This window comes from Pantoea sp. X-Soil-TKNS-1280 (assembly GCF_059730475.1).
Window position 1 is genome coordinate 745,344 of sequence record NZ_AP035962.1, and the last position, 57,671, is coordinate 803,014.

48 protein-coding genes, 1 riboswitch and 1 other annotated feature (2 of these 50 cut by a window edge) are annotated in these 57,671 nt (G+C 55.4%); of the genes, 29 read left to right on the forward strand and 19 right to left on the reverse strand.

Annotated features, from left to right (window positions below; genetic code table 11):
* Together sltY and trpR are read left to right on the forward strand one after the other, a co-directional pair.
* Window positions 1–1,818: the 3' portion of a murein transglycosylase gene (sltY, locus tag AC6I8X_RS03390; RefSeq protein WP_313683813.1), read on the forward strand. Its footprint begins 102 nt before the window's first position; 1,818 of the gene's 1,920 nt are visible here — the last part of the coding sequence; the start codon falls outside the window, past its left edge; it ends in the stop codon at window positions 1,816–1,818.
* Window positions 1,819–1,862: 44 nt separating this feature from the next.
* Window positions 1,863–2,186, forward strand: a complete 324-nt coding sequence (trpR, locus tag AC6I8X_RS03395) for a trp operon repressor (RefSeq protein ID WP_313683814.1) — start codon at window positions 1,863–1,865, stop codon at window positions 2,184–2,186.
* Here trpR and yjjX read toward each other — a convergent pair whose 3' ends face one another.
* Window positions 2,187–2,705 (reverse strand): inosine/xanthosine triphosphatase, encoded by a 519-nt coding sequence (gene yjjX / locus AC6I8X_RS03400; protein WP_497840571.1) that lies wholly within the window; start codon window positions 2,703–2,705, stop codon window positions 2,187–2,189. It lies immediately after the preceding gene.
* Window positions 2,706–2,756: 51 nt separating this feature from the next.
* Here yjjX and gpmB point away from each other — a divergent pair, with 51 nt between their 5' ends.
* Window positions 2,757–3,404 carry a 2,3-diphosphoglycerate-dependent phosphoglycerate mutase GpmB gene (gene gpmB / locus AC6I8X_RS03405; protein ID WP_313683816.1) on the forward strand — a complete coding sequence of 216 codons (648 nt, stop codon included), beginning with the start codon at window positions 2,757–2,759 and terminating at the stop codon, window positions 3,402–3,404.
* A 104-nt stretch (window positions 3,405–3,508) separates the two neighbouring features.
* On the opposite strand, the gene robA is transcribed toward gpmB, so the two are convergent.
* Window positions 3,509–4,390 carry an MDR efflux pump AcrAB transcriptional activator RobA gene (robA, locus tag AC6I8X_RS03410; RefSeq protein WP_313683817.1) on the reverse strand — a complete coding sequence of 294 codons (882 nt, stop codon included), beginning with the start codon at window positions 4,388–4,390 and terminating at the stop codon, window positions 3,509–3,511.
* A 195-nt stretch (window positions 4,391–4,585) separates the two neighbouring features.
* Between robA and creA the strand changes: the two genes are divergently transcribed.
* The gene (creA, locus tag AC6I8X_RS03415) at window positions 4,586–5,059 is read left to right on the forward strand and encodes a protein CreA (RefSeq protein ID WP_084872528.1); all 474 of its coding nucleotides are present in this window, start codon (window positions 4,586–4,588) and stop codon (window positions 5,057–5,059) included.
* 48 nt (window positions 5,060–5,107) lie between these two features.
* Here creA and arcA read toward each other — a convergent pair whose 3' ends face one another.
* Entirely contained in the window at window positions 5,108–5,824 is a 717-nt protein-coding gene (arcA, locus tag AC6I8X_RS03420) for a two-component system response regulator ArcA (RefSeq protein ID WP_208713949.1), read from the reverse strand.
* 609 nt (window positions 5,825–6,433) lie between these two features.
* On the opposite strand from arcA, the gene AC6I8X_RS03425 reads away from it, so the two are divergent.
* From AC6I8X_RS03425 to thrC, 5 genes are all read left to right on the forward strand, one after another.
* Complete coding sequence (locus AC6I8X_RS03425) at window positions 6,434–7,138, forward strand: tRNA/rRNA methyltransferase (protein ID WP_313683818.1); 705 nt, start codon at window positions 6,434–6,436, stop codon at window positions 7,136–7,138.
* A 185-nt stretch (window positions 7,139–7,323) separates the two neighbouring features.
* A complete protein-coding gene (gene thrL, locus AC6I8X_RS03430; RefSeq protein ID WP_084878310.1) occupies window positions 7,324–7,395 on the forward strand; it encodes a thr operon leader peptide in 72 nt (23 codons plus the stop codon).
* Window positions 7,331–7,453, forward strand: a sequence feature (Thr leader region). Its footprint overlaps the gene before it by 65 nt.
* Window positions 7,454–7,479: 26 nt before the next feature.
* On the forward strand, window positions 7,480–9,942 hold the full coding sequence (thrA, locus tag AC6I8X_RS03435; protein ID WP_332663045.1) for a bifunctional aspartate kinase/homoserine dehydrogenase I: 2,463 nt from the start codon (window positions 7,480–7,482) through the stop codon (window positions 9,940–9,942).
* 2 nt (window positions 9,943–9,944) lie between these two features.
* Window positions 9,945–10,874, forward strand: coding sequence for a homoserine kinase (thrB, locus tag AC6I8X_RS03440; protein ID WP_299458316.1), 930 nt, complete (start codon window positions 9,945–9,947; stop codon window positions 10,872–10,874).
* A 3-nt stretch (window positions 10,875–10,877) separates the two neighbouring features.
* Window positions 10,878–12,161, forward strand: coding sequence for a threonine synthase (gene thrC / locus AC6I8X_RS03445; RefSeq protein ID WP_313689262.1), 1,284 nt, complete (start codon window positions 10,878–10,880; stop codon window positions 12,159–12,161).
* Window positions 12,162–12,265: 104 nt separating this feature from the next.
* Here thrC and yaaA read toward each other — a convergent pair whose 3' ends face one another.
* Window positions 12,266–13,042, reverse strand: coding sequence for a peroxide stress protein YaaA (yaaA, locus tag AC6I8X_RS03450; RefSeq protein WP_497840572.1), 777 nt, complete (start codon window positions 13,040–13,042; stop codon window positions 12,266–12,268).
* Between the two features lie 214 nt (window positions 13,043–13,256).
* On the opposite strand from yaaA, the gene tal reads away from it, so the two are divergent.
* The 3 genes from tal (at window position 13,257) to AC6I8X_RS03465 (ending at window position 16,357) form a co-directional block, all read left to right on the forward strand.
* The gene (gene tal / locus AC6I8X_RS03455; RefSeq protein WP_299457535.1) at window positions 13,257–14,210 is read left to right on the forward strand and encodes a transaldolase; all 954 of its coding nucleotides are present in this window, start codon (window positions 13,257–13,259) and stop codon (window positions 14,208–14,210) included.
* A 135-nt stretch (window positions 14,211–14,345) separates the two neighbouring features.
* The gene (gene mog / locus AC6I8X_RS03460; protein WP_084872546.1) at window positions 14,346–14,933 is read left to right on the forward strand and encodes a molybdopterin adenylyltransferase; all 588 of its coding nucleotides are present in this window, start codon (window positions 14,346–14,348) and stop codon (window positions 14,931–14,933) included.
* Window positions 14,934–15,046: 113 nt separating this feature from the next.
* Window positions 15,047–16,357 (forward strand): MFS transporter, encoded by a 1,311-nt coding sequence (locus tag AC6I8X_RS03465; RefSeq protein WP_497840573.1) that lies wholly within the window; start codon window positions 15,047–15,049, stop codon window positions 16,355–16,357.
* 35 nt (window positions 16,358–16,392) lie between these two features.
* Here the strand turns inward: AC6I8X_RS03465 and satP are convergent, their stop codons facing one another.
* A complete protein-coding gene (gene satP / locus AC6I8X_RS03470; RefSeq protein ID WP_208713956.1) occupies window positions 16,393–16,959 on the reverse strand; it encodes an acetate uptake transporter in 567 nt (188 codons plus the stop codon).
* A gap of 275 nt (window positions 16,960–17,234) precedes the next feature.
* On the opposite strand from satP, the gene dnaK reads away from it, so the two are divergent.
* The 4 genes from dnaK (at window position 17,235) to nhaR (ending at window position 22,656) form a co-directional block, all read left to right on the forward strand.
* Window positions 17,235–19,145 carry a molecular chaperone DnaK gene (gene dnaK / locus AC6I8X_RS03475; RefSeq protein WP_299457525.1) on the forward strand — a complete coding sequence of 637 codons (1,911 nt, stop codon included), beginning with the start codon at window positions 17,235–17,237 and terminating at the stop codon, window positions 19,143–19,145.
* A 100-nt stretch (window positions 19,146–19,245) separates the two neighbouring features.
* A complete protein-coding gene (dnaJ, locus tag AC6I8X_RS03480) occupies window positions 19,246–20,391 on the forward strand; it encodes a molecular chaperone DnaJ (RefSeq protein ID WP_084872557.1) in 1,146 nt (381 codons plus the stop codon).
* A 177-nt stretch (window positions 20,392–20,568) separates the two neighbouring features.
* Window positions 20,569–21,741 carry a Na+/H+ antiporter NhaA gene (gene nhaA, locus AC6I8X_RS03485; RefSeq protein ID WP_299457522.1) on the forward strand — a complete coding sequence of 391 codons (1,173 nt, stop codon included), beginning with the start codon at window positions 20,569–20,571 and terminating at the stop codon, window positions 21,739–21,741.
* Window positions 21,742–21,762: 21 nt separating this feature from the next.
* Entirely contained in the window at window positions 21,763–22,656 is an 894-nt protein-coding gene (gene nhaR / locus AC6I8X_RS03490; protein WP_084872563.1) for a transcriptional activator NhaR, read from the forward strand.
* Between the two features lie 60 nt (window positions 22,657–22,716).
* Here the strand turns inward: nhaR and rpsT are convergent, their stop codons facing one another.
* Complete coding sequence (gene rpsT / locus AC6I8X_RS03495) at window positions 22,717–22,980, reverse strand: 30S ribosomal protein S20 (RefSeq protein ID WP_208713961.1); 264 nt, start codon at window positions 22,978–22,980, stop codon at window positions 22,717–22,719.
* 318 nt (window positions 22,981–23,298) lie between these two features.
* Here rpsT and ribF point away from each other — a divergent pair, with 318 nt between their 5' ends.
* The 10 genes from ribF to folA all read left to right on the forward strand — a co-directional run bounded on the left by ribF (window position 23,299) and on the right by folA (window position 37,155).
* Entirely contained in the window at window positions 23,299–24,237 is a 939-nt protein-coding gene (ribF, locus tag AC6I8X_RS03500) for a bifunctional riboflavin kinase/FAD synthetase (protein ID WP_313689827.1), read from the forward strand.
* 154 nt (window positions 24,238–24,391) lie between these two features.
* The gene (gene ileS, locus AC6I8X_RS03505; RefSeq protein WP_497840574.1) at window positions 24,392–27,211 is read left to right on the forward strand and encodes an isoleucine--tRNA ligase; all 2,820 of its coding nucleotides are present in this window, start codon (window positions 24,392–24,394) and stop codon (window positions 27,209–27,211) included.
* The gene (lspA, locus tag AC6I8X_RS03510) at window positions 27,211–27,711 is read left to right on the forward strand and encodes a signal peptidase II (RefSeq protein WP_299457510.1); all 501 of its coding nucleotides are present in this window, start codon (window positions 27,211–27,213) and stop codon (window positions 27,709–27,711) included. The genes ileS and lspA overlap by 1 nt, the downstream gene beginning before the upstream one ends.
* 9 nt (window positions 27,712–27,720) lie before the next feature.
* Window positions 27,721–28,191 carry an FKBP-type peptidyl-prolyl cis-trans isomerase gene (gene fkpB, locus AC6I8X_RS03515; RefSeq protein ID WP_084872576.1) on the forward strand — a complete coding sequence of 157 codons (471 nt, stop codon included), beginning with the start codon at window positions 27,721–27,723 and terminating at the stop codon, window positions 28,189–28,191.
* Window positions 28,172–29,125: a 4-hydroxy-3-methylbut-2-enyl diphosphate reductase gene (gene ispH / locus AC6I8X_RS03520; protein ID WP_313687436.1), complete on the forward strand. Its 954-nt coding sequence runs from the start codon at window positions 28,172–28,174 to the stop codon at window positions 29,123–29,125. The genes fkpB and ispH overlap by 20 nt, the downstream gene beginning before the upstream one ends.
* A gap of 206 nt (window positions 29,126–29,331) precedes the next feature.
* Window positions 29,332–30,147: a 4-hydroxy-tetrahydrodipicolinate reductase gene (gene dapB, locus AC6I8X_RS03525; RefSeq protein WP_313687438.1), complete on the forward strand. Its 816-nt coding sequence runs from the start codon at window positions 29,332–29,334 to the stop codon at window positions 30,145–30,147.
* Between the two features lie 470 nt (window positions 30,148–30,617).
* Window positions 30,618–31,766, forward strand: a complete 1,149-nt coding sequence (carA, locus tag AC6I8X_RS03530; protein ID WP_299457506.1) for a glutamine-hydrolyzing carbamoyl-phosphate synthase small subunit — start codon at window positions 30,618–30,620, stop codon at window positions 31,764–31,766.
* Window positions 31,767–31,779: 13 nt separating this feature from the next.
* Window positions 31,780–35,004: a carbamoyl-phosphate synthase large subunit gene (gene carB / locus AC6I8X_RS03535; RefSeq protein ID WP_313687441.1), complete on the forward strand. Its 3,225-nt coding sequence runs from the start codon at window positions 31,780–31,782 to the stop codon at window positions 35,002–35,004.
* Window positions 35,005–35,241: 237 nt separating this feature from the next.
* Window positions 35,242–36,384, forward strand: a complete 1,143-nt coding sequence (locus AC6I8X_RS03540) for a porin (protein WP_313687443.1) — start codon at window positions 35,242–35,244, stop codon at window positions 36,382–36,384.
* A gap of 288 nt (window positions 36,385–36,672) precedes the next feature.
* Window positions 36,673–37,155 carry a type 3 dihydrofolate reductase gene (gene folA / locus AC6I8X_RS03545; RefSeq protein ID WP_299457502.1) on the forward strand — a complete coding sequence of 161 codons (483 nt, stop codon included), beginning with the start codon at window positions 36,673–36,675 and terminating at the stop codon, window positions 37,153–37,155.
* 55 nt (window positions 37,156–37,210) lie between these two features.
* Here folA and apaH read toward each other — a convergent pair whose 3' ends face one another.
* The 6 genes from apaH to lptD are packed head-to-tail and all read right to left on the reverse strand — an operon-like array spanning window position 37,211 to window position 44,023.
* Window positions 37,211–38,062 (reverse strand): bis(5'-nucleosyl)-tetraphosphatase (symmetrical) ApaH, encoded by an 852-nt coding sequence (apaH, locus tag AC6I8X_RS03550; protein ID WP_299457501.1) that lies wholly within the window; start codon window positions 38,060–38,062, stop codon window positions 37,211–37,213.
* Between the two features lie 51 nt (window positions 38,063–38,113).
* Window positions 38,114–38,491, reverse strand: coding sequence for a Co2+/Mg2+ efflux facilitator ApaG/CorD (apaG, locus tag AC6I8X_RS03555; protein ID WP_313687446.1), 378 nt, complete (start codon window positions 38,489–38,491; stop codon window positions 38,114–38,116).
* Window positions 38,492–38,495: 4 nt separating this feature from the next.
* Window positions 38,496–39,320 carry a 16S rRNA (adenine(1518)-N(6)/adenine(1519)-N(6))-dimethyltransferase RsmA gene (gene rsmA / locus AC6I8X_RS03560; protein ID WP_313687448.1) on the reverse strand — a complete coding sequence of 275 codons (825 nt, stop codon included), beginning with the start codon at window positions 39,318–39,320 and terminating at the stop codon, window positions 38,496–38,498.
* Complete coding sequence (gene pdxA, locus AC6I8X_RS03565) at window positions 39,313–40,305, reverse strand: 4-hydroxythreonine-4-phosphate dehydrogenase PdxA (protein WP_497840575.1); 993 nt, start codon at window positions 40,303–40,305, stop codon at window positions 39,313–39,315. Before pdxA ends, rsmA begins: the two co-directional genes overlap by 8 nt.
* Window positions 40,295–41,590 carry a peptidylprolyl isomerase SurA gene (gene surA, locus AC6I8X_RS03570; RefSeq protein WP_497840576.1) on the reverse strand — a complete coding sequence of 432 codons (1,296 nt, stop codon included), beginning with the start codon at window positions 41,588–41,590 and terminating at the stop codon, window positions 40,295–40,297. The genes pdxA and surA overlap by 11 nt, the downstream gene beginning before the upstream one ends.
* 54 nt (window positions 41,591–41,644) lie before the next feature.
* On the reverse strand, window positions 41,645–44,023 hold the full coding sequence (gene lptD, locus AC6I8X_RS03575; RefSeq protein WP_313689809.1) for an LPS assembly protein LptD: 2,379 nt from the start codon (window positions 44,021–44,023) through the stop codon (window positions 41,645–41,647).
* Window positions 44,024–44,205: 182 nt separating this feature from the next.
* Between lptD and djlA the strand changes: the two genes are divergently transcribed.
* Window positions 44,206–45,021 carry a co-chaperone DjlA gene (djlA, locus tag AC6I8X_RS03580; protein WP_084872607.1) on the forward strand — a complete coding sequence of 272 codons (816 nt, stop codon included), beginning with the start codon at window positions 44,206–44,208 and terminating at the stop codon, window positions 45,019–45,021.
* Between the two features lie 100 nt (window positions 45,022–45,121).
* On the opposite strand, the gene rluA is transcribed toward djlA, so the two are convergent.
* The 3 genes from rluA to polB form a co-directional block, all read right to left on the reverse strand.
* Entirely contained in the window at window positions 45,122–45,781 is a 660-nt protein-coding gene (rluA, locus tag AC6I8X_RS03585) for a bifunctional tRNA pseudouridine(32) synthase/23S rRNA pseudouridine(746) synthase RluA (RefSeq protein ID WP_084872614.1), read from the reverse strand.
* A gap of 30 nt (window positions 45,782–45,811) precedes the next feature.
* A complete protein-coding gene (rapA, locus tag AC6I8X_RS03590; RefSeq protein WP_497840577.1) occupies window positions 45,812–48,718 on the reverse strand; it encodes an RNA polymerase-associated protein RapA in 2,907 nt (968 codons plus the stop codon).
* Between the two features lie 154 nt (window positions 48,719–48,872).
* The gene (polB, locus tag AC6I8X_RS03595) at window positions 48,873–51,233 is read right to left on the reverse strand and encodes a DNA polymerase II (protein WP_497840578.1); all 2,361 of its coding nucleotides are present in this window, start codon (window positions 51,231–51,233) and stop codon (window positions 48,873–48,875) included.
* Window positions 51,234–51,400: 167 nt separating this feature from the next.
* Here polB and AC6I8X_RS03600 point away from each other — a divergent pair, with 167 nt between their 5' ends.
* Entirely contained in the window at window positions 51,401–52,162 is a 762-nt protein-coding gene (locus tag AC6I8X_RS03600; RefSeq protein ID WP_313684951.1) for a DedA family protein, read from the forward strand.
* Here AC6I8X_RS03600 and thiQ read toward each other — a convergent pair.
* The 4 genes from thiQ to sgrR all read right to left on the reverse strand — a co-directional run bounded on the left by thiQ (window position 52,159) and on the right by sgrR (window position 57,258).
* Entirely contained in the window at window positions 52,159–52,860 is a 702-nt protein-coding gene (gene thiQ, locus AC6I8X_RS03605; RefSeq protein ID WP_497840579.1) for a thiamine ABC transporter ATP-binding protein ThiQ, read from the reverse strand. The two genes, AC6I8X_RS03600 and thiQ, sit on opposite strands and share 4 nt — an antisense overlap.
* Window positions 52,844–54,454, reverse strand: a complete 1,611-nt coding sequence (thiP, locus tag AC6I8X_RS03610) for a thiamine/thiamine pyrophosphate ABC transporter permease ThiP (RefSeq protein ID WP_497840580.1) — start codon at window positions 54,452–54,454, stop codon at window positions 52,844–52,846. The genes thiQ and thiP overlap by 17 nt, the downstream gene beginning before the upstream one ends.
* The gene (gene thiB / locus AC6I8X_RS03615; protein ID WP_313684957.1) at window positions 54,430–55,416 is read right to left on the reverse strand and encodes a thiamine ABC transporter substrate binding subunit; all 987 of its coding nucleotides are present in this window, start codon (window positions 55,414–55,416) and stop codon (window positions 54,430–54,432) included. The genes thiP and thiB overlap by 25 nt, the downstream gene beginning before the upstream one ends.
* 47 nt (window positions 55,417–55,463) lie before the next feature.
* A riboswitch (TPP riboswitch) is annotated at window positions 55,464–55,561 on the reverse strand.
* Between the two features lie 35 nt (window positions 55,562–55,596).
* Entirely contained in the window at window positions 55,597–57,258 is a 1,662-nt protein-coding gene (gene sgrR, locus AC6I8X_RS03620; RefSeq protein ID WP_497840581.1) for an HTH-type transcriptional regulator SgrR, read from the reverse strand.
* A 257-nt stretch (window positions 57,259–57,515) separates the two neighbouring features.
* Between sgrR and AC6I8X_RS03625 the strand changes: the two genes are divergently transcribed.
* Window positions 57,516–57,671: the 5' end (the start) of an MFS transporter gene (locus AC6I8X_RS03625; protein ID WP_299457470.1), read on the forward strand. It continues 1,023 nt past the right edge of the window; only the first 156 of its 1,179 coding nucleotides appear in the window; its start codon is at window positions 57,516–57,518; the stop codon falls past the right edge of the window.

Consider the following 57,671-nt stretch of genomic DNA (forward strand, 5'->3'; position numbering starts at 1 on the left):
ATAAAACAAGCCTGGGATAGCAACCAGATGGATACCGTGGCGCAGCTGATGCCAACGCTACAGGATTACCCGCTTTATCCTTATCTGCAATATCGGATGCTGGCGCAGGATCTCGATCAGGAAACACCGCTGGCGGTGAAAAATTTTATTCAGCAATATCCCACGTTGCCGCCTGCGCGATCGCTGGCGACGCGTTTCGTCAACGTGCTGGCACACCGTCAGGATTGGCAGGAGTTGCTGAGTTTCAGCCCGGAAGAACCCAAGCCGGTGCAGGCGCGCTGTAACTGGTACTACGCCAAATGGGCGACCGGCCAGCAGCAGGCGGCGTTTGACGGGGCGAAATCCATCTGGCTGCGCGGCACCGCGCTGCCCAATGATTGCGACCAACTGTTCTCGGTGTGGCAATCCAGTGGACAACTGTCGCCGATCACCATCCTCGAACGCATTCGTCTGGCGATGAAAGAAGGCAACGATAGCCTGGTGAATTACCTGGCGAAGATGCTGCCTGCGGATTACCAGACCACGGCGAACGCGGTGATGACGTTACAGCAGAACCCGCTCACCATCACCAGCTTTGCCAGCAGCGTCGGACCGACTGATTTTACCCGTCAGGCCACCACTTACGCCTTTGCCCGCGTGGCGCGCCAGGATGTGGAGAATGCCAGGTTGATGATTCCGATTCTGGTGCAATCACAGAAGATGGGGCCGGAAGAAGACCAGGCGCTGAAAGAGATCGTGGCCTGGCGACTGATGGATAATGATGTTACCTCGGATCAGGCGCGCTGGCGCGATAACGTGGTGATGAACAGTGAATCCACCACCTTGATTGAGCGTCGCGTACGGCTGGCGCTGGCGAATAATGATCGTCGCGGGCTGAACACCTGGATTGCCCGTTTGCCGGTGGAAGCCAAAGAGAAGGATGAGTGGCAATACTGGCAGGCCGATCTGCTGATTTCCCAGAGTCGTAAAGAAGAAGCCGACGAGATTCTGCGTAAGCTGATGCAGGGACGTGGTTTCTACCCGATGGTGGCGGCACAGCGGCTGGGAGTGGATTATCCGTTGCAGGTCGATAAGGCACCGGCACCGGACAATAACCTGGTGCAGGGTGCAGAACTCGCCAGGGTGCGTGAGCTGATGTACTGGGGGCTGGATAACCTGGCGCGCAGCGAGTGGGCCAATCTGATTGCCAGCAAAACCCGCGATCAGCAGCAGATGCTGGCGCGTTACGCCAACGAGCAGGATTGGTGGGACCTTAGCGTGCAGGCGACCATCACCGCCAAAATGTGGGACAGCCTGAAAGAGCGTTTCCCGCTGGCGTGGCAGAACCTGTATCAGCAGTACACCAGCGGCAAAGGCATTCCGCAGAGCTATGCGATGGCGATTTCGCGCCAGGAAAGCGCGTGGAACCCGAAAGCGCGTTCGCCGGTGGGGGCGAGCGGCCTGATGCAAATCATGCCTGCCACCGCGACCCATACCGTGAAGATGTATAGCATCCCTGGTTATGTGAACAGCAGCCAGCTGCTTGATCCCCAAACCAATATTCAGATCGGTACGCAGTACCTGGAATATGTTTATCAGCAGTTTGATCAGAACCGTATCTTCGCCTCGGCGGCCTATAACGCCGGACCCGGGCGAGTGCGCAGCTGGCTGAATAACAGCGGCGGACGTCTCGATGCTGTCGCCTTTATCGAGACCATTCCGTTCTCGGAAACCCGTGGCTACGTGAAGAACGTGCTGGCCTATGATGCCTACTATCGTTACTTCATGGGCAAGCCAGATAAGATTCTGGCTGATGGCGAGTGGAATCGCCGCTACTGACTGTGCTATGCTTCCGTACTCGTTAATGAGTACGGAAGCCCTTCATGAGCCAACCCCTTTCTTCCCAGCCGGAATCGGCACAGCCTGTTGAAGATAACTGGCTGCGTTTTGTCGAACTGATGCAAAACGCCTACGCCGATGGCGTGGCACTGCCGTTGCTGCATCTGATGATGACCCCGGATGAGCGGGAATCTTACGGTACGCGTCTGCGGATTATTGAAGAGTTGATGAACGGTGACATGAGCCAGCGCGAACTGAAAAACGAGCTGGGCGTCGGTATCGCCACTATCACCCGTGGCTCCAACAGCCTGAAAGAAGCGCCGCCGGAGCTGAAGCGCTGGCTGGAAGCGCGTCTGGGACGCGCCTGATTACTGCTGATACAGCGGGTGGGTGAAGGGGCAGAGCGCCAGAATCAACGCCTGATGATACACGCTGGAGCGGGTCAGCAGGCCGTGCGTAAAGGCACCAATCGCACCACCTTTGTGTTTGATATTCTCCACACCGGTTAAGCGCGCCATTTCATCACCCAGCTCGTTACCTGCGGCCAGGCCGCGCATCACTACCGGTGGCAGAGTAAAGCTGGCAGAACGCGATTCACCGCGCTGCTGTGCATTCTCCACCACCATCCAGGCGAAGGCGCTATCGCCCTCAATGCCAGCTTCTATCGCCACCCAAAAATTGGCATCGGCTTTTTTTGCACGCGCATTGATGACGCGCTGACGTGCGCCAGTTCGCGTTTCTACATCACTCAGCGGCTGGGCAGCAACGCCACTCTCGACCTCGACCCCTTCAATATGGCAGGATCCTTCGCCTAAAACGTCGTTGAACGCCTGTGCAATCGCGCGGATTTTTGCCGGGTTGATGGTGGCTGCGACAACATGGTACATAATTGTTTGAACCCTCAAGGCAAATTTGTCGCAGTATAACGGAAATTAAGCATGCTACAGGTCTATCTTGTTCGTCACGGTGAAACGGTATGGAATGCGGCCCGACGCATTCAGGGGCAGTCCGACAGTCCGCTGACGGAAACAGGTGAACAGCAGGCCCATCAGGTGGGCGAGCGCGTTAAATCGCTGGGCATTACCCACGTGATTGCCAGCGATTTAGGACGTACCCGGCGCACCGCAGAAATTATCGCGGATGCCTGCGGTTGCACCGTCACTGTCGATGCGCGTCTGCGCGAACTGAATATGGGTGTGTTAGAGAAGCGCCCCCTCGACGGCCTGACGCCGGAAGAGGAAAGCTGGCGTAAAACGCTGGTGGATGGCACCGAAGGTGGCCGTATCCCGGGCGGAGAGTCGATGGCGGAAATGGCGACGCGTATGCACGCAGCGCTGAATGCCTGTCTTGACTTACCGGCGGGTAGCCGTCCGCTGATTGTCAGCCACGGTATGGCGCTGGGTGTGCTGGTGAGCACCATTCTTGGCTTACCGGCCCATGCGGAGCGTCGTCTGCGTCTGCGTAACTGCTCAATCTCTCGCGTTGATCATCAGCACAGCGCCTGGCTGGCAGCGGGTTGGGTGGTGGAAACGGCGGGCGATGTGTCGCATCTCGATGCACCCGCGCTGGATGAACTCCAACGCTAATATTCGTAGCGGCGCGATTTATCGCGCAATTCTGTGCGCGATGCCAGAAAAACCCGCGCGATAAATCGCGCCGCTACGCAGAATGTGCGTGATGTCAGTTGCGATTAGCTATTCTGCGCCGGGCGAATCGGAATCAGGTATTCGCAGCGGATTTCCGTTGGCGGCTCGCTACGCTTTTTACCACCGTGAGTAAAGAAGCGCTCGATATCCTGCCCCTGACGACGCACCAGACCCAGCGTTGGCATACAGGTGCCGTACAGCAGCAGAATAAACTCCTGCAACGCAGTGCGCGGCCCGGTGTAGGTGAACTGCACATAATCACCCGCTTCCAGAATCACACTCTGGTTGGACTGCATGCTTTTCCCTAACTGATCGGCCGTCACCGCGGTGGTGTAGAGAATTTCCTGCTCATCATCTTTCTCGTGGCTGGCACGTACCTGATGCAGGCCGTATAGCACCGGCGGCACGGTGTCGGTTTCCAACAGGAACTGCTTCCAGAAATGCACGCGCATTTCGTCACGATAGCTGGAGATCTGTTCCAGCGTGCAGCTGTAAATCTGCGTCTGACCCACCAGCACCGTTTCCGGCAGGGTGACATACTGCGGCTCAGGCAGGTGATTATCGTCCAGACGGATCGGGGGACGGATACCGAAGGAGTTCCAGTCTGACGAACGACGATACCAGGCGGGCGTTTGGTTAAACTGCTTTTTGAACGCACGGGTAAAGGTCTGCTGGGAATCGAAACGGTATTGCAGGGCGATGTCGAGGATCGGGCGGCTGGTCAGGCGTAATGCGACCGCTGCCTTCGACAGCCGGCGTGCGCGGATATACGCGCCGATCGCGTGGCCTGTCACGTCCTTAAACATGCGCTGCAGGTGCCATTTGGAATAACCCGCTTTCAGGGCGACATTATCCAGTGAAAGGGGTTGATCCAGATGGCTCTCCAGCCAGACAAGCAAATCGCGAATGATACCGGCTTGGTCCATAAAACATCCTCATAATTCTCTGGTGGCGCAACTTATGAAGTCGTCGAATAATAGCACGAAATGCAAAAAGGCGAGAGGGCGGTTTTGTAAGTCGAGTGTGCTACATCAATGCGGGTTGTTACCCATTTGGTTTGGTTCTGTTACCAATTGCCAGTACATTACATTCTCATCTATTCCGTTTGCAATGGTAACTCAATGACAGTAACTCGCCTTCTTATAGTCACCCTGGCAACTTTCGCCTTCTCTGGTCCCCTCTTTGCCGAGGAGATCGGCTCTGTTGACACGGTGTTCAAGATGTTTGGCCCCGATCATAAGATCGTGGTGGAAGCCTTCGATGACCCCGATGTAAAAAATGTAACCTGTTATATCAGCCGGGCAAAAACCGGTGGGATCAAGGGCGGATTAGGCCTGGCGGAGGATACTTCCGACGCGGCGATTTCCTGCCAGCAGGTTGGACCGGTAACGCTTAGCGATAAAATTGCACAGGGTAAGGCGCAGGGGGATGTGGTGTTCCAGAAACGCACATCGCTGGTTTTTAAGAAGTTGCAGGTTGTACGCTTTTATGACCAAAAGCGCAATGCTTTGGTGTACCTGGCTTATTCCGACAAAGTGGTGGAAGGCTCACCGAAGAACGCGCTTAGCGCGGTGCCGATCATGCCGTGGCACTGATCATCGCCCATAAAAAAACGCCCTGACGGGCGTTTTTTCGCGGATAACTCAGTCCTGTAGCTCGCCGCAGAAGCGGTAACCTTCGCCGTGAATGGTGGCGATGATTTCTGGCGTATCCGGTGTGGACTCGAAATGCTTACGGATGCGGCGGATGGTGACATCCACGGTACGGTCATGCGGCTTTAGCTCGCGACCGGTCATCTTCTTCAGCAGATCAGCACGGGTCTGAATTTTGCCTGGGTTCTCGCAGAAGTGCAGCATGGCGCGGAATTCACTGCGCGGCAGTTTGTACTGCTCGCCGTTCGGGCTGATCAGTGAGCGGCTATTGATATCCAGCTCCCAGCCGTTGAAACGGTAGCTTTCCACCTGACGACGTTCTTCATTCGGCATCGCCAGATTCATGGTGCGTGACAACAGGTTGCGCGCACGGATGGTCAGCTCACGCGGGTTGAATGGTTTGGTGATGTAATCATCCGCACCAATTTCCAGACCAAGAATTTTGTCCACTTCATTATCACGGCCGGTCAGGAACATCAGTGCGACGTTCGCCTGCTCACGCAGTTCACGTGCCAGCAACAAGCCGTTTTTCCCGGGCAGGTTGATGTCCATGATCACCAGATTGACGTCGTTATCCGTCAGGACCTGATGCATTTCGGCGCCGTCGGTGGCTTCATAGACCACATAACCTTCCGCCTCAAAGATACTTTTGAGGGTGTTACGCGTGACCAGTTCGTCTTCAACGATAAGAATGTGCGGGGTCTGCATGTTTCGCTACCTAAAATTTGCCAACAAATCGAAAACAGGGCGTACGGCGGTTGAACTTACTGTGGGTAATAACAGCATGCCGTTCACAACCGGTGTACGAAATAATCTTCGGAATACACCATCCATCTACGTCAACTTCAGTGTTAGCTCAGCCAGTCAGGATGAATATTTGCGTGCCCCGTGGGTATCGGACTGGCGCTTATCCTAACCGTATTAACAGCAACCTAACAGCACCAACAACAACCGATAAGCATAAAAACAACGCTTCGTTGACTTATATCAAATGCAAGTGTAGCACGTTAACACTTTTATGAAAAACTTCTCCAGGAATGCCAGCTTAGCTCACAAAAAGCAGCATTTTTGCTACATTTCAGCTGCATAATAGCAAAACCAAAACCTGCCGGAAATTATATTTCAATAAGATGATATCTAATGCTTTTATATTAAAATGGTCCGGAAATTTAGCTTTAATACGTTAATTTATGCTACCCATCGGTTTTATTCGCTTTTAACATCCTTAACATCTTATTTTCTTATAGCGCTATGGTTGGTATTTTGCGGTCTGCATGCCAACATAGGCCGCGTTGTTAACAGTTCGATGGAAAAATCATGCATTTCCCCCTCATTCTTGTCTCTCCCGCCCGACCAGAAAATATCGGTGCGGCAGCCCGTGCGATGAAAACCATGGGATTTAGTGAGTTGCGTATTGTTGCCAGTGATGCCTGGCAGGACCCGGCAGCCAGGCGTGTGGCACATGGCGCGGGCGAGATCCTTGATAGCGTAAAAACTTATGACACGCTGAGCGCGGCATTGCAGGATGTGGACTTCTCTGTCGCGACCACCGCCCGCAGCCGGGCGAAGTTTCGTTACTACGCCACGCCCGCTCAGGTGGAAACCATTTTGCAGGAGAAACGCCAGTGGCTGAGCCGCATTGCACTGGTCTTTGGTCGTGAAGATAGCGGGTTAACTAACGAGGAACTGGACCAGGTGGATCTGCTGACCGGGATCCCGATGGCCAATGATTATCCCTCGCTGAATCTCGGCCAGGCGGTGATGGTGTACTGCTATCAGCTTGCGGCGCTGAATCAGGTGGTGGCTCCTGCGGCAGAGCGGGCAGACGCTCAGCAATTGCAGGCATTACGCGCGCGTTTCCAGCAATTACTGGTGCGCCTTGAGGTCAGCGACGATGCCAAGATGGCTGACTGGATCGATCAACGTATCGGTTTACTTGAGCAGCGCGACAGCGCCATGCTGCACCGTCTGCTGCATGATGTAGAAAAAAAACTTATAGATAATAACTCGGGTAAATCCTGAGTTTATAGTGACAGATCGGGACTTGTGGCTATTTGCTGAACGATCCCGATAGCATTTTCCGGGCAAAGCGTAGCACTGCGTAGTGGCGAAAAATCCAGCAAAGGACAAATTCGTTGACTTAACCGGCACTTTGCTTTAATTCTGGAAGGCAGACGGACAATCAAGACAGACAGAAAAAAATCTCAATGCGTACAATCAGCCTGAACACCACAATTATTATTACCACCACCATTACCACAGGTAACGGTGCGGGCTGACGCATACAGGAAAAACAAAAAAAGAAGCCCGCACCTAAACAGTGCGGGCTTTTTTTTCGGCAAAAATTCAGGAGAGCTTCAACCATGCGAGTGCTGAAATTCGGCGGGACCTCAGTAGCCAATGCGGAACGTTTTCTCCGCGTGGCAGACATTCTGGAAAGCAATGCGCAACAGGGACAGGTCGCCACCGTACTCTCTGCGCCAGCGAAAATTACCAATCATCTGGTCGCGATGATTGAGAAAACCATCAGCGGGCAGGATGCGTTGCCGAATATCAGCGATGCCGAACGTATTTTTGCCGACCTGTTGCAGGGGCTGGCCGATGCTCAGCCTGGCTTCGATTTTGATGGCTTAAAAACCCGTGTTGATCTCGAATTTGCTCAGCTGAAACAAGTGCTGCATGGCATCAGCCTGCTGGGACAGTGCCCGGATGCGGTGAATGCTGCCATCATCTGCCGGGGTGAGAAGCTGTCGATTGCCATCATGGAAGCGCTGTTGCAGGCGCGTGGCCACAAGGTCACGGTGATCGATCCGGTAGAAAAACTGCTGGCGGTGGGACACTACCTGGAATCGACAGTCGATATCGCCGAATCCACCCGCCGTATCGCTGCCAGCCAGATTCCGGCGGATCATATGATCCTGATGGCCGGTTTCACCGCCGGTAACGAGCGTGGTGAGCTGGTGGTGCTGGGCCGTAACGGTTCTGACTACTCGGCAGCGGTGCTGGCGGCCTGCTTGCGCGCGGATTGCTGTGAGATCTGGACTGACGTGGATGGCGTTTATACTTGTGACCCGCGGCAGGTGCCGGATGCGCGTCTGCTGAAATCCATGTCCTACCAGGAAGCGATGGAGCTGTCGTACTTTGGTGCCAAAGTTCTGCATCCCCGCACCATCGCCCCGATTGCCCAGTTCCAGATTCCCTGCCTGATCAAAAACACCGCCAATCCGCAAGCACCGGGCACCTTAATCGGTGGCGAAGGCGAGCATGATGAGAATCCGGTAAAAGGCATCACCAACCTGAACAACATGGCGATGTTCAACGTCTCCGGTCCGGGAATGAAAGGCATGGTGGGTATGGCTGCACGCGTGTTTGCGGCGATGTCCCGTACCGGCATCTCGGTGGTGTTGATCACCCAATCTTCTTCTGAATACAGCATCAGCTTCTGCGTACCGCAGAACGAGCTGGCGCGTGCGCGCCGCGTGCTGGAAGATGAATTCTATCTGGAACTGAAAGATGGCCTGCTGGATCCGCTCGAAGTGGTTGAGCAGCTGGCGATCATTTCCGTGGTCGGGGATGGCATGCGCACGCTGCGCGGCATTTCTGCCAAGTTCTTCTCCGCACTGGCGCGCGCCAATATCAATATCGTGGCGATTGCGCAGGGGTCGTCTGAGCGCTCCATCTCCGCCGTGGTCAGCAACGATGAAGTCACCACCGGAGTGCGCGTCGTTCACCAGATGCTGTTCGCCACCGATCAGGTGATCGAAGTGTTTGTGGTCGGCGTGGGTGGTGTGGGTGCTGCGCTGCTGGAGCAGCTGCATCGCCAGCAAGCCTGGCTGAAGCAGAAGCATATTGATTTGCGTGTGTGCGGCATCGCTAACTCACGCGCCTTGTTGACCAATGTCCACGGTATCGATCTGAGCAACTGGGAGTCGGCGCTGGCGGAAGCCAAAGAGCCGTTCAACCTCGGTCGCCTGATTCGTCTGGTGAAGGAATATCATCTGCTGAATCCGGTGATCGTCGATTGTACTTCCAGCCAGGCAGTGGCCGATCAATACGCCGATTTCCTTGCTGACGGTTTCCACGTGGTGACGCCGAATAAAAAGGCCAACACCTCATCGTGGAATTACTACCAGCAGATGCGCGCCGCCGCTGAGAAATCACGCCGTAAATTCCTGTATGACACCAACGTGGGTGCCGGTCTGCCGGTGATCGAAAACCTGCAAAATCTGTTGAATGCCGGTGATGAGCTGATCAAATTCTCCGGTATTCTCTCTGGCTCGCTGTCGTTTATTTTCGGCAAACTGGATGAGGGCGTGTCACTGTCGGCAGCGACCAACATGGCACGCGAACTGGGCTTTACCGAGCCGGACCCGCGTGATGATCTCTCCGGCACCGATGTGGCGCGCAAACTGCTGATTCTGGCGCGTGAAGCGGGACACCAGCTGGAACTGAGCGATATCGAGATCGAGCCGCTGCTGCCTGCCAGCCTGACGGAGATTGCCGATGTTGAGCAATTTATGCAGCGTTTACCGGAACTGGATAACGCCTTTGCGGCGCGCGTTGCCAAAGCACGCGATGAAGGTAAAGTGTTACGCTTCGTCGGTGCCATCGAAGAGGGTGGTGCCTGCAAGGTGAAAATTGATGCGGTGGATAGCAATGATCCGCTGTTTAAAGTCAAAAATGGCGAAAACGCGCTGGCCTTCTACAGCCGTTATTATCAGCCGATCCCGCTGGTTCTGCGTGGATACGGTGCCGGGAATGATGTGACAGCCGCTGGTGTATTTGCCGATCTGCTGCGCACTCTGTCGTGGAAGTTGGGAGTTTGATGATGGTAAAAATTTATGCACCGGCCTCGATAGGTAACGTCAGCGTCGGCTTTGATGTGCTGGGCGCGGCGGTTTCGCCGGTGGATGGCACCCTGCTGGGTGATTGTGTGTCGGTCGCAGCGGCCGACAGCTTTAGCCTGGTGAACGAAGGGCGCTTTGTCAGCAAACTGCCGACTAATCCCCAGGAAAACATTGTTTACCAGTGCTGGCAGCGTTTTTGTGAAGCGATTGGCAAAGAAGTCCCGGTGGCGATGACGCTGGAAAAAAACATGCCGATCGGTTCGGGTCTTGGCTCCAGCGCCTGCTCCGTGGTGGCGGGCCTGATGGCGATGAACGAATTCTGCGGCAAGCCGCTGAACGACACCGAACTGCTGGCGCTGATGGGCGAACTGGAAGGGCGCATTTCCGGCAGCGTGCATTACGACAACGTAGCGCCTTGTTTCCTCGGCGGCGTACAGCTGATGATTGAAGAGGATGGCATTATCAGCCAGCCAGTACCGTCGTTTGATGAGTGGCTGTGGGTGATGGCCTATCCGGGCATCAAAGTCTCCACCGCCGAAGCGCGCGCCATTCTGCCCGCGCAATATCGTAAGCAGGACATTATCAAGCATGGCCGTCTGCTCGGCGGTTTTATCCACGCCTGTCACACCGGTCAGCCCGCGCTTGCGGCTAAACTGATGCAGGATGTGGTGGCCGAGCCGTATCGCACCAAACTGCTGCCGGGCTTTGCCGAAGCGCGTAAAGCCGCTGCTGATATCGGTGCACTGGCTTGCGGTATTTCGGGGTCCGGCCCGACGCTTTTCGCCGTTTGCAACGAGATGGCAACGGCACAGCGGATGGCAGACTGGCTGAGCCAGCACTATCTACAGAATGAAGAAGGTTTCGTCCACATCTGCCGTCTTGATACGGCTGGCGCACGTAAATTGGGATAACGCATGAAACTCTATAACCTTAAGGATCATAACGAGCAGGTGAGCTTCGCTCAGGCAGTGAAGCAGGGCCTCGGCTCACAGCAGGGGCTGTTTTTCCCGCTTGAACTGCCGGAATTTGAACTGACCGATATCGACGCGATGCTGGAGATGGATTTTGTCACTCGCAGCAGCAAAATCCTCTCGGCTTTTATCGGTGATGAAATTGCCGCCCATCAGCTGGCTGAACGTGTCAAAGCCGCGTTTGCCTTCCCGGCACCGGTGGCAAAAGTCAGTGACGATGTGGCCTGTCTGGAACTGTTCCACGGCCCGACGCTGGCGTTTAAAGATTTCGGCGGCCGCTTTATGGCGCAGATGCTTTCCTACGTGAGTGGTGCCGATGAGAAGATCACCATTCTGACTGCCACCTCAGGCGACACCGGTGCTGCGGTCGCGCATGCGTTTTACGGCATGGAAAACGTGCGTGTCGTGATCCTCTATCCGCAGGGCAAAATCAGCCCGTTGCAGGAAAAACTGTTCTGTACCCTGGGCGGCAACATCGAAACCATCGCCATTGATGGCGACTTTGATGCCTGTCAGGCACTGGTGAAGCAGGCATTTGATGATGAAGAGCTGAAAAAGGCAATTGGCCTGAACTCCGCTAACTCCATCAATATCAGTCGCCTGCTGGCGCAGATTTGTTACTACTTCGAAGCGGTAGCCCAGCTGCCACAGGAAAAACGCAATCAGCTGGTAGTGTCGGTGCCGAGCGGCAACTTTGGCGACCTGACAGCAGGCCTGCTGGCAAAATCACTCGGCCTGCCGATCAAACGTTTTATCGCGGCCACCAACGCCAACGATACCGTACCGCGCTTCCTTGCCAACGGTGAGTGGACACCGCATGCCACCGTGGCAACGCTGTCCAACGCGATGGATGTGAGCCAGCCGAACAACTGGCCGCGCGTGGAAGAATTGTTCCGCCGCAAAACCTGGCGTCTGGGCGATCTGGCCTACGGCGCGGTGAGTGACGAGACCACCAAAGCCACTATGCGTGAGCTGGCGGCAATCGGTTATCTCTCTGAACCGCATGCGGCGATTGCTTATCGTCTGCTACGCGATCAGTTACAGGAAGGTGAGTACGGCCTGTTCCTCGGCACTGCGCATCCGGCGAAGTTTAAGGAGAGTGTAGAAGCGATTCTGGAACAGACGCTGCCGTTGCCGGAAGCCCTGGCCGAGCGTGCTGACCTGCCGCTGCTGTCACATGATATGCAAGCAGACTTCGCCCCGTTGCGTACGTTTTTGATGAAGTAACGTAAAAAATGGCTGGCGCTTGCCAGCCATTTTTTTCATCCAGTGTAACGGCGCGATTTATCGCGCGGTTTTTGAAGGCGAGCAATAAATCGCGCCGCTACAGGCTATTTTTGCTCGTGACGCTTAAACACTAACTCGTTTTCGCTGCTCTCTGCCGCCGCAAAGAAATACCCATCCACATCGAACTTCTTCAGTTGTTCCGGCTTGCTCAGGCGATGCTGGATGACATAACGGCTCATCAGGCCACGCGCTTTCTTGGCATAGAAACTGATGACCTTAAATTTGCCGTTCTTCTCATCGAGGAAGACGGGTTTGATCAGGCGTCCGGCCAGTTTCTTCGGTTTGATGGCTTTGAAATATTCGTCTGAGGCGAGGTTAATCAGCACATCATCACCTTGCTCCGCCAACGCTGCATTCAGCTTCTCAGTCAGCAAATCTCCCCAGAAGCCGTACAGATCCTTCGCGTCGGGGTTCGCCAGTTTGATCCCCATCTCCAGCCGGTATGGCTGCATCAGATCGAGCGGACGGAGCAAGCCATACAAACCTGACAACATGCGCAGATGCTGCTGGGCGAAGGCAAAATCTTTATCGCTAAAGGTCTCCGCCTGCAAACCGGTATAGACATCCCCCTTAAACGCCAGAATGGCCTGACGCGCATTCTCCAGCGTGAAGGGTGGCTGCCAGTCATTAAAACGGTCAGCATTGAGGTGTGCCAGTTTGTCGCTGATGCCCATCAGCGACGCGATTTGTGCCGGTGACAGATCGCGGGCGACATCAATCAGCTGTTGTGACTTTTCTAACAGCGCCGGTTGGGTGAATTGTTGTGTCGCAAGCGGGCTGTCAAAATCCAGTGTCTTGGCTGGCGAGATAACCATCAGCATCGTTTTGTCCTCAAGTTACCCTTAGGGTTATCAGGGTATTAACGGAAAATTTGTCCGGGCGAGTGTAGCAAAAAAGCGGCACGGATCGGCAAATCGCTCCCATTTGCGAATGCTTAGTAAAGGGCACGCCACGACCTTGCACCGTGGTTACCGCGTGATATTATCGCAACAGCCTTTTTACACCCTGACAGTCAACCTAAGAGAAAAGAGAACCATGACGGACAAACTTACTTCCTTGCGTCAGCTGACTACTGTGGTAGCCGACACCGGTGATATCGCGGCGATGAAACTTTATCAACCGCAGGATGCAACCACCAACCCTTCTTTAATCCTCAATGCCGCTCAGATCCCTGAATACCGTAAACTGATTGACGAAGCCATTAGCTGGGCGCGTCAGCAGAGCAGCAACAAAGAAGAACAATTGCAGCTGGTTTCTGACAAGCTGGCCGTCAACATTGGTCTGGAAATTCTCAAACTGATCCCGGGTCGTATTTCGACTGAAGTGGATGCACGCCTGTCATACGACACCGAAGCGAGCATCGCCAAAGCCCGTAGCCTGATCAAACTGTATAACGATGCCGGTATCAGCAATGATCGCATCCTGATCAAACTGGCTTCTACCTGGCAGGGCATCCGCGCTGCGGAGCAGCTGGAGAAAGAAGGTATCAACTGTAACCTGACCCTGCTGTTCTCCTTCGCTCAGGCGCGTGCCTGTGCCGAAGCGGGCGTGTTCCTGATCTCTCCGTTCGTTGGCCGTATTCTTGACTGGTACAAAGCTAACACCGACAAGAAAGAGTACGCTGCGCACGAAGATCCGGGCGTGGTTTCTGTTTCTGAGATCTACGATTACTACAAACAGCACGGTTACGAAACCGTGGTGATGGGCGCGAGCTTCCGTAACGTCGGCGAAATCATCGAGCTGGCCGGTTGCGACCGTCTGACTATCTCCCCGAACCTGCTGAAAGAGCTGGCTGAGAGCGAAGGTACCGTTGAGCGTAAACTGAGCTACAGCGGCGAAGTGAAAGCGCGTCCGGCAAAAATGACCGAATCCGAGTTCCTGTGGCAGCATAACCAGGATCCGATGGCGGTGACCAAACTGGCTGAAGGCATCCGTAACTTTGCCATCGACCAGGGCAAACTTGAGAAGATGATTGCCGAACTGCTGTAAGTGATGACCCCGTGGCGGCAACACACCACCGTCCGCCACGGTTTTAAACTTTCTTCTCCCTTTCGCTTTGTATTATCCTTCTTTAAATCCCCCTTTATATTTATGCCGCATGCGGTAAACCACAGCGATAACTCTATGGATACATTACGTATTGGATTAATTTCCGTTTCCGATCGCGCTGCGAACGGCATTTATCAGGATCAAGGCATTCCGGCACTGGAGAGCTGGCTCGGCAGCGCGCTGACCACGCCGTTTGAAATCGAAACCCGCCTGGTGCCGGATGAGCAGCCGATGATTGAGCAGGCGATTTGTGAACTGGTGGACGAGCTTTTTTGCCATCTGGTTCTGACCACGGGCGGCACCGGACCTGCGCGCCGTGATGTGACACCGGATGCCACCCTGGCCGTGGCCGACCGTGAGATGCCGGGCTTTGGCGAGCAGATGCGTCAAATCAGCCTGCAATTTGTGCCGACGGCGATCCTGTCGCGCCAGGTAGGGGTGATCCGCAAACAATCGTTGATCCTCAACTTGCCCGGGCAGCCGAAATCAATCAAAGAAACGCTGGAAGGGCTCAAAGCGGAAGATGGCAGCGTAAAAGTACCTGGCATCTTTGCAGCTGTACCGTATTGTTTACAGTTGCTGGAGGGGCCATATGTCGAAACAAACCCGCAGGTGGTAGCAGCATTTCGGCCAAAAAGCGCACGTAGGGAAACAAACGTCTGAAAATCGCCATTTTCAGGCATAAAATTCAGTCTTACTGGTGTGGCAAAAAATTGACGGTATAGTAAGTATAACTTTACAACTACACTAATTTTGCCTCTGGATACCGGTACGTTATGGATTCGCACTCGACGCGTCGCCTCAATCGACAGGATTACAAAACTCTGGCGCTGGCTGCCCTTGGCGGGGCGCTGGAATTTTACGATTTCATCATCTTTGTATTTTTCGCTGCGGTCATCGGTGAACTCTTCTTCCCGGCCGATATACCGGAGTGGCTGCGTCAGGTGCAGACCTTTGCCATCTTTGCGGCGGGTTATCTGGCGCGTCCGCTGGGCGGCATCATCATGGCGCACTTTGGTGACAAGGTTGGCCGTAAGAAGATGTTCAGCCTGAGTATCCTGCTGATGGCCCTGCCGACGCTGGCGATGGGCGCGTTGCCGACCTATGCCAGCATCGGGATTGCGGCTCCGTTATTGATGCTGTTGCTGCGTGTATTGCAGGGGGCCGCCATCGGTGGCGAAGTGCCCGGCGCATGGGTGTTTGTGGCTGAGCACGTACCCGAAAAACGCGTCGGTTTTGCCTGCGGTACCTTAACGGCGGGCTTAACTGCCGGCATTCTGCTCGGTTCGCTGGTGGCAACCATTATCAATACCTCACTGACCCCGGCGGCGATTGCCGATCATGGCTGGCGTATTCCGTTCTTCCTCGGCGGGGTGTTTGGTCTGCTGGCGATGTATCTGCGTCGCTGGTTACATGAAACACCGGTGTTTCAGCAGATGCAGCAGCGTAAAGCGCTGGCTGATGCACTGCCGCTGCAAACTATCCTGGCCCATCATAAACGTAGCATCGTGATTTCCATGCTGCTCACCTGGCTGCTCTCTGCCTGCATTGTGGTGGTGATTCTGATGGCACCAACCCTGATGCAAAAACAGCACGCGATTCCGGCTGCGCTCAGTTTGCAGGCCAACAGTTTTGCCACAGTGATGCTGCTGTTTGGCTGCGTCATTGCCGGCTGGGTGGTGGATCGCTTCGGTGCGGCGCGCACGCTGGTGGTGGGGTCATTGTTGCTGGCTATCGCCAGCTGGAATTTCTTCCATCAGCTCGACGGAGCGCCAGAGATGCTGTTTGTCTGGTATGGCCTGGCGGGACTGTGCGTCGGTGTGGTGGGGGTGGTGCCGTTTGTGATGGTACGCGCCTTCCCGGCGGCGGTGCGTTTCACCGGCATTTCCTTTTCCTATAACGTCGCCTACGCCATCTTTGGTGGGCTGACTCCGATTAGCGTGACGCTAATGATGCGTGTGACGCCGATGGCCCCCGCCTGGTATGTACTGGCACTGGCGGGTATTGGCTTCGTCGTTGGTATCTGGCTGTTGCGCGATAATCGGCAGGAAAGTGTGCAGCTTGAGGGGCCCATCCACACCTCATAAATGATCACGCGGAGCCTGCAGGCTCCGCGTGGCTATCAGCGGGTGGCACCAATCGGCAGGATGGTCCGTCCCCATTGTTCATTCAGCACTTCACCCATCGCCAGATAGATGGCGCTGGCACCGCACACCAGGCCGATCCACCCCCCTATGCGTACCAGCAGGGTGTTATCGATCAAATGCCCAATTGCCAGCATGGCAAACAGCACCGTCAAACTGGCAAAAACAAATTGCAGCATCAATGGGCCGGTGAGAGTGCCGAAGAACAAAAACAGCGTGAATACGCCCCATAAGCCGAGATAAGCGCCGAGGAAATGGCTATCGGCGGCTTCTGCCAGCCCCATTTTGGGCAGCAGCAGAATCGCGACCAGCGTCAGCCAGAAGCTACCGTAAGAGGCAAACGCTGTCAGACCAAAGGTGTTCCCTTTTTTAAACTCCAGCAGGCCCGCAAAGATTTGCGCCAGGCCGCCATAAAAAATGCCCATCGCCAGAATGATAGTGTCCATCGCGAAGAGTCCGGTGTTGTGCAGGTTGAGCAGAATGGTGGTCATACCGAAACCCATTAAGCCCAGCGGCGCAGGATTCGCCAGAGAGATGTTGCGCATAGTTCCTCAGAGGTAATGTTGTGTAGACCCCTCGTTGTGGGGGTGCTGCATAATAATCAGCCACCACAAGGGCATCTTTGATCTGAAAGGGGGGAGATAATTAAAATTTTTTTAGTTTTAACCCTTGATGCGCTTCGAAGCGGCCCCATCTAGTTGTCATCGAGTGTTGTGGAGCAGGAAAAAAAGCCTGCTCAGGCAGTTGAAAGCGGCAAGATTTGCCCGCATCTCTGCTTCACAACCCAATTTGGCACAGAATTTAAGTGGGAGACGTTTAGATGGGTAAGATTATTGGTATTGACCTGGGTACAACCAACTCTTGTGTTGCGATTATGGACGGCACTAAAGCACGCGTGCTGGAAAATGCCGAAGGCGATCGTACCACGCCTTCAATTATTGCTTATACACAGGATGGCGAAACTCTGGTCGGTCAACCGGCTAAACGTCAGGCGGTGACTAACCCGCAGAACACTCTGTTCGCGATTAAGCGCCTGATTGGCCGTCGTTTTCAGGACGAAGAAGTGCAGCGTGATATCAAAATCATGCCGTACAAAATCACCGCAGCAGATAACGGTGATGCATGGCTGGAAGTGAAAGGCCAGAAAATGGCTCCGCCGCAGATCTCTGCGGAAGTGCTGAAAAAAATGAAGAAAACCGCGGAAGACTTCCTCGGTGAGCCAGTGACTGAAGCGGTGATTACCGTTCCGGCTTACTTCAACGATGCACAGCGTCAGGCCACCAAAGATGCCGGTCGTATCGCGGGCCTGGAAGTAAAACGTATTATTAACGAACCGACTGCTGCGGCGCTGGCTTACGGCCTCGACAAAGGTCAGGGCAACCGCACCATCGCGGTCTATGACCTGGGCGGCGGTACGTTCGATATCTCCATCATCGAAATCGACGAAGTTGATGGCGAAAAAACCTTTGAAGTGCTGGCAACCAACGGTGATACCCATCTGGGTGGTGAAGACTTCGACAGCCGTCTGATCAACTACCTCGTTGCTGAGTTCAAGAAAGATCAGGGCATCGATCTGCACAACGATCCGCTGGCGATGCAGCGTCTGAAAGAAGCCGCAGAGAAAGCGAAAATCGAACTGTCTTCTGCCCAGCAGACTGACGTGAACCTGCCGTACATCACCGCGGATGCGACCGGTCCTAAGCACCTGAACATCAAAGTGACCCGTGCGAAACTGGAATCACTGGTAGAAGACCTGGTTGCGCGTTCTATTGAGCCGCTGAAAGTGGCACTGCAGGATGCGGGTCTGTCAGTTTCTGACATCAACGATGTCATCCTGGTGGGCGGTCAAACGCGTATGCCGCTGGTTCAGGCCAAAGTTACCGAGTTCTTTGGTAAAGAACCACGTAAAGACGTGAACCCGGACGAAGCGGTTGCCGTAGGTGCTGCGGTACAGGGTGGTGTGCTGGGCGGCGACGTGAAAGACGTACTGCTGCTGGACGTAACCCCGCTGTCACTGGGTATCGAAACCATGGGTAGCGTGATGACTTCGCTGATCAGCAAGAACACCACCATCCCGACCAAACACAGCCAGGTGTTCTCGACTGCTGAAGATAACCAGTCTGCCGTGACCATTCACGTGCTGCAGGGTGAGCGTAAACGTGCCAGCGATAACAAATCACTGGGCCAGTTTAACCTCGACGGTATCCAGGCTGCACCGCGCGGTATGCCGCAGATCGAAGTGACCTTCGACATCGATGCGGATGGTATCCTGCATGTGTCTGCGAAAGACAAAAACAGCGGTAAAGAGCAGAAGATCACCATTAAAGCTTCTTCAGGTCTGAACGAAGAAGAGATCGAAAAAATGGTACGTGACGCGGAAGCGAATGCTGAAGCTGACCGTAAATTCGAAGAGCTGGTGCAGACGCGTAACCAGGGCGACCAGATTGCGCACAGCACCCGTAAGCAGCTGGATGAAGCCGGTGACAAGCTGTCTGCCGATGACAAAGCACCGATTGAATCTGCGCTGAACGATCTGAACACCGCGCTGAAAGGCGAAGACAAAGCCGAAATCGAAGCGAAGATGCAGGCTCTGATGCAGGTTTCCAGCAAACTGATGGAAATGGCACAGCAGCAGGGTCAGGCGGGCGCGGCAGATGCTGGCGATGCTTCCGCGAAGAAAGATGACGACGTAGTCGACGCTGAATTCGAAGAAGTTAAAGATAAAAAATAATTGCCCCTGACCGGGCGCGACGGCTGGCCTGACAGCCGTTGAAACCAGCACGGGCGTAGGAGATCTCTCCACGCCCGTGCGATCATGTTAAGGGCAGAAGATGGCGAAGAGTGATTTTTACGAGATCTTAGGCGTCTCTAAATCGGCTGATGAGCGCGAAATCAAAAAGGCTTATAAGCGCCTGGCGATGAAGTATCACCCGGACCGTAACCCGGGCGATAAAGAAGCCGAAGCGAAATTCAAAGAGGTTAAGGAAGCCTACGAAATTCTGACCGATGCGCAGAAGCGCGCGGCCTACGACCAGTACGGTCATGCGGCGTTTGAACAAGGTGGCATGGGCGGCGGTGGATTTGGTGGCGGCGGCTTCGGCGGCGGCGGTGCTGATTTCAGCGATATCTTTGGCGACGTATTTGGCGATATTTTTGGTGGTGGCCGCCGTCAGCGTGCTGCCCGTGGCGCCGATTTACGCTACAACATGGACCTGACGCTGGAAGAAGCGGTGCGCGGCGTGACCAAAGAGATCCGCATTCCAACCCTGGAAGAGTGTGAGGTCTGCCACGGCAGCGGCGCGAAGGCGGGTACGCAACCCCAAACCTGTCCGACCTGTCATGGTGCTGGTCAGGTGCAGATGCGCCAGGGCTTTTTCACTGTGCAGCAGGCGTGTCCGACCTGTCATGGTCGCGGCTCGGTGATTAAAGATCCGTGCAATGCCTGTCATGGTCACGGTCGCGTTGAGCGCTCGAAAACCCTGTCGGTGAAAATCCCGGCTGGCGTTGATACCGGTGACCGTATCCGTCTGAGCGGAGAAGGGGAAGCGGGTGAGCATGGCGCACCGGCTGGCGATCTTTATGTTCAGGTGTCAGTGAAAAAACACCCGATCTTCGAACGTGAAGATAACAACCTGTACTGTGAAGTGCCGATCAACTTCGCGATGGCAGCCCTGGGCGGCGAGATTGAAGTGCCGACCCTGGATGGCCGTGTGAAGCTGAAAGTACCGTCAGAAACGCAGACCGGTAAATTGTTCCGCATGCGCGGTAAAGGTGTGAAATCAGTACGAGGTGGTGCGGTGGGTGACCTGCTGTGCCGCGTGGTGGTGGAAACCCCGGTCAGCCTGAACGACAAACAGAAAGCGCTGCTGCGTGAACTGGAGGAGAGTTTTGGCGGCCCGACCGGTGAGAAAAACAGCCCTCGTTCCAAGAGCTTCTTTGACGGCGTGAAGAAGTTTTTTGACGACTTAACCCGCTAAGTTTTTCTGCGTCATCCTGAAAGCCAGCGCTACGTCGCTGGCTTTTTTATTGCCTGATTTCCCCCAATCATTCGGTTTTTTCGAACCTGGCCTAATAAATAATCTGTTTTTTTCGAGTTAATATTGCCGCTAAGCTAATCGCCTTTTTACTATTCGCTTACAACAAGGAATCTGGACGTGAATATCCGTTTGAAAAAATTGCTTAACAGCGACGCCAGCAGCGGCGTCGTGCTGATTATTGCCGCGGCCATTGCCATGCTGCTGGCTAACAACGTCAACACCCACCAGGGTTATCTCGACCTGCTTAACATTCCGGTGGAGTTCCGTTTTGGTGCGCTGGACATCAGCAAAAATTTGCTGCTGTGGATCAACGATGCGCTGATGGCGGTGTTCTTCCTGATGGTTGGCCTGGAGGTGAAGCGAGAAATGGTGATGGGGGCGCTGGCCCGACGCGATCAGGCGATTTTCCCGCTGATTGCGGCGCTTGGCGGTATGGTGGTACCCGGCTTAGTGTTCCTGCTCTTTAACGTCGGTGATGCAGCCACCCGCAGCGGCTGGGCCATTCCCACCGCAACGGATATCGCTTTCGCGCTGGGTATCCTGGCACTCCTGGGGAGCCGGGTTCCGCCTGCGCTGAAGATCTTCCTGATGGCGCTGGCGATCATTGACGATCTGGGCGCTATCGTGATTATCGCGCTGTTCTATACCAGCGATCTTTCTTTAATGTCGTTAGGTGTGGCCGCTGGCGCGATTGTGGTGCTGGGCATCATGAACCTGCTGAATGTGCGTAACACCGGTTTGTATTTGCTGGTGGGGCTGGTGCTGTGGACCGCAGTGTTGAAATCCGGCGTGCATGCCACGCTGGCTGGCGTGGTGGTGGGTTTCCTGATCCCGCTGAAGAAGAAAGAGGGCCATTCTCCGGCCATCCATCTGGAGCACGCGCTGCATCCATGGGTACGTTGGCTGATTCTGCCACTATTTGCCTTCGCCAATGCAGGCGTTTCGCTGGCGGGAGTGACACCAGGCAGCCTGTTCTCGCTGTTGCCGCTCGGCATCATGCTGGGGCTGTTTATTGGCAAACCCCTTGGCATCACGCTGTTTTGCTGGCTTGGCGTAAAAACCGGGGTAGCGAAATTGCCGGATAATACCTCACTACGCGATATCGCTGCCGTCGGCGTGTTGTGCGGCATCGGCTTTACCATGTCGATTTTTATTGCCTCGCTGGCGTATGGCGAAGCCGATCCCCAGCTGATCACGCTGGCGAAACTGGGTATTTTGCTGGGGTCGGTCATCTCGGCCATCGTCGGCTATTTCCTGCTGTGGCGACGTCTGCCGCGCCAGGTGGCATAAGCTGACGCAGGGAGAGCGCAGATGTCACATATCAACTACAACCATCTGTATTACTTCTGGCATGTCTGCCGTGAGGGGTCGATTGTCGGTGCGGCGGAGGCGCTATTCCTCACGCCGCAAACCATCACCGGGCAAATCAAGGCGCTGGAAGATCGTCTGCAAGGCAAACTGTTTCGCCGCCAGGGACGCGGGCTGGTCCCAACCGAGCTGGGGCAGCTGGTGTTTCGCTATGCCGATCGCATGTTTATGCTGAGCCAGGAAATGCTCGATATCGTCAACTACCGCAAAGAGTCCCATCTGCTGTTTGATGTCGGCATTGCCGATGCGCTGTCCAAGCAACTCGTCAGCAAGGTGCTGGAGGCGGCGGTCGTGGCCGATGAGAAGATACATCTGCGCTGCTTTGAATCGACGCATGAGCTGCTGCTGGAGCAACTGAGCCAGCATAAGCTGGATATGATTGTTTCCGACTGCCCGATTGATTCGACGCAGCAGGAGGGGTTGTTCTCGGTCAAATTGGGTGAGTGTCCGGTCAGCTTCTGGTGTAGCGCGCCCTGGCCGGAACAGGCTTTCCCGGCCTGCCTGGAACAGCGGCGTTTGCTGATTCCAGGTCGTCGTTCCATGCTGGGACGTAAGCTGCTGAACTGGATCCACAGCCAGGGACTACAGGTTGAGATTCTTGGCGAGTTTGATGATGCGGCATTAATGAAGGCGTTTGGTGCGCAGCATAACGCGATTTTTGTCGCCCCTACGCTCTACGGTGATGCCATTTATCGCGATGATACGATTCAGGAGATGGGGCGTCTGGACGCGGTGATGGAGGAGTATCATGTGATTTTTGCCGAGCGTATGATTCAGCATCCGGCGGTGCAGCGCATCTGTCATGGTGACTTCAGCACGTTGTTCAGTGGCAAATAACAGGCAGAAAAAAACCGGCTTAGCGCCGGTTCTTTCACAAAGCGATTAACAGACGGGCGATTAAGCCAGTTTGTTGATCTGTGCAGTCAGGTTTGACTTATGACGTGCAGCTTTGTTTTTGTGGATCAGACCTTTAGCAGCCTGACGGTCCACGATCGGTTGCATTTCGTTGAATGCGTTCTGCGCAGCAGCTTTGTCGCCTGTTGCGATAGCCGCGTATACTTTCTTGATGAAAGTACGCATCATAGAACGGTTGCTCGCGTTATGCTTGCGACGTTTCTCAGATGTTACGGCGCGTTTCTTAGCTGATTTGATATTAGCCAAGGTCCAACTCCCAAATGTGTTCTATATGGACAAATCAAAGGCCGAGGACTATGCCTTTTGTGCCTTCTTTTGTCAATGGATTTGTGCAAATAAGCGTCGTTTTACAAACGACACCCGGTTACGTAATTGATGGCGCAAGATTCTACCAGCATCACCTCGTTGAATACAGTATTTCGCAATAAAATTCTCAAGATCGCACCTAAGCCCCTGCCTGCACGCGGATTAAGCTGCAACAGAAGCAGGAAAGGCACGCATACGGGTTAACCTGAACGCTATTCAAGGGTATAATCCGCCGATTTCCACCGGTTTGAGTCAGCCATGAAGTTTATCCGCGGTATTTACAATCTCAATGAGCAGCATCGCGGCTGCGTCCTGACCATTGGTAATTTTGACGGTTTCCATCGTGGCCATCAGGCATTGATGGCAGAACTGATTGAAGAAGGCCGCAGGCGCCAGCTGCCGGTGATAGTGATGCTGTTCGAACCACAGCCGCTGGAGCTGTTTGCCGGTGATAAAGCGCCGGCACGCCTGACGCGTCTGCGTGAAAAGCTGAAGTATTTACAGCAGGCAGGTGTGGATGAGGTATTGTGTGTGCGCTTTGATCGCCGCTTCGCTGCCCATTCGGCACAAAGCTTTATCGCTGAACTGTTGGTGGAAAAGCTGAACGTCAAATTCCTCGCAGTCGGCGATGATTTCCGCTTTGGTGCTGGTCGCCAGGGCGATTTCCTGTTATTACAGAAAGCCGGTACGGAATATGGCTTTGATGTCATCAGCACCCAGACTTTTTGTGATGGTGTTGGTATACGCATCAGCAGTACCGCGGTGCGGCAGGCGTTGGCGCAGGATGATTTTGCTCAGGCGCAGGCATTGCTGGGCCATCCCTTCAGCATTTCAGGCCGCGTGGTGCACGGTGATGCACTGGGGCGCACCATTGGTTTTCCCACCGCGAATCTTCCTTTACGCCGCACGGTAACGCCGGTGAAAGGCGTATTTGCGGTTGAAGTGCTGGGTCTGGGTGACGAACCTATCCCTGGCGTTGCCAACATTGGTACGCGCCCGACGGTAAAAGGTCTGCGTCAGCAGCTTGAAGTTCACCTGCTCGACACAAATATGAATCTTTATGGGCGTCACATTGAAGTGGTGCTGAGGCATAAGATTCGCAGCGAACAGCGTTTCGCCTCGCTGGACGCCCTGAAAGAACAAATAGCGAAAGATGTGGTGACGGCCCGACATTTTTTTGGGCTATACCCTAAATAATTCGAGTTGCAGGAAGGCGGCAAGAGAATGAATCCCCAGGAGCTTACATCAGTAAGTGACTGGGGTGAGAGAGCGCAGTCAACGCACCTGTAACTTGAAGTATGACGGGTATAAAACACCGGTTTAATGACCGAAATATGGAACCGAGAATCTGATGAGTGACTATAAATCTACCCTGAATTTGCCGGAAACGGGGTTCCCGATGCGTGGCGATCTGGCTAAACGCGAACCGGGAATGCTGCAACGTTGGTATGATGACAACCTGTACGGCATCATCCGCGAAGCCAAAAAAGGGAAAAAAACCTTTATTCTGCATGATGGCCCTCCCTACGCGAACGGCAGCATTCATATTGGTCACTCCGTTAACAAGATTCTGAAAGACATTATCGTTAAGTCGAAAGGCATGGCGGGCTTTGATTCGCCTTATGTACCGGGCTGGGACTGCCACGGTCTGCCGATCGAACACAAAGTTGAGCAGATGATTGGTAAGCCGGGCGAGAAAGTCAGCGCGGCGGAATTCCGTGAAGCCTGCCGTAAATACGCGGCGGAGCAGGTGGAAGGACAGAAAAAAGACTTTATCCGTCTTGGTGTGCTGGGTGACTGGGATCATCCGTACCTGACCATGAACTTCCAGACTGAAGCCAACATCATCCGTGCGCTGGGCAAAATCATCGGCAATGGTCACCTGCATAAAGGCGCGAAGCCGGTGCATTGGTGTCTGGATTGCCGTTCGGCGCTGGCTGAAGCAGAAGTCGAATACTACGACAAAACATCTCCCTCTATCGACGTGATGTTCAACGCACTGGATGCTGATGCGGTACGCGCCAAATTTGGCGTCACTGCGTCTGAAGGCCCGGTTTCTCTGGTTATCTGGACCACCACCCCGTGGACCATGCCAGCCAACCGCGGTATCTCTCTGCATCCGGAATTTGAATACCAGCTGGTGCAAATCGAAGGCCGTAGCCTGATCCTCGCCAAAGACCTGGTAGAAAGCGTGATGAAGCGCGCCGGTATCAGCGAGTGGCGCGTGCTGGGTGAGTGCAAAGGCGCGGCGCTGGAGCTGCAACTGTTCCAGCATCCTTTCCTGGAAAACATCCAGTCGAAAGTGGTGCTGGGCGAACACGTCACCCTTGAAGCCGGTACCGGTGCGGTGCATACCGCTCCGGGTCACGGTCCTGATGACTACGTGATTGGTCAGAAATACGGTCTGGAAACTGCTAACCCGGTTGGACCGGATGGCGCGTATCTGCCGGGCACCTACCCGACGCTGGACGGCGTTAACGTATTTAAAGCCAACGATATGATCGTTGAGCTGCTGAAGGAAAAAGGCGCGCTGTTGCATGTGGAAAAACTGCTGCACAGTTATCCGCACTGCTGGCGTCATAAAACGCCGATCATCTTCCGTGCAACGCCGCAGTGGTTTATCAGCATGGATCAGAAAGGTCTGCGTGCGCAGTCGCTGAAAGAGATCAAAGGCGTGCAGTGGATCCCGGACTGGGGCCAGGCGCGTATCGAAGCGATGGTGGCCAACCGTCCAGACTGGTGTATCTCCCGTCAGCGCACCTGGGGTGTGCCGATGGCGTTGTTCGTCCATAACGAGACCGAGCAGCTGCACCCGGATACGCTGGAGCTGATGGAGAAAGTGGCTCAGCGTGTGGAACAGGATGGTATTCAGGCGTGGTGGGATCTCGATCCGCGCGATCTGATGGGCGACGACGCTGACAACTACACCAAGGTGCCGGATACGCTGGATGTGTGGTTCGATTCCGGATCAACCAGCTATGCCGTGGTTGACGCTCGCCCGGAATTTGAAGGCCATAGCCCGGATATGTATCTGGAAGGCTCGGATCAGCATCGCGGCTGGTTTATGTCTTCACTGATGATTTCGACCGCGATGAAAGGCAAAGCGCCGTATCGCCAGGTACTGACGCACGGTTTTACCGTGGATGGTCAGGGCCGCAAAATGTCGAAATCCATCGGCAATACCGTCGCACCGCAGGATGTGATGGACAAGCTGGGCGCAGACATTTTGCGTCTGTGGGTGGCTTCAACCGACTATTCCGGTGAGATGGCGGTCTCCGATGAGATCCTGAAACGTTCAGCGGATGCCTATCGTCGTATCCGTAACACCGCACGTTTCCTGCTGGCTAACCTGAGCGGCTTCAATCCGGCGACTGATAAAGTCAGCTCGGAAGAGATGGTGGTACTGGATCGCTGGGCCGTAGGCCGTGCACAGGCTGCGCAGGCGGATATCGTGGAGTCCTACGCTAACTACGATTTCCATGAAGTTATCCAGCGTCTGATGCAGTTCTGCTCGATTGAGATGGGGTCGTTCTACCTCGACATCATCAAAGACCGTCAGTACACCGCGAAGGGCGACAGCCTGGCGCGTCGTAGCTGCCAGACCGCGCTGTGGCACATCGTGGAAGCGCTGGTACGCTGGATGGCACCGATCATGTCGTTCACCGCGGATGAAATCTGGGGTTACCTGCCGGGCGATCGTGCGCAATACGTGTTTACCGAAGAGTGGTACGACGGCCTGTTTGGTCTGGCGGCAGACGAAGCGCTGAATGATGCTTACTGGGCTGAACTGCTGAAAGTACGCGGTGAAGTGAACAAGGTGATTGAACAGGCGCGTGGCGATAAACGTATCGGTGGCTCGCTGGAAGCAACGGTGACGTTGTACGCGGATGCTGAACTGGCGACCAAACTGCAGGCGCTGGGCAATGAGCTGCGCTTTGTACTGCTGACCTCCGGTGCCACCGTGGCGGATTACGTTACGGCGAGCGACGAAGCACAGCAGAGCGAATTGCTGAAAGGTCTGAAAATCGCGTTGCATAAAGCAGAAGGCGAGAAATGTCCACGCTGCTGGCATTACACTACCGACGTTGGTCAGAACCCGGAGCATGCGGCGGTCTGCGGACGTTGTTATACCAACGTGGCCGGTAACGGCGAAGAGCGTAAGTTTGCCTGATGAGTAAAGCTATTTTCTCAACCGGATTGCGCTGGCTGTGGCTGGTGCTGGTGGTGATTGTTGTCGATTTCGCCAGTAAGCAGTGGGTCATGAATAACATGATGCTGCACGAAACGCGGTCGCTGATGCCGTTCCTGAACCTGTTCTACGCGCACAACTATGGCGCGGCGTTCAGCTTCCTGGCGGACAAAGGCGGCTGGCAGCGCTGGTTCTTTGCGGGTATAGCGATTGCCATTGTGGTCGCGTTACTGGTGATGATGTATCGCAATCCTGCCCGCAACAAGTTAACCAACATTGCTTATGCGCTGATCATCGGCGGGGCATTAGGTAACCTGTTTGATCGTGCTTACCACGGGTTCGTGGTCGATTTTATCGACTTCTATATCGGTGACTGGCACTTCGCGACCTTCAACATCGCCGACTGCGGGATCTGCATCGGCGCGGCGCTGGTGGTGCTGGAGGGCTTCTTTAGCCCGAAAGGCAAACAGGTGAAAGATTAAGGGTAAATGATGACAGACACTGTACAGCGCGATAGCGCCCTGCTGGTGCATTTTACGCTGAAGCTGGAAGATGGCTCGACAGCGGAATCAACGCGCGCCAACGGCAAACCCGCGCTGTTTCGTCTGGGCGATGGTAGCCTGTCGGCAGCGCTGGAGCAGGAACTGCTGGGGCGTAAAGTCGGCGACAAGCACGGCTTTACCCTGGCGCCGGAGGATGCCTTCGGTGGCATCAGCCCGGACCTGATCCAATACTTCTCCCGTCGTGATTTTATCGATGCGGGAGAGCCGGAAGTCGGTGCCATTATGCTGTTCAGCGGCATGGGTGGCAGCGAGATGCCGGGGGTGATCCGTGAAATCTCGGGTGATTCGATCACCGTGGATTTCAACCATCCGCTGGCGGGGCAGCGCATTCAGTTTGAGATTGAAGTGCTGGAGATCGATCCGGTACTGGAGGCCAGCGATGCAAATCCTGTTAGCTAACCCACGCGGTTTCTGTGCAGGCGTGGATCGCGCCATTAGTATCGTGGAGCGCGCGCTGGAAATGTACGGCGCGCCTATCTATGTTCGCCATGAAGTGGTGCATAACCGCTATGTGGTGAGCAGCCTGCGCGAGCGCGGTGCTATCTTTATCGAAGAAATCAGTGAAGTGCCGGATGATGCCATTCTCATCTTCTCTGCCCATGGCGTGTCGCAAGCGGTTCGTGCCGAAGCGAAGGCGCGTAACCTGACCATGCTGTTTGATGCCACCTGTCCGCTGGTGACCAAAGTGCATATGGAAGTGGCGCGCGCCAGCCGTAAAGGCGTTGAAGCCATCCTGATTGGCCATGCGGGGCATCCGGAAGTGGAAGGCACCATGGGGCAGTACAACAACCCCAACGGTGGCATGTATCTGGTGGAATCACCGGAAGACGTGTTCAAGCTGCATGTCAAAGATGAAAGCAACCTGTGCTTTATGACCCAGACCACACTGTCGGTGGATGATACCTCCGACGTGATTGACGCGCTGCGTCAGCGCTTCCCGGCGATCATCGGTCCGCGTAAGGATGATATCTGCTACGCCACCACGAATCGCCAGGAAGCGGTGCGTGTGCTGGCGCGTGACGCTGAAGTGGTGCTGGTGGTCGGTTCGAAAAACTCTTCCAACTCCAACCGTCTGGCCGAACTGGCGCAGCGTGCCGGTAAACTGGCAAAGCTGATCGATTCTGCCGACGATATTCAGGAGGAGTGGGTAAAAGGCGTAACCACCATTGGTGTGACGGCGGGTGCCTCTGCGCCGGATATTCTGGTGCAGCAGGTGATTCAGCGTTTGCGCGAATTCGGCGGCGAAGCGGCGATCGAGCTGATTGGCCGTGAAGAAAACATCGTGTTTGAAGTGCCAAAAGAGTTGCGCGTAGAAGTTCGCAACGTCCAGTAATCCCTTCCCGGTAACGGCGCGATGTATCGCGCCGTTACACCATTCCGCGCAGACCTATTTCCACCTGGTGAGATTGCTTTTACTGATAATCTGACGCGGCTGGCATAAAATTCTTATTATCCCTTTTTTATTGTGGCGTGACTGTTATCTCACCGTTAACCTGTTTGCGCTTTGCATGCATAGTTTTGTATCAGGAATGAATAAATATGAGTGAAATCCGCATTGCTATTGTTGGTGCGCCGGGTCGTATGGGACGCAATTTGATTCAGGCTGCGCAGCAGGCGGAAGGCGTAGTATTAGGTGCCGCGCTGGCACGCAGCGGTTCATCGCTGATCGGCAGCGACGCCGGTGAACTGGCGGGCATCGGTAAAACCGGGGTGTTGGTCACCGACGATTTACAGCAGGTCGTAGACGATTTTGACGTGCTGATCGACTTCACCCGCCCGGAAGGCACGCTGGAGTACCTGGCTTTCTGCCGTCAGCATCAGAAAGCGATGGTGATTGGCACCACCGGTTTTGATGAAGCCGGTAAAGCAGCGATTCGCGCGGCAGCAGAAGAGATTGGCATCGTGTTCGCCGCAAACTTCAGTGTGGGTGTAAACCTGGTGCTGGAGCTGCTGAAACAAGCGGCGAAAGTGATGGGCGATTACGCTGATATTGAAATCGTTGAAGCGCATCACCGTCACAAAGTTGATGCACCATCAGGGACGGCGCTGGCAATGGGTGAAGCGATTGCTGAAGCGATGGACTGGAAACTGGACGAGCACGCGGTCTATGCGCGTGAAGGCCATACCGGTGAGCGCAAAGCGCAGACCATCGGTTTTGCTACCGTCCGTGCAGGCGATATCGTCGGCGAGCATACCGCGATGTTTGCAGATATTGGCGAACGCGTAGAGATTACCCACAAGGCTTCCAGCCGCATGACCTTTGCAAATGGAGCCGTTAAAGCTGCTTTCTGGCTTAAAGATAAGAAATCTGGCCTTTATGATATGCGTGATGTGCTGGATTTATCGATGTTGTGAGTGTTGTGAACCATCGTGATGTGGTTATTTCAATCGGTAAGACATTGATTGAATAGGGCAATATTATTATTGCCCTTTATTTTGTCTTTAAAATGACGATTATGCATCTGTTTTAGTTTGAAGTGTGTTTTTTACTGTGTTTGTGATCGTTTTACATCCTGTAAATCATCATTTTTGACCATTTGGTCAAAAATTTTCTCCCGCTAGCATCGTTTTAAGATTATTTCCGCCTCGCAACCGTTTATTTTTCCCAGTTGTCTCGCTCTTTTGTCGCTTATTGTGGATTTTAACATTCAGTTGCCCGAAAAAAGCAAAAAAATACCGTCTCAGGGTAGACAAGGTGCAGGTCGATCATTAGAATGCGCGCAATTTGCCAAAAATCGACCAGTCAGGCGGTTTTTGCATTGATTCAGGACAGTATTTTGAATTAATATGCAAATATTGTGACTGTTTATTCCCTGGAGGATGTTTTGATTAAGTCAGCGCTCTTGGTTCTGGAAGACGGAACCCAATTCCACGGTCGGGCCATCGGGGCAACGGGATCGGCAGTGGGGGAGGTCGTTTTCAACACGTCAATGACCGGTTATCAAGAAATCCTCACTGATCCCTCCTATTCCCGCCAGATCGTCACCCTCACTTATCCCCATATCGGCAATGTTGGCGCTAACGCCGCCGACGAAGAATCCAGCCAAATTCATGCTCAGGGCCTCGTTATTCGCGATCTGCCGCTGATTACCAGCAACTTCCGTAGTGAAGAAAGCCTGTCAGCCTATTTGCAGCGCAACAACATCGTCGCCATTGCCGATATCGATACCCGTAAGCTGACGCGTCTGCTGCGTGAAAAAGGGGCACAGAACGGCTGCATCATCGCCGGTGACAATCCGGATGCCGCGCTGGCGTTACAGAAAGCGCAGGCGTTCCCAGGTCTGAAAGGTATGGACCTGGCAAAAGAAGTGACGACGGCTGAAACCTATGCCTGGCAGCAGGGGAGCTGGACGCTGCAGGGCGACCTGCCGGAGCAAAAATCCGCAGAAGAATTACCGTTCCACGTTGTCGCCTATGATTTTGGCGCCAAGCGCAACATTCTGCGTATGCTGGTGGATCGCGGCTGCCGCCTGACGGTGGTTCCGGCGCAAACTTCGGCGGAAGAGGTACTGAAGCTGAATCCGGACGGCATTTTCCTCTCCAATGGCCCGGGTGACCCGGAGCCGTGTGACTACGCTATCAACGCGATTCAGGCTTTCCTGAATACCGACATTCCGGTATTCGGCATCTGTCTCGGCCATCAGCTGCTGGCGCTGGCGAGCGGTGCAAAGACCATCAAAATGAAGCTGGGCCATCATGGTGGTAACCATCCGGTCAAAGATCTCGACAACAATACCGTGATGATCACCGCACAGAACCACGGTTTCGCCGTTGATGAAAGCAACTTACCGGCAAATCTGCGTGTGACCCATGTGTCACTGTTCGACCAGACCGTGCAGGGCATTCACCGTACCGATAAACCGGCCTTTAGCTTCCAGGGACACCCGGAAGCCAGCCCAGGCCCGCACGATGCAGCACCGCTGTTCGATCACTTTATCGAACTGATCGAAGCCTACCGTTCTAACGCGAAGTAATCAGGAGCTAACGATGCCAAAACGTACAGACATAAAATCCATCCTGATCCTTGGCGCAGGTCCGATCGTTATCGGCCAGGCATGTGAATTTGACTACTCCGGTGCGCAGGCGTGTAAAGCGCTGCGTGAAGAGGGCTACCGCGTCATTCTGGTGAACTCTAACCCGGCAACCATTATGACCGACCCGGAAATGGCCGATGCGACCTATATCGAGCCGATTCACTGGGAAGTGGTACGCAAAATCATTGAAAAAGAGCGCCCGGATGCGGTGCTGCCGACCATGGGTGGCCAGACTGCGCTGAACTGTGCGCTGGAGCTGGAACGCCAGGGCGTGCTGGCAGAGTTCGGTGTGACCATGATTGGTGCCACCGCCGACGCCATTGATAAAGCCGAAGACCGCCGTCGTTTTGACGTGGCGATGAAAAGCATCGGTCTGGATACCGCGCGTTCGGGTATCGCGCACACCATGGAAGAAGCACTGGCCGTGGCCGAAGACGTTGGCTTCCCGTGCATTATCCGTCCTTCTTTCACCATGGGCGGCACCGGTGGCGGTATTGCGTATAACCGTGAAGAATTTGAAGAGATTTGCGAACGCGGTCTGGATCTGTCGCCGACCAATGAGCTGCTGATTGACGAGTCGCTGATTGGCTGGAAAGAGTACGAGATGGAAGTGGTGCGTGATAAAAACGACAACTGCATCATCGTCTGCTCCATCGAAAACTTCGATGCGATGGGGATCCACACCGGTGACTCCATCACCGTGGCCCCGGCCCAGACCCTGACCGACAAAGAGTATCAAATCATGCGTAACGCCTCACTGGCGGTACTGCGTGAAATCGGCGTTGAAACGGGCGGTTCCAACGTGCAGTTCTCGGTTAACCCGAAAGATGGTCGCCTGATCGTCATCGAAATGAACCCGCGCGTGTCACGTTCTTCGGCGCTGGCCTCCAAAGCGACCGGCTTCCCGATTGCTAAAGTGGCAGCGAAACTGGCGGTGGGCTTCACCCTCGACGAACTGATGAACGACATCACCGGTGGTCGTACCCCGGCCTCGTTTGAGCCGTCCATCGACTACGTTGTCACCAAGATTCCTCGTTTCAACTTCGAGAAGTTCGCTGGTGCCAACGATCGCCTGACTACCCAGATGAAATCTGTTGGTGAAGTGATGGCGATTGGCCGTACTTTCCAGGAATCGATGCAGAAAGCGCTGCGCGGTCTGGAAGTGGGTGCCAACGGTTTCGATCCGAAAGTGAACCTGGACGATGCCGAAGCACTGACCCGTATCCGCCGCGAACTGAAGGATGCCGGTTCCGACCGTATCTGGTACATCGCCGATGCGTTCCGTGCGGGCATGTCCGTTGATGGCGTCTTCAACCTGACCAATATCGACCGCTGGTTCCTGGTGCAGATTGAAGAACTGGTGCGCCTGGAAGAACAGGTGGCGCGTGAAGGTGTGCAGGCGCTGGACTTTGCCTTCCTGCGCACGCTGAAGCGTAAAGGTTTTGCCGATGCGCGTCTGGCGGCACTGGCTGGCGTCGCCGAAGGTGAAATCCGCAAACTGCGTCAGCAGTTCAACCTGCACCCGGTTTATAAGCGTGTCGATACCTGTGCGGCAGAATTCGCCACTGACACTGCTTATATGTACTCGACTTATGAAGAAGAGTGCGAAGCCAATCCGAACCAGGATCGCGACAAAATCATGGTGCTGGGCGGCGGTCCGAACCGTATCGGTCAGGGCATTGAGTTTGACTACTGCTGTGTCCATGCGGCGCTGGCGCTGCGTGAAGATGGTTTTGAGACCATCATGGTTAACTGTAACCCGGAAACCGTCTCAACTGACTACGACACCTCTGACCGTCTCTACTTCGAACCGGTAACGCTGGAAGACGTGCTGGAAATTGTGCGTATCGAGCAGCCTAAAGGCGTGATCGTGCAGTACGGTGGTCAGACTCCGCTGAAACTGGCGCGCGCGCTGGAAGCGGCAGGTGTGCCGGTTATCGGCACCAGCCCGGATGCGATTGACCGTGCGGAAGACCGTGAGCGTTTCCAGCAGGCAGTTGAGCGTCTGAACCTGAAACAACCGGCCAACGCCACCGTCAGCACGCTGGAGCAGGCGGTAGAGAAAGCGGTCGGCATCGGCTATCCACTGGTGGTTCGCCCATCCTACGTACTGGGTGGCCGCGCGATGGAAATTGTTTACGACGAAATCGACCTGAAGCGCTACTTCCAGACGGCGGTATCGGTTTCTAACGATGCGCCAGTACTGCTGGACCGTTTCCTCGATGACGCGGTTGAAGTGGATGTGGATGCGATTTGCGATGGTGAGCGCGTACTGATTGGCGGCATCATGGAACACATTGAGCAGGCGGGGGTGCACTCCGGTGACTCAGCCTGTTCACTGCCGGCTTACACCCTGAATGCGGATATCCAGAACGTAATGCGTCAGCAGGTGGAAAAACTGGCGTTCGAACTGAACGTGCGTGGTCTGATGAACGTGCAGTTCGCGGTGAAGGACAACGAGGTTTACCTGATTGAAGTGAACCCGCGTGCGGCACGTACCGTACCGTTCGTCTCTAAAGCGACCGGTGTCCCGCTGGCGAAAGTGGCAGCGCGTGTGATGGCCGGCAAAACGCTGGCTGAGCAGGGCGTCACCAAAGAGGTGATTCCGCCGTACTACTCTGTGAAAGAAGTGGTGCTGCCGTTCAACAAATTCCAGGGCGTTGACCCAATCCTCGGCCCGGAAATGCGTTCTACCGGTGAGGTGATGGGTGTTGGTCGTACCTTTGCTGAAGCCTTCGCTAAAGCGATGCTGGGTGCGCAGAGCAACATGAAGAAATCAGGCCGTGCGCTGCTGTCAGTACGTGAAGGCGATAAGAAGCGTATCGTTGACCTCGCTGCGAAACTGCTGAAGTTTGGTTTCGAGCTGGATGCGACGCATGGTACGGCAGTGGTGCTGGGTGAAGCCGGGATTAACCCGCGCCTGGTGAACAAGGTGCACGAGGGCCGTCCGCATATTCAGGATCGCCTGAAGAACGGTGAGTACACCTATATCGTTAACACCACCGCAGGTCGTCAGGCGATTGAAGATTCCAAGCTGATTCGCCGCAGTGCGCTGCAGTACAAAGTTCACTACGACACCACCCTGAACGGCGGTTTTGCTACAGCGATGGCGCTGAACGCAGATCCAACCGAGAAGGTGATTTCCGTGCAAGAGATGCATGCACAAATTAACGGTTAATTTCTGTTAAGATGTTACAAAAAACGGCCCCACACGGGGCCGTTTTTTTTCGCTATTGTTAATCTGTGCATAACATTAGTTTATGACAATATTATGATTTTAAAAATTTTTAGCGGCTGATGCGGTTTTTATTGCCCACACACTTATTAGCACAAATTTATAAATAGAAAGCGAGGCCGCTGGCCTTAGTATCTTTACCGCTCATCCGTTAGAGCGTAACCAGGACACCTATAAAAAATGAAAATGCGTGCTTTCACACTCACCGCCATTGCTGCGCTGGTCGCAGCGGCGCCACTCGCCAGTCAGGCTGAGGTCACTCTGCTCAAGGCTGACCCGCAGGCTAACGATCCGCTGAGCCGCCTGACCTTCCAGGTCGGCGGTAGTATTCGTCCGCAGTTCCAGCATCAAGCCGGCGTAAGCGACCAATCTTACAAGCGTAATGGCTATGACGGCGGTTCCCGTTTCCGTTTCACCGCCAATTACTACCTGTTTGATGATGTAAGTTGGGTAGGTTACTACGAGCTGGGCGTTAACTTCCCGGCGTGGTGGGGCTGGGATAATCACTATGCTGACGGTGCGAACAACACCACTCGCCGTCAACTGTATACCGGCTTCAAGAGTGCCACCTGGGGTCAGCTGACTTTCGGTCAGCAGAACAGCGTCTACTATGATGTGGTCGGTGTGAAAACCGATATCTGGGACTACGATATGCTGGCCCAGGCACCGGGTAATGGTGTCAATGGTGACTACGACGGCTCCTACCGTGCGCGTAAACAGCTGAAATACAAAAACACCTTTGGCAAGGTTGATGTTTATGCATCATACCTGTTCAGTGACGATGATCTGTTGCGTGGCAACTATCTGCGTTACAAACGTAAAGGCGGCGGCTCGCTGGGTGCGGATTACCACATCACCAAAGACCTGACCTGGGGTACTGCGTGGAATTACACGCGTGCTGAAATGCGTAACACTTCAACGGGTGATGACAAAAATTACAACCAGAACATCTACGGTACGGCGCTGAGCTGGACACCGGACAACTGGACGCTGTCTGCTGGCGTTGGTTACTATCAGAACTTCCTGACCACACATAAATCAACGGTTCATAACTACTTCGCCGGTGATGCATGGGGCGTGGAATACTTTGCGGGTTATAAATTCCCGATTGGTCAGTATGCGGTCAAATCCATTCAGCCGTACTTTATGGGTGACCGTCTGCAATACGTTAATGACCGTGACTACCAGCGTATCGACAATGGTGTTGGTGTCTCGTTCCAGCTCGACTACGGCTTCCGTGTTGACTACGAATACGTGCTTACTTCCAGCACTGACAAATCACTGGGTAACATGAATCTGGTGCGTCTGCGCTACGATTTCTAACCCTGTCTCAACGGCTCCCGCGGGGGCCGTTTTCAATTGTCGCACGCAGTGCGCATTTCTTTACACGCCTGTACACGCCAGATCCTCTTTTCACCCTGCCTTGTGCCGTTTCACCACCCATTTATGGCGCCTCTTTCGGAAAATGGTGAGAAAAGCGGTGTAAAACTCTGTCCAATAACAAAAATGCGGTGGCAAAGGAGCTTTACGTAAATAGCGACTTCACCCTATCGACGAAAGTTTCGCCTTTACGTATGATGGCGCCAATTTTTTTCCTGTAGGTCTTTTAACATGATTAGTCTGATCGCGGCACTGGCAGCGGATCGCATCATCGGTATGGAAAATGCCATGCCCTGGAACCTGGCGGCTGATTTGGCCTGGTTCAAACGTAACACCCTGAATAAGCCCGTGATTATGGGGCGTCTGACTTTTGAATCTATTGGCCGTCCGTTACCGGGACGTCTGAATATTGTGGTCAGCAGCCAGCCGGGCACCCATGATGGCGTGACCTGGGTGACGTCACTGGAAGATGCGGTCAATGCCGCGGGTGATGCTGAAGAGGTGATGGTGATTGGTGGTGGGCGTATTTATGAGCAGATGCTGCCGCGCGCCGATCGTCTCTATCTCACCCACATTGACGCTGAAGTGGAAGGTGACACGCAATTCCCGGACTACGAACCGGATGAATGGCAGTCAACCTTCAGTGAATTCCATGATGCCGACGCCCAGAACTCACACAGTTACTGCTTCGAAATTCTGGAACGCCGCCGTTAATTAACGGCAGACCGGTTTATCGCGCGGATTACAAGACGCGCGATAAATCGCGCCGCTACGGATGCGGATGGGTTGCGCTCTGCGCCATCGCCTGTTCGCGGTTGGAATGCTGGACGTAATATTGCTGCGTTTCCCAGTGCAACAACGTTAGCGTGCCACCCCAGCAGCAGCCGGTATCAAGACCGATAATCCCTTCCGGTGTACCTTTGCCTTCCAGCGATGCCCAGTGACCAAACACCACGGTGTAATCCTGTGCTACCGGACTTGGGATCTTAAACCAGGGTTTGAGCGGGGGTGGGGCGGATTCCGGCGTATCTTTGCAGATCATATCCAGCTGACCATTCGGGAAGCAGAAACGCATACGCGTCAGCGCGTTGGTGCTGAAACGCAGGCGTGACAGCCCACTCAGTTCTGGCGTCCAGTTATTCGGCATATCGCCATACATGGCGTCGAGGAACAGCGGATAACTGTCGCTGGAGAGCACCGCTTCAACTTCGCGCGCGCACATTTTTGCTGTCGCCAGATCCCACTGCGGCGTGATACCCGCATGTGCCATCACCAGCTTTTTCTCTTCATCCACCTGCAACAATGGCTGGCGACGCAGCCAGTTGATCAACTCATCGGCATCATCAGCTTCCAGCAGGGGAGTCAGGCGATCTTTTGGTTTATTGCGGCTGATACCGGCGAACACCGCCAGCAGATGCAGGTCGTGGTTGCCCAGCACCAGCCGCACGCAATCCCCCAGCGATTTCACATAGCGCAGTACGTCGAGAGAGCCGGGGCCGCGTGCCACCAGGTCACCGGTCAGCCACAGGGTATCCTGTTGCGGATCGAAATCAACCTGTGCCAAAAGGGCACGAAGCTCGTCGTAACAGCCGTGAATATCGCCAATCAGGTATGTACTCATTACGTCAGTCCGGTTAAAACGCGCCGCCCGGATGGACCGGGCGGAGAAGGATTAGTGGATGTGGGTTTGTACCGCAAGCCGGAATACCGGGATCTCGACAAAGAACTCTTCACCTTCCTCGTCGATCATCACGTAGTGGCCTTGCATGGTGCCCATCGGCGTTTCAAGGATCGCGCCGCTGGTATATTGAAATTCGTTGCCCGGGGCGATATGAGGCTGCTCGCCAACCACACCTTCGCCCTGAACTTCGGTCTGACGGCCATTCCCGTTGGTGATCAACCAGTATCGGCCGCGCAGCTGGACGCTGTTGCGTCCCAGATTGCGGATGGTGATGGTGTAGGCAAACACGTAGCGCTCATCGTCAGGTGACGATTGCGACTCCACATACAGGCTTTGTACCTGGATACAGACGCGGGCCAATTCACTCATGCACTCAGTTCTCCGGGGTTGCTGCCTGATGATTGCCAAGCCAGTTAGCCAGTTGACAATACTGCGCCACCGAGACGTTTTCTGCACGCAGGGTCGCATCAATATTCAGTGCATCCAGCGCACCCGCAGTAAACAGGTGACTCAGGCTATTGCGCAGCGTTTTACGGCGCTGACCAAAGGCTTCAGTCGTGATGCGGCTGAGCAGACGCACATCGCTGACCGGATGTTGCGGCTGGGCATAGGGCACCAGGCGTACCACCGCGGAGTCCACTTTGGGCGGTGGTGTGAAAGATTGTGGCGGCACTTCCAGCACCGGAATCACCTGACAATAATACTGCGCCATCACGCTGAGTCGACCATAGGCTTTGCTGCCCGGTCCGGCCACCAGACGATTGACCACTTCTTTCTGCAGCATGAAGTGCATGTCTTTAATCGAACCAGTATAGCTGAAAAGGTGGAACATCAGCGGGGTGGAAATGTTGTACGGCAGGTTGCCAAAAACACGCAACGGCTGGCCTTTCTCCTGCGCCAGCGCAGAGAAATCAAAGGTCATCGCATCCTGCTGGAAGATGGTCAGTTTAGGACCGAGGAACGGATGCGTTTGCAAACGTGCGGCAAGGTCGCGGTCCAGTTCCACCACGGTCAGTGCATCCAGACGCTCGCCCACCGGCTCAGTCAATGCGCCAAGGCCAGGGCCTATCTCCACCAGGGCTTCACCTTTTTGCGGATGAATGGCGGAGACAATGCTGTCGATAATGTACTGATCGTTCAGGAAGTTTTGCCCGAAACGTTTACGGGCGTAATGCCCCTGATGGACGCGATTATTCATTACTGCTCTTGATCATAGTGATGGCGAGGTTAAGCGCCGTAATAAAGCTGCCCGGTTCCGCCTGGCCCAGTCCGGCCAGTTCCAGCGCGGTACCGTGGTCAACGGAGGTACGGATAAAGGGCAGGCCCAGCGTGATATTCACCGCACGGCCAAACCCCTGAAATTTTAGCACCGGCAAACCCTGATCGTGATACATCGCCAGTACCGCATCCGCATGTTGCAGATATTTGGGCTGGAACAGGGTGTCAGCGGGGAGCGGGCCGGTCAACTGGATGCCTTGCTGGCGTAATTCGTCCAGCGCCGGAATGATGGTATCGATCTCTTCGCGGCCCATATGGCCGCCTTCGCCCGCGTGCGGATTCAGGCCGCAGACGAAAATATGCGGATTCGGCAGACCGAATTTCTGCTGCATATCGCGATGCAAAATGGTGATCACTTCATGCAGGCTGTCACGGGTGATGGCTGCCGAGACATCTTTGAGCGGCAGATGCGTGGTTGCCAGCGCCACCCGCAGTTCTTCGGTCGCCAGCATCATTACGACACGGTCACCGCCAGCGCGATCGGCAAAAAACTCGGTATGCCCGGTAAAGGGGATACCGGCATCGTTGATCACACCTTTGTGCACCGGACCGGTAATCAGGGCGGCAAATTCGCCATTCAGACAACCGTCACAGGCGCGCGCAAGGGTTTCCAGCACGTAGTGGCTGTTGGCGACCGTCAACTCACCGGGGGTGACAGGCTGGGCGGGATCGACCTGTAACAGCGTCAGCGAACCGGCCTGCTGCGGCTGGGGCGCGACACCGGGCTGGTAATCGCGCAGCGTCAGCGGTAAACCCAGCTGTGCCGCGCGGCGACGCAACAGCTCGCCGTCGGCACACACCACCAGTTCAACTGGCCAGTCACGCTGGGCCAGTTGCACGGTTAAATCAGGACCAATCCCGGCAGGCTCGCCGGGAGTGATCACCACACGATAATTACTGACCATTGTTATCCAGAATCTTCACGTAAGCACTGGCGCGCTGTTCCTGCATCCAGGTTTGCGCTTCTTCCGCGAATTTACGGTTAAACAGCAGACGATAGGCACGTTCTTTCTGCGCGGCGTCGGTTTTATCAACCTGACGAGTATCCAGCAGCTGAATCAGGTGCCAGCCAAACGACGAGTGGATCGGCTGGCTGGTCTGGCCTTTCTGCAGACGCATTAACGCATCGCGGAATGCCGGATCAAACGCTTCCGGAGAGGTCCAGCCCAGATCGCCACCCTGGTTCGCTGAACCTGGGTCGTCCGAATACTGTTTGGCCGCCGCAGCGAAAGTGATCTTACCGCTGCGAATGTCAGCGGCGATCTCTTCCAGCTTAGCGCGTGCCTGGTCGTCAGTCAGGATCGGTGACGGTTTCAGCAGGATATGACGTGCGTGCACTTCGGTGACAGAGATGTTTTTGCTCTCTCCGCGCAGATCGTTCACTTTCAGGATATGGAAGCCAACGCCTGAGCGGATGGGGCCGACCACATCACCTTTCTTGGCGGTTGCCAGTGCCTGAGAGAACAGGGTCGGCAGCTCTTCAATTTTGGCCCAACCCATATTGCCGCCTTTCAGCGCCTGCGGATCAGCAGAATAGGTCACCGCCAGCTTGCCGAAGTCAGCGCCTTTTTTCAGTTCACCCACCAGCTGATGAGCCAGAGCTTCCTGATCATCAACCTGTTTCTGCGTCGGGTTTTCCGGCAGCGGCAGCAGGATCTGGCTTACGTTCAACTCAGTACCCTGGGTGTTCTGTGAACCCACCTGCTTCGCCAGCGTATCCACTTCCTGCGGCAGAATGGTGACGCGACGACGGACTTCATTGTTACGTACTTCAGAGATCATCATCTCTTTACGGATCTGCGCACGGTACTCGTTGTAGTTAATACCGTCGTAGGCGATGCGGCTGCGCAGTTGATCAAGGGTCATATGGTTCTGCGCGGCGATATTCTGGATCGCTTCATCCAGCTGCTGATCGCTGATCTGCAGGCCCGCTTTTTCACCCATTTGCAGAATGATGCTATCCATGATCTGGCGTTCAAGGATCTGATGACGCAGGGTGTTGTCATCCGGCAGCTGCTGATGGGCCTGCTGTGCCTGTGCTTTCACTGTGCGCAGCATGCTATCAACATCACTCTCCAGCACCACACCGTTATTCACAACGGCGGCAACTTTGTCTACCATTTGCGGGGCTGCGAACGCGGTGTTAGCGGCAATCGCCACACCAAGAATCAGCATTCTCCAGTTCTTCATACTTTATCCATTGTTGTTTCCGCACTGCGGGATAGCCTGTCAAACATCACAACATCAGAAACCCTGCTGGTAAGGGATGATGCCCTGACGCAGCATTTCATGGGTGCCTAAGCCATAGTCGGAGCTAAGGCCCCGTAGCTCAATGTTGAATGAGATTTGGTTGTCATACGTACTGTTGTTGTTTTCCCAACCGTTGATTTTGCGCTCGTAACCGAGACGGATCGCGTAGCAACAGGAGCTATATTGCAGGCCCAGCAGCTGATCAGCCGGTTTGCTGTTACGGGTGTCATAGTAATACGCCCCCACCAGCGACCAGGCATCGGCAATTGGCCAGCTGGCAGTGGCACCCACCTGGGAGATCCCGTTTTTATAGATCGGGTTAGTCAGCAGACTTGAATCATTCAGCGCCTGCGCCACGTATTCCGGGCTGCTGTAGCGGTAGCTCAGCTGCACCATACGATCGGCGTCCTGACGATACTCCAGCACCGCATTGCCCTGCGCCACGTTATCCAGGCGGGTATCGTATTGCAGCCCGCCACGTACGGCCCAGCGATCGCTTACCTTCCAGTAAGTGTCACCGGCCCAGATTAGGCTGCCGGTGTCATCTTCAGCGTCGGTCTGGTTAACACCAGTCCGCGATGGGGTAAACGAGTAGATTTGACCCACAGAAACGTTAAAACGTTCAACCAGATCGTTATCATAAATTCGTGTGGTGACACCGGTTGCCACCTGATTCGCTGAGGCGATGCGATCGAGACCACTGTAGGTGCGATCGCGGAACAGACCGGTGTAGTCGGTTTGCAGCAGCGTTGAGTCATACGGATAGATACTGCTTTGGTCGCGGTACGGAATATAGAGGTACTGTACGCGCGGTTCCAGCGTCTGGGTGTAGCCCTCAGCCCAGTCCATATCGCGGTCAAATACCAAACGCCCATCCACTTTAAACTGTGGCAGCGTACGGTTTACCGAGTCTTTCAACTGTCCACTGACGGTGCTGTTCTGTGCCAGTGAATTGTTGTAATAGTCGACACCGTCCTGCTGGTAATGCGTCGCGAGGAGCTTAGCTTCGGTATCGAGGCTGGCCCAGCCATTTGACAGTGGCAGGTCCAGGGTGGGTTCGATATGCAGACGCGTCGCTTCTGGCATACGGCTGTTCACGTTAGTGAATTTCACCGCCTGCGCATAAATACGTCCATCAAACGGCCCGATATCGTTCTGATAGAAATTCAGATCGAGCTGCGGCATCGCGCGGTAAACGTTGCTGGTACTGGTGCTGCCAAAGACCTGGAAGTCTTTGGTAGAAAGTGTCGCGTCCCAGTTAGTATCCGCATAGCCTACGCTGAATTTCTGCGTCGCATAGCCATCAGTGGAGCTGTAGTACTTCGACGTGAGATCGGTGAAGTAGTAAGGATCGCTGACTTTGGTGTAGTCGGCGTTGAAGCGCCAGTGTTGATCGTAAACACCCGCGTGACGCCAGTAGAACAGCCAGCGATCGGAGCTGGCATCCTGCGAAATGCCGCGCACCGCTTTATCGTTATCGTACTGTTTGTCTGATGGCAGATAATCGAATTCCATCAAACCGGCACCGAACTCGCTCAGATAACGGAATTCGTTCTGCAACTGCATGCCGCGCTTACTCATGTAGTGCGGCGTAATGGTGGCATCGGCCTGCGGCGCAATGTTCCAGTAATACGGCAGCATGAACTCGAAGCCATTGGTGCTGCTGTATTTTGCGTTAGGGATCAGGAAACCGGAACGACGACGATCGCCAATCGGCAGCTGCATATATGGGCTGTAGAACACCGGCACATTGCCCAGTTTGAAGCGCGCGTTCCAGATCTCCGCCACTTCTTCCTGGCGGTCCTGAATCACTTCAGAACCGACCACGCTCCAGCTATTGGAGCCAGGCAGGCACGAGGTAAAGCTGCCGTTTTCGAGGATGGTATAACGATTGTCGCCGCGCAGTTTCATCTGGTCAGCATCACCACGCCCTTGACGGCCCACCATTTGATAGGTGCCGTTCCAGACGTTGGTGTCTTTGGTGTTCAGATTTGACCAGGCTTTCGGACCTTTCAGGATGACCTGATTGTCGTCGTAGTGCACATTACCCAACGCATCGACAGTACGCACCGGGGTGGTTTGCCCATCCTGCTGGCGCTGATGCAGCTGAACTTCGTCGGCATTCAGGCGGCTGTTACCCTGCTGTACATCGACATTGCCGGTGAACACCGCGTCGTTGGGATAGTTCCCTTTAGACGTGTCAGAATGAATCGTGACGGGCAGCGAGTTCGTGTCTTTACTCTCCACCAACGGGCGGTTGAAGCTCGGCACGCCCAGCATACACTGCGACATTAAATCGTCGGCCAGTGAATGCTGACTGTATAACGCTGCACCAATCATGGTAGCCAGCACGGTAGGTATACGTTTATTCATACGCGGTTTCGATAATTCCATGAAAACTGGCATCATGCCGACAATCCGGTCAGAGACTAACTTACTGCCCGGCGTTGCGCCAGTGTTAATCCTTTTCTGTCCGCGTTGCCGTTAGGCGCTGAGGTAAATGACAGGTATGATAATGCAATTTTCAGCCGCAAGCATGGCGAATTGAGGAGTTTATGCGCTACTGGGGAAAAGTAATTGGTCTGGCTCTGGGCTTGCTATCCGGGCTGGGCTTTTGGGGCATCGTACTGGGTCTCATCATTGGCCATATGTTTGATAAAGTGCGCAGCGTTAAAGGACAAGGCTATTTCGCCAACAACCAGACCCGCCAGACACTGTTTTTTAGCACCACTTTTCAGGTGATGGGCCATTTGACCAAGTCAAAAGGGCGTGTCACCGAAGCGGATATTCAGATTGCTTCCTTGCTGATGGACCGGATGCAGCTGCATGGCGATGCGCGTACCGCCGCGCAGCGTGCTTTCCGCGAAGGGAAACAAGGTGACTATCCGTTACGCAATAAATTGCGTGAACTGCGCAGTGCCTGTTTTGGTCGTTTTGATCTGATTCGGATGTTTCTGGAAATTCAGATTCAGGCGGCGTTTGCCGATGGTTCGCTGCATCCGAATGAGCGGCAGGTGTTGTACGTTATCGCTGAGGAGCTGGGCATTTCGCGGATGCAGTTTGACCAGTTCCTGCGCATGATGGAAGGTGGCCAGCAATTTGGCGGTGGCGGTTCTTCTTACAGCGGTGGGGGATTCCAGCAGGCCAAACGGGGTCCGACGCTGGAAGATGCCTGTAGCGTGCTGGGGGTGAAAAGCAGTGACGACAGCACCACCATTAAACGTGCTTACCGTAAGCTGATGTCGGAACATCATCCGGATAAGCTGGTGGCGAAAGGGCTGCCGCCGGAGATGATGGAGATGGCGAAGCAGAAAGCGCAGGAAATTCAGGCGGCTTACGATCTGATTCGTAAGGAAAAGGGATTTAAATAAATCCTTTCCTCTTGTGTAGCGGCGCGATTTATCGCGCTGTTTTCAGACACTTCGCAGCATTCCAAAACCCGCGCGATAAATCGCGCCGCTACGACAACGATCAGAAGTCAGCTGGCTGGCGAAACGTCATGCTGTTACCAAACGCCGGATGGGTAATGGTGAGCGACTCAGCATGCAGCAGCAGGCGCGGAGCCATTGCCAGCGCTTCCGGTGGCGCATAGAAGCGGTCACCGAGAATCGGATGCCCCAGCGCCAGCAGATGCACGCGCAGCTGGTGCGAGCGTCCGGTGATGGGCTTCAGCGCCACGCGCGCGCTGTTATCCGCGTCATACGCCAATACCTGGTATTCCGTCTGCGCCGGTTTTCCCGTCTCGAAACACACCTTTTGCTTTGGCCGGTTCGGCCAGTCACAAATCAGCGGCAGATCGATTAACCCTTTCTCCTGCGCCGGGTGGCCCCAGACGCGCGCGACATATTGTTTGGCGGGTTCGCGTTCGCGGAACTGGCGCTTCAACTCACGTTCCGCTGCTTTGTTCAGTGCCACCACGATCACGCCGCTGGTGGCCATGTCCAGACGATGCACCGATTCAGCCTGCGGATAATCGCGCTGGATGCGCGTCATCACGCTGTCTTTATGCTCATCGAGGCGGCCCGGCACCGACAGCAAACCACTCGGCTTGTTGACCACCATAATGTGGTCGTCCTGATACAGGATATGCAGCCAGGGTTCGAGCGGTGGGTTATAAGGTTCCATCAGCAGTTCCGTAAGGGGCCTGACGGCCCCGTTCAGTTATTGGTGCGTCACCACAATCAGACGTAACGCATCAAGACGCCAGCCTGCTTCACCGAGGCTTGCCAGCACCTGACGACGGTTGCTTTCCAGCGCGTCAACCTCATCATCACGGATGTTGGGGTTGACGGCGCGCAGCGCTTCGAGACGTGACAGCTCCGCACTCAGCTTCTCATCGGCTTCCACTTTGGCTGCGGCGATCACCGCCTGGGCTTCCGGTATTACGGCGCTTTCGGCCAGCGTCAGAATCTGGTGCACATCCTGCTGGACGGCATTAACCAGCTTGCTGCCGGTGTGACGATTCACCGCGTTCAACTGGCGGTTAAAGCTTTCGAACTCCACCTTAGCCGCCAGATTGTTGCCGCTGCGATCCATGAGCAGACGAACCGGCGTTGGCGGCAGGAAGCGGGTCAGTTGCAGATGTTTCGGTGCCTGGGCTTCCACGACGTAGATCATCTCAAGGAGCAGGGTGCCGACCGGCAACGCTTTGTTTTTCAGCAACGACAGCGCACAGCTGCCGGTATCACCGGAAAGAATCAAATCCAACCCGTTGCGGATCAGCGGGTGCTCCCAGGTAATGAACTGGGTATCTTCGCGCGAAAGTGCCTGGTTGCGGTTGAAGGTGACGGTGCAGCCATCTTCCGGCAGGCCTGGGAAATCCGGCACCAGCATATGATCGGACGGCGTCAGCACGATCAGGTTATCGCTACGATCTTCCTGATTGATGCCAACGATATCGAACAGGTTGAGGGCAAAATTGACCAGACCGGTATCGTTGTCCTGCTCGGCAATGGCGTCGGCCAGCGCCTGAGCGGCATCTCCCCCGTTGGAGTTTTGCTCCAGCAGACGGTCGCGTCCCTGTTCCAGCTGGATTTTCAGCTGGTCATGCTGCTTGCGACACTCAGTGATAAATTCATCCAGCCCCTGTGGATTTTCCGGTGCCGCCAGGTATTCAATCAATTGATTGTAAACGCTGTCGTAAATGGTGCGGCCGGTAGGGCAGGTGTGCTCAAACGCGTCCAGACCTTCGTGGTACCAGCGCAGTAGCACCGCCTGGGCGGTTTTTTCCAGCCACGGCACCAGAATCTGGATATCGTGCGCCTGGCCGATACGGTCGAGACGGCCTATACGCTGCTCCAGCAGGTCAGGGTTGAACGGCAGGTCAAACATCACCAGACGGCTGGCAAACTGGAAGTTGCGGCCTTCAGAACCGATTTCCGAGCACAGCAGCACCTGTGCGCCATCTTCTTCGGAGGCAAACCAGGCCGCGGCACGGTCGCGTTCAATGATCGACAGACCTTCATGGAACACTGCAGCACGAATGCCTTCGCGTTCACGCAAAACCTGCTCCAGTTGCAGCGCGGTGGCGGCTTTGGCGCAAATCACCAGCACTTTCTCTTTGCGATTACTGGTGAGGTAGCCCATCAGCCATTCGACGCGTGGGTCAAAGTTCCACCAGGTGCCGGTATCGCCTTCAAATTCCTGATAAATCTGTTCCGGGTACAGCATGTCACGTGCGCGTTCTTCGGCGCTTTTGCGTGCCCCCATAATGCCGGAGACTTTAATCGCCGTCTGATACTGTGCGGGCAGAGGCAGGCGGATCTGGTGCAGTTCGCGTTTCGGAAAACCTTTGACGCCGTTACGGGTGTTGCGGAACAACACGCGGCTGGTGCCGTGGCGATCCATCAGCATTGAAATCAATTCTTTACGCGCGTCTTCTTTACCTTCGCGGTCGCTGTTCGCCACCTGCAACAACGGTTCGATATCCTGCTCACTGACCAGATCGTTAATCAGGTTCATCTCATCTTTGGAGATGGATTTGTCGGCCAGCAGCGTGCTGACCGCATCCGCCACTGGACGGTAGTGCTGCTGCTCAGCGACAAACTGGCTGAAATCGTGGAAGCGATTAGGATCGAGCAGGCGCAGACGGGCAAAGTGACTTTCCAGGCCGAGCTGCTCCGGCGTGGCGGTCAGCAGTAATACACCCGGGGTTTGTTCCGCCAGTTGTTCAATCACCTGATATTCGCGGCTTGGTGCATCTTCGCTCCACGCCAGATGGTGCGCTTCATCCACCACCAGCAAATCCCAGGCGGCATCGGCCAGCTGTTCCAGACGCTGCTTGTTACGGCGCACAAAATCGAGGGAGCAGATAATCAGTTGTTCGGTATCGAACGGGTTATCGCTGTCATGCTGGGCTTCGGTGTAGCGGCCGTCATCAAACAGCGCAAAGCGCAGATTGAAGCGACGCAGCATTTCCACCAGCCACTGATGTTGCAGGGTTTCCGGCACCACAATCAGCACGCGCTCAGCCCGGCCTGCCAGCAGTTGTTGCTGGATGATCATCCCGGCTTCGATGGTTTTACCGAGGCCTACTTCGTCGGCCAGCAGTACGCGAGGGGCGTGGCGACGGCCGACATCGTGCGCAATGTGCAACTGATGCGGGATCAGGTTAGTACGCATGCCACGCAGGCCGCTGGTGGGCAGGTTGTACTGCTCACTCTGATATTTACGGGCGCGGAAGCGCAGCGCAAAGCGGTCCATACGGTCCAGCTGACCGGCGAACAGGCGGTCCTGCGGTTTGCTGAACACCAGTTTGCTGTCGAGCATCACCTCGCGCATCACCACGTTAGCTTCTTCGGTATCGAGGCGCGTGCCGATGTAGGTGATTAAATCGTTTTCGTTGCGAACTTCGTCAACGCGCATCTGCCAGCCTTCGTGGCTGGTGACGGTATCACCCGGATTGAAGATAACGCGGGTAACGGGAGAATCGTTACGAGCATACAGGCGGTTTTCGCCGGTTGCCGGAAACATCAGGGTGATCATGCGCGTATCCAGCGCAACTACCGTACCCAGTCCCAGTTCACTTTCCGTATCACTTATCCAGCGTTGACCCAGTGTAAAAACCATATATTTTTTGCTCGACTCTCTGTCATGTCATGAAGATGTGCACCCGCTCTCAGGCAAAGCACTCCCGCCAAACAAGATGGGTTTGGGAAGGCATCGATGCGGTGAGATTCAGGAAGGGCGCTATGGTACTGGATGACAGGGGTTTCGTCACCTGTCAAAAAAGCCCCAACTGCCCGGTAATCAGTGTAGCAAAATCATCGCCGACGAAGGGTAAAATGCCTTCAGCCACCGGTTGTAGCTGCTTTGACACATAGTGATCATAGTCGAGTGGCGTGCTGCGCGCCTCCAGTGGCTCCGGGCCTGCGGTGGCGATGACATAGCGGATGGAGCCGCCATTTTGATACTGCAACGGACGTCCTAACTTGCGATTAACCTCATCGGCCTGCCGGGCGGCACGCACATGCGGTGGCACGTTACGTTCATAATCTTTTAGCGGGCGGCGCAGGCGCTTTTTATAGACCAGCAAATCATCAAGTTCCCCTGCCAGCAACTGTGCCACGGTATCGCGAATATAATCCTGCCAGGGTTCACCACGAAAAATGCGGCCATACAGCGTTTGCTGAAACTGCTGTGCCAGCGGGGTCCAGTCGGTCCGCACCGATTCCAGCCCCTTAAACACCAGCCGTTCCGTCCCTGCAGAGCGAATCAATCCGGCATAGCGTTTTTTGCTGCCCTGTTCGGCACCCCGAATGGTGGGCATTAGGAAACGGCTGAAATGGTTTTCGTACTCCAGCTCCAGCGCGCTGTCGAGAGCGTAGGTCTGCTGCAAATGGTTCTTCCACCAGCCATTGACGTGATCGGCCAGCTGGCGGCCAATCACCGCCGCTTGTTCCTCGCTGTGCGCACCTTTCAGCCAGACAAAGGTGGAATCGGTATCGCCATAAATTACGTCGTAGCCCTCAGCCTCAATCAGCTCGCGCGTTTGCTGCATAATGGCGTGGCCGCGCAGGGTGATCGATGACGCGAGGCGCGGATCGAAAAAGCGGCAGGCGCTGGTGCCCAGCACACCGTAAAAAGCGTTCATGATGATTTTCAGCGCCTGCGACAGCGGCTTATTGTGCTGACGCTTGGCCTGCTCGCGGCCCTGCCAGATCTGTTCAACAATGGCTGGCAGGCAGTGGGTTTGACGGGAAAAACGTGCGCCGCGAAAGCCGGGCACCGAGTCGGCATCATCCGGGTGTGCCAGTCCTTCCACCAGCCCGACCGGATCGATCAGGAAGGTACGGATAATTGACGGGTAGAGGCTTTTGTAATCCAGCACCAGCACCGAATCGTACAGCCCTGGGCGCGAGTCCATCACATAACCGCCGGGGCTGGCTTCGGGGGTGACTTCACCGAGATTAGGCGCAACGAATCCGGCGCGATGCATCCGCGGAATGTAGAGATGGCCAAAAGCGGCCACCGAGCCGCCGTGGCGATCCACCGCCAGCCCGTTAACGGTGGCGCGTTCCAGCAGAAACGGCATGATGGCGGTATGCTGGAAAATGCGCGTTACCAGCTCGCAATCTTTCAGGTTATAGCGTGCCAGCGCCGGTTTATCATGAGCGAAGCGCCAGTTAATCTCCTCCATACGCTGCCACGGATTGTCGATGGCTTTTCCTTCGCCCAGTAATTCACGCGACACCGCTTCAAGGCTGAAGGAGGGGAAATCCCAGAAGGCGGATTTTAACGCCTCAATACCATCAACAATCAGGCGGCCTGTGGCCTGGGCAAAGAAGACGCCGGGTTTGAAACCGTGTTCGCGCCACTCCAGCGCCTGTTGCTGGCGGCCCAGGCGTAACGGGATACCGTAGCGATCGGCATGTTTTTGCAGCACGCGCAGATCGAACTGCACCAGGTTCCAGCCAATGATCACATCCGGTTCATGGCGGGCAAACCAGGCATTCAGCTGCTCCAGCAGCTTCGGGCGGCTCTCGACATAAATCAGTTCGAAATCAAGCGCGCTGGCATAGCCGTTCGGCGGGCCGAGCATAAACACCTGACGCTGACCACACCCCTCTAACCCGATGCAATACAGCTCGCCGTGCTCGGTGGTTTCAATGTCCAGCGACACCCAGGAAAGCTGCGGGCGGTAGTCGGGATGGGGTTTAAGACGCGTATTCACCACACTGTCGCCACGGACATCGCCGCTGAACCACACCGGCGCGGTGATAAAGCGCTCCATCAGGTAGCGCTCCGGCGGGCGAATATCCGCTTCATAGACCGGGATGCCGTTTTCCCGCAGGCGTTTTTCCATGTTTTGCAACTGGCGGTAGCTGCGGCAATAGAGGCCCAGCACCGGGCGGCGGCGGAAATCTTTCAGCGTCAGGGATTGCAGGCGGGTATGGCGTTCATCACGCAGCAGCGCTTCAACCTGGGGTTGAAACTCGCTCGGGACAAAAGCCACCGACTCCTGAGCAGGCAGAACCACGCGCTGTGCGCCCTGGTCGGTCGCCAGCCATAGCACCACTTCGCTGCCTGTGGGGGTGTCTCGCCAGTGTCGGGTAAGCAGGAATCCTGCGCGTGGATCGGTCACGGTAACTCCAGGTGTGAATACCCCTTAAGTGTATCATGGATGTTTATACAGTGTCTGTCGCTTGCTTAAACTGTCAGCATAACGTCAACATTGATGTACAAATCTTGCCTTGACGCTGTGGCGCTGGCTCTGGACAATCCAGCCTTCATATTCCGCAGAGGAAATTTATGGAAGCCTGGGTACAACATCTCTTTACGCAATCTCTGGAATGGGCACTGTTTGCTGTGGCGCTGGTGACCTTTCTGGAGTCACTGGCCTTCGTGGGATTGCTACTGCCGGGCACGGTTTTAATGGCGAGTCTGGGAGCACTGGTGGGTAGTGGCCAGATTGGTCTTTATCCTGCCTGGGCCGCCGGTCTGGTCGGATGCCTGATTGGTGACTGGGTGTCCTACGGCATTGGCTGGAGATTTCAGGGACCGCTGCATCGCTGGAAATATCTGCAAAAATACCGTGGGCTGCTGGATAAAACTGAGCATGCGCTGCATCAGCACAGCATGTTTACCATCCTGGTGGGCCGTTTTGTCGGGCCGACGCGACCGCTGATCCCGTTGGCAGCGGGGATGCTGGAGCTACCGGTACGCAAGTTTCTGCCACCCAATATCATCGGCTGCATCCTGTGGCCGCCAGCCTACCTGATGCCAGGCATTCTGGCGGGGGTGGCGATTGATGTGCCCAAAGCAGCGCAAGGTGGCCACTTTACCTGGCTGTTGTTGCTGGTGGCACTGCTGGTATGGCTGGGGTTCTGGCTGTGCTGGCGCTGGTGGCGTAGCGGTAAAACGGTAGACTGGGCAACGGCCTATCTGCCTGCGGCGCGTCTGCGCTGGCTGGCTCCGTTAGCCGCGCTGATCGGGCTGGCAGCGTTTGTCGCGATTCAGTTCCATCCGATGATGCCTGTCTTCCGCCACTTGCTGTGGAAGGTATTCTTCTAACGCGTTGCCACTCCGAGGATGGCCGCCGCTGGACTACTGCCGTTAAGCAGGTCAGCGGTGTTGCCATCCCAGTACACCCGTCCATCGACCACGACCAGGCTACGCGGCGCGATTTGCTGCGCATCTTCCAGGCTGTGCGACACCATCAGCAACGTGATATTGCGTGCTTCACACACGCTACGCACCAGTTGCAGCATCTCATTGCGCAGTGCCGGATCGAGTGCCGAGAAGGGTTCGTCCAGCAACAGAATCGGCTGATTACGCAGCAGGCAGCGTGCCAGCGCCACGCGTTGCCGCTGGCCGCCAGAAAGTTGTCCTGGCAGGCGGTCGAGCATCTCGCTGAGCCCGGTTTGTAAGGCGATGTCGTTCAGCTGCTGCTGCTGGTCGTGGCTGAGCTTCAGACCGGGATGCAGGCCCAGCCCCAGATTTTGCCGTACGGTCAGATGCGGAAACAGGTTGTTTTCCTGAAACAGCATGGATACCGGACGCGCGGCAGGCACGCTATGGGTATGATCCTCATCTTTCAGCAGCAGGGTGCCGCTGCTGACAGGCAGAAATCCGCCAATCAGGCTGAGCAGGGTGCTTTTCCCGGCTCCGCTCGGGCCGAGAATCGCCAGCCGCTCGCCCGGTTGTGCGCTGAACTGAAAGCGCATCGGCAGATGCTGGTAGAGGTAAGTGAGGTTATTCAGTGTCAGCATGACGACCCGGTAATTTTTCCATCAGGGTAAACAGAAGCAGGCACAGCACCAGCAGCAACAGAGCGGTCACCGCGCCATCTGCGCCACGATAGGCACCAATTTGCTGGTACAGATAGAACGGCAGCGTACGGAAATCCGCGCTGCCAAATAATGCCACTACGCCAAAATCACCAATCGACAGCACGCAGGCAAATGCCAGCGCCTGCGCCAGTGGGCGTTTCAGCGCACGTAGTTCAATCAAACGCAGCCGATTCAGCCCCTGCACCCCGAGCGAGGCGCATAGCTGATGGTAACGTGCGCTGAGATCGCGCATCGGGTTCTCCAGCACTTTCATGGCATAGGGAATGGCGATCAGCGCATTGGTGAAGATCACCAACCCATCGGCGGATTGCGGCAGGCCAATGGTGGCGTTGAAGAGCAGGAAAAAGCCGCTAGCCAGCACGATGCCTGGCATTGCCAGAATCAGCATGCCGCTGAGTTCCATCGCCTGTGCCGCCACGATGTTGTGGCGCAAACGCAGCTCACGGCTGCTCCACAACAGCATCACTGTCAGGATGACGCACAACACGCCAGCACCGATGGCAATACGCAATGAAGTAAAGGTGGCCTGCCATAAGGCCGGTTGCTGCATCGCTCCGGTCACGCCGCCGCGCAGACCATCAGCCACCACCGCCAGCAGCGGGGGGAGCAATAGCAGCAGGGCCAGACCAATTAACAGGCTGTCGCTGATACGGGCGCGCCAGCTATCAGCGGGATCGCGCCAGCCGCGTATTTGCTGATGACCTGCGGGAATTGCTTTGCTGAAACGCTGACTCAGCAACACCAGCAGCAGGCAGCAACCGAGCTGAAGCAGTGCCAGCAGCGCCGCGCGTCCGGGGTCGTAGTCAAAATTCAGCGCCTGATAAATCGCCAGCTCCAGCGTGGTCGCCTGTGGGCCGCCGCCCAGCGCCAGCACGGTGGCAAAACTGGCAAAGCACAGCATAAAAATCAGGGCGGCAGTGGGGAAAATTTGCCGCCGCAGCCACGGCCACTCCAGCAGACGAAACAGATTCCAGCCGCGCAGACCGAGTTGCGCCGCCAGCTGGCGTTGTTCGCCGGGAATACTTTCCAGCGCCTGCAACAACATACGCGTCGCCAGCGGCAGATTGAAGAACACGTGCGCCAGCAGAATACCTTGCAAGCCATAGGGCGAGAAATGCCAGGGGATCCCCAGCGCTGCGCACAGTTGCGCCAGCCAGCCGCTGCGGCCATAGACGCTCAGCAGGCCAAACACCGCCACCAACACCGGCAGCACCAGCGTCATGGCGCACAGACGTAGCAACAGTTCACGACCAGGAAAGCGCCGCCGATACAGGGCGCGCGCCAGTGGGATGGCCGGAAGGACCGAAAACAACGCTGACAGCAGCGCCTGCCAAAAGGAGAAAGCCAGCACATGATGCAGATAGTCATCGCTGAGCAGGGCGCGCCAGTCGCCGATGGGCGCTGACATCAGCAGCGCGCCAAATGCCAGCAGCGCCACGGCACACAGCAGCAGCGCAGTGAAACTGCCGGGCAACAGCCAGCCGGGGATTAACGGCTGACGGCGCGTTGCCATGCACTGATCCACGCTTTGCTGTGGTCGGCAACTTCCGCCGGGCTATATTGCAGCGCCGTTTGCGGCACGTTGAGTGTTTGATAACCGGCAGGCAGATCGCTCTTGATCACCGGATACATCCAGTTGCCGGTCGGGATGGTCTGCTGGAAGGCCGGGGACACCATAAACTGCATGAATTCCTGCGCCAGTTGCGGTTGTTTGCTGCTGGCCAGCTGCGCCGCCACTTCAACCTGCAAGTAATGGCCTTCGCTAAACGGCGCAGCAGCGTAATTTTCTTTCTTCTCTTCAATGATGTGATAAGCCGGGGAGGTGGTGTAACTCAGCACCAGATCGCCTTCACCCTTCAGGAACAACCCATAGGCTTCACTCCAGCCTTTGGTGACGGTGACGGTTTTCTGTGCCAGCTTCTGCCAGGCATCCGGCGCTTTGTCGCCATAGACTTTCTGCATCCACAGCAACAGGCCGAGGCCTGGGGTGCTGGTGCGCGGATCTTCATAGATAACGCGCCATTTTTCCGGGCTTTCGACCAGTTCCTTCAGGCTTTTCGGTGGGTTTTTCAGTTTGTTTTTATCGTAGACGAAGGCGAAGTAACCGTAGTCGAACGGGATAAAGGTGTCGTTATGCCAGCCACCAGGCAGCTGGAGCGCGTGGGTATCTACCTGGCTTTTGGCAAACAGCCCGGTTTTTTCTGCGGCCTGCACCAGGTTGTTATCCAGCCCCAGCACGATATCCGCTTTGCTGTTTTTACCTTCCATCCGCACGCGGTTGAGCAGCGAGACGCCATCTTCCAGCGCCACGTATTTCAGCTCGCAGCCGCACTGGGCTTCAAAGGCTTTTTTCACCGCCGGGCCAGGGCCCCAGTCAGCAGAGAATGAATCGTAGGTGTAGACGGTCAGTACCGGTTTGGCAGCCAGCACCGGGGCAGAAACCAGCAACAGCACAGGCAGAACTTTGTTTAACACTTTGCGCTCCTTGAGGAGAAGATAAGGTTGAGTCGCAAAGGATCTGAGCGGTGAGGCATCTCAAATCCCTACGCCGGTATTAACCGGATCAGGTTCGACGGGTCTCTCTCAGCCTCTGTAATGCAGGGCACCCCGTTGAGAACGGCACATTCTAGACATTTCCGGGGCAGGGCGAAAGGATCACAGTTCCGGCGGGGCAAACCAGGCGGATTTGAAGTCAAACCAGCCGAGCGTATTCATGCGCACGCCACGCATACTGCGCTGCCCTTCCAGCAACAACCAGTGGTGAAACAACGGGTGCAGATAGTCACTATCCACCAGTTGCTTACTCCATTCTGCGAGCGGCAGCGTTTTTTCGCGCCAGTGGGTGGCAGCATTTTCCCAGTCAATCGGGATACACTGCTGCATCAGCGGCAATTCGTACAGCTGAGCGAACAGCGAGTAGTCGAGCGGCAGGGTGAAGTTGACGCTGCCGAGCCAGATGTCGCTCTCGCCTTCGCCGTTAAACCATGCTTCGTAGCTCAGCTCACGGGTAATCAGCTCCACACCCTGTTGCGCCAGCAGTGGGCGTAGTGCATTGGCGATACCTTCGTGTTCCACATGGTGGCTATACCAGCTGATGGTGAGCTGCTTCAGGTTGTCCGGCTTGCTGACCGCCGTCAGATCGCGGCGATGATGCCAGCGCGGTAATAAACCATAAGCCGGGAACCAGTAGCGCTGATAACCGATACCCGCATTATTCAGCAGGGCGATAGGATTGAGCAGGTAGCTGACCCAGCGGCGGAAATGTGCATCCCGGCCTTGTTCCGAACGCCGGTCATACAGCAGAAAATAGCAGCCTTCTTCCAGACGACTTTCCTCCGATTTTTCATCGGCGGTTTCGCCTTGTAACTTCACCCCGGCATACACCAGCTCATCACTGATCTCCGGCAGTACCCAGATGGAGACATCATCAATTAACGCGCGATAACCGAAGTAGTCGTCAAAGGCGGCGATCTTCAGCTGACTCTGTTGGTTGCGCACCACGCTGTAGGGACCGGTGCCGATCGGCTGGCGCGCGAAACCGCGCAGGGTCTGCCATTCACGCGGCAGGATCATCGCGCTGACGCTGCCGAGCAACCACGGTAGCCAGTTGTCGGGCTGTGTCAGTTGGATATCCAGCGTCCAGGGGGCCGGGGAGTGCAGTTTCGCGAGATGGGAGAACAGCGGCTGGCTGCGCAGACGCTCCAGCGAGCTGATGACGTCTTCCATCTCCAGTTCACGGCCATGATGAAAGCGAATAGCCGGACGCAGGAAGAAGCGCCAGTGCAACGGTGAGGTTTGTTGCCAGTGATGGGCGATATCCGGTTCGATTTCCCCCTTTTCCTCATTTATGCGCGTCAGGCCGCTGAAAATCTGTCGTGCCAGATGGGTTTCCGAACGCCGCAGCGGTGAACCCGGCAGCAAATTCGGCAACGGGCGATAGTAAAGCACGCGCAGAATATGTTTGCCCTGACGAAAGCTGCGGCCCAGATGCGCGGCAATCATCTGACGAACCTGGTTTTTGTCACCCACCAGCTGCACTAACTGGTCGATACGATCCTGCTCCAGCAAATCCTCCGCACGCTGCTGCTGTAACGCCAGCCCGGTGTAGCAGAAGCTCAGCGTGGAGCGTTTACCGCGGCCCGCTTCCGCCTGCCAGATGAGCCAGCCTGCATCCTGCATGGCATTCAGCAGGTTACGCATATGGCGGCGCGAGCAGTGCAGCAGCTCCGCCAGCTCGCTCAGGGTGGTTTCCTGATCCTGGCCCTGGCAGCTTTGCCACAGGCGGATAAATTGCTGTTGCAGTCGTGAAGAGGACATAAAAGGGGAACTCCAGCGCATAATCGCTCAGTTTTTTCTGCCCTATATTAGAGGCATAGTAGACCTCATTGGAAGAGCGGGAGGCATTCAGTCATGAATGGCGCTCTGACAGTGGTTCCGCCGACGTGGAACCTTTTCTGAGTAGGGTGCAATTTCACCGCCAGCAGTGTTTTCTCTGCTGGCTTTTTTCGTTTTGCTGTGGAATCTTCTACCCTCTTTTTTGGTTCTCCGCTTTTCTTCCGCAAAGGGATTTCACCATGAAATCGCTGTTAACGCGTCAACGTCGCCTCAACCCGGTTTATCTGGCTTTTATGGCCGTCTCCTTTATGACGGGCGTGGCCGGTGCGTTACAGGCACCCACGCTCAGTCTGTTTCTGACGCGTGAAGTGCAGGTACGCCCGTTCTGGGTCGGG

Excerpts from the sequence above, each read along its gene's own strand:
- trpR (WP_313683814.1), top strand. The coding sequence starts at position 1,863 with ATGAGCCAACCCCTTTCTTCCCAGCCGGAATCGGCACAGCCTGTTGAA.
- yjjX (WP_497840571.1), bottom strand. The coding sequence starts at position 2,705 with ATGTACCATGTTGTCGCAGCCACCATCAACCCGGCAAAAATCCGCGCG.
- gpmB (WP_313683816.1), top strand. The coding sequence starts at position 2,757 with ATGCTACAGGTCTATCTTGTTCGTCACGGTGAAACGGTATGGAATGCG.
- robA (WP_313683817.1), bottom strand. The coding sequence starts at position 4,390 with ATGGACCAAGCCGGTATCATTCGCGATTTGCTTGTCTGGCTGGAGAGC.
- creA (WP_084872528.1), top strand. The coding sequence starts at position 4,586 with ATGACAGTAACTCGCCTTCTTATAGTCACCCTGGCAACTTTCGCCTTC.
- arcA (WP_208713949.1), bottom strand. The coding sequence starts at position 5,824 with ATGCAGACCCCGCACATTCTTATCGTTGAAGACGAACTGGTCACGCGT.
- AC6I8X_RS03425 (WP_313683818.1), top strand. The coding sequence starts at position 6,434 with ATGCATTTCCCCCTCATTCTTGTCTCTCCCGCCCGACCAGAAAATATC.
- thrA (WP_332663045.1), top strand. The coding sequence starts at position 7,480 with ATGCGAGTGCTGAAATTCGGCGGGACCTCAGTAGCCAATGCGGAACGT.
- thrB (WP_299458316.1), top strand. The coding sequence starts at position 9,945 with ATGGTAAAAATTTATGCACCGGCCTCGATAGGTAACGTCAGCGTCGGC.
- thrC (WP_313689262.1), top strand. The coding sequence starts at position 10,878 with ATGAAACTCTATAACCTTAAGGATCATAACGAGCAGGTGAGCTTCGCT.
- yaaA (WP_497840572.1), bottom strand. The coding sequence starts at position 13,042 with ATGCTGATGGTTATCTCGCCAGCCAAGACACTGGATTTTGACAGCCCG.
- tal (WP_299457535.1), top strand. The coding sequence starts at position 13,257 with ATGACGGACAAACTTACTTCCTTGCGTCAGCTGACTACTGTGGTAGCC.
- mog (WP_084872546.1), top strand. The coding sequence starts at position 14,346 with ATGGATACATTACGTATTGGATTAATTTCCGTTTCCGATCGCGCTGCG.
- AC6I8X_RS03465 (WP_497840573.1), top strand. The coding sequence starts at position 15,047 with ATGGATTCGCACTCGACGCGTCGCCTCAATCGACAGGATTACAAAACT.
- satP (WP_208713956.1), bottom strand. The coding sequence starts at position 16,959 with ATGCGCAACATCTCTCTGGCGAATCCTGCGCCGCTGGGCTTAATGGGT.
- dnaK (WP_299457525.1), top strand. The coding sequence starts at position 17,235 with ATGGGTAAGATTATTGGTATTGACCTGGGTACAACCAACTCTTGTGTT.
- dnaJ (WP_084872557.1), top strand. The coding sequence starts at position 19,246 with ATGGCGAAGAGTGATTTTTACGAGATCTTAGGCGTCTCTAAATCGGCT.
- nhaR (WP_084872563.1), top strand. The coding sequence starts at position 21,763 with ATGTCACATATCAACTACAACCATCTGTATTACTTCTGGCATGTCTGC.
- ribF (WP_313689827.1), top strand. The coding sequence starts at position 23,299 with ATGAAGTTTATCCGCGGTATTTACAATCTCAATGAGCAGCATCGCGGC.
- ileS (WP_497840574.1), top strand. The coding sequence starts at position 24,392 with ATGAGTGACTATAAATCTACCCTGAATTTGCCGGAAACGGGGTTCCCG.
- lspA (WP_299457510.1), top strand. The coding sequence starts at position 27,211 with ATGAGTAAAGCTATTTTCTCAACCGGATTGCGCTGGCTGTGGCTGGTG.
- fkpB (WP_084872576.1), top strand. The coding sequence starts at position 27,721 with ATGACAGACACTGTACAGCGCGATAGCGCCCTGCTGGTGCATTTTACG.
- ispH (WP_313687436.1), top strand. The coding sequence starts at position 28,172 with ATGCAAATCCTGTTAGCTAACCCACGCGGTTTCTGTGCAGGCGTGGAT.
- dapB (WP_313687438.1), top strand. The coding sequence starts at position 29,332 with ATGAGTGAAATCCGCATTGCTATTGTTGGTGCGCCGGGTCGTATGGGA.
- carB (WP_313687441.1), top strand. The coding sequence starts at position 31,780 with ATGCCAAAACGTACAGACATAAAATCCATCCTGATCCTTGGCGCAGGT.
- AC6I8X_RS03540 (WP_313687443.1), top strand. The coding sequence starts at position 35,242 with ATGAAAATGCGTGCTTTCACACTCACCGCCATTGCTGCGCTGGTCGCA.
- folA (WP_299457502.1), top strand. The coding sequence starts at position 36,673 with ATGATTAGTCTGATCGCGGCACTGGCAGCGGATCGCATCATCGGTATG.
- apaH (WP_299457501.1), bottom strand. The coding sequence starts at position 38,062 with ATGAGTACATACCTGATTGGCGATATTCACGGCTGTTACGACGAGCTT.
- apaG (WP_313687446.1), bottom strand. The coding sequence starts at position 38,491 with ATGAGTGAATTGGCCCGCGTCTGTATCCAGGTACAAAGCCTGTATGTG.
- rsmA (WP_313687448.1), bottom strand. The coding sequence starts at position 39,320 with ATGAATAATCGCGTCCATCAGGGGCATTACGCCCGTAAACGTTTCGGG.
- pdxA (WP_497840575.1), bottom strand. The coding sequence starts at position 40,305 with ATGGTCAGTAATTATCGTGTGGTGATCACTCCCGGCGAGCCTGCCGGG.
- surA (WP_497840576.1), bottom strand. The coding sequence starts at position 41,590 with ATGAAGAACTGGAGAATGCTGATTCTTGGTGTGGCGATTGCCGCTAAC.
- lptD (WP_313689809.1), bottom strand. The coding sequence starts at position 44,023 with ATGAATAAACGTATACCTACCGTGCTGGCTACCATGATTGGTGCAGCG.
- djlA (WP_084872607.1), top strand. The coding sequence starts at position 44,206 with ATGCGCTACTGGGGAAAAGTAATTGGTCTGGCTCTGGGCTTGCTATCC.
- rapA (WP_497840577.1), bottom strand. The coding sequence starts at position 48,718 with ATGGTTTTTACACTGGGTCAACGCTGGATAAGTGATACGGAAAGTGAA.
- AC6I8X_RS03600 (WP_313684951.1), top strand. The coding sequence starts at position 51,401 with ATGGAAGCCTGGGTACAACATCTCTTTACGCAATCTCTGGAATGGGCA.
- thiQ (WP_497840579.1), bottom strand. The coding sequence starts at position 52,860 with ATGCTGACACTGAATAACCTCACTTACCTCTACCAGCATCTGCCGATG.
- thiP (WP_497840580.1), bottom strand. The coding sequence starts at position 54,454 with ATGGCAACGCGCCGTCAGCCGTTAATCCCCGGCTGGCTGTTGCCCGGC.
- sgrR (WP_497840581.1), bottom strand. The coding sequence starts at position 57,258 with ATGTCCTCTTCACGACTGCAACAGCAATTTATCCGCCTGTGGCAAAGC.